The organism is Bacillus sp. FJAT-29814, assembly GCF_001510715.1.
Lineage (GTDB): Bacteria > Bacillota > Bacilli > Bacillales > Cytobacillaceae > Neobacillus.
The window spans coordinates 401,155-458,825 of sequence record NZ_LMTJ01000001.1 but is presented as its reverse complement, the minus strand read 5'-3'; the positions used below and the strand labels follow the sequence as shown (position 1 = coordinate 458,825).

Sequence of the window (57,671 nt, the reverse complement as noted above, 5' to 3'; positions counted from 1 at the left end):
CTTCACTAATTGATAACGCTTTCAAATCCGCTCCGGCACAAAAGGTCCCGCCTGCCCCTGCCAGGACGGCGACCTGTAATGTATCGTCTGCTTCAAATGCCCGAAAGGCATCGGCCAGTTCCTTTGCTGTCCGGCGGTCAACTGCATTTCTTACTTCCGGTCGATTGATTGTGATCGTGCAAACCTTTCCCTTTTTCTCAATAAGGACATTCATTTGCTTTTTCCTCCATTCTCGTTAGCCAAATAATTGGAAATTAATGTTTTTAAACTTTGGTCCATCTCATCAATGTCATATAACTGGTTATTTAATGTCCACATGGTTCCCAGGCCGATGCCAAGAGCAATAATCATCACTGGCAGGTTTTTTAACTGCTGCTTATCATCGGACACGTTCCTAAGGTATTGACCAATATAATCTGTCAAATTATTAAACAACTTATTAATCATGTCACGGATTTTAGGATTATGATTGGCCTCACCCAGATAATTTAAAAAGACCGCCATGTACTCCGGATTATCCTTTGGCACCAGATTAATATTTTCCAAATGCTTCATCAATTTATCTTGGGATGGCTTTAGCGGTCCCACTGTCTCCATAACCTTTTCATGTGATTGGCGAAAGGAAGCTTTTAATACCTGCATAAGCAAGTCTTCTTTGCTTTCAAAATAGTGATAAATAATCCCTGTGCTTACGCTTGCTTGGGTGGCAATATCTTTCATTGATAGATTTGAAAGCCCTTTTGAAACAATTGCATTTATTGCAGCCTCAATCACCTGATCCTTCCTGATTTCCTCCATTCCAATCTTCGGCATAACGACACCTCCTTTTATTTATTATGAACGTTCAATATAAATTTTAAGATTTTAATGAATAATCTGTCAATTTTATTTTAAAAAAGAAACCGTCAATAGGAAAACCACAAGTTTCTGACGGTTCAATGTTCATATTCTTGATTTAATTCTCCTTTATCTTTAAAGTAGCTCAATTACTTATTCTATTTTCTATTCCTTCCCCTCCTGAAAGACATACTTTCTTTCAACATTTAGATTCCTAAAAAACCATTGAAAATAACCAATGTGTTGAATAAATATTAATCCATTTTTAAAAGATATTTGGTTATTTCTGTTAAGATTAATACATGAGATGTGTTGATTTTTACTTAAACGGTCAAGTTTCTTGAGGAAAAAATTTAGCATATAAGGTGAGTAATATGAGGAAAAGAATCGGTTGGACCATTGTTGTTATGGCACTTGTAATAGGAATTGGCATTAGTTACTACCTTATTGCATTATCACTCTATGAACCGTCAGAAGATTTATATGGATTCCCCATTCCTAAAAATGCTGAATCCGTACAAAAAAGTATCAAATCGGAAAGTTATGATTGGTCAAGAGCAACTGAGGAATATGGAATACCGTTTGATTATGAAATTGTTCTCAAAGCAAATGGTTGGAGGAAAGGAGTAAGAGAAGGAGCTTCCGTCTTATACACAAAAAGAAGTCATTCCATAGATTTGATTTCTACTACCAAAAGGTTGGACATTATTAAAGTAAAGTAGAGACTTCTTTACCAATCGGGGGTGGTTGATTTCAACAAACAAAAGAGCGTCAATCCATCTAGGATCAACACCCATTGAAACGAAAATATTTAACATCTAACATATTTACGTTTGAAACCAAGCCTTCCTTTATCCAGTTCTTTTTGAATATTTTCGTATGCGTTTAGGAAGCTGCTTTTTTTATTGTCGCGTTTAATTTCTACTATACCTATTTCCTTAGCTGTCTCGATTGCCTTCTCATGGAGTGGCATATACGAAATCCCCACGGTATAAATAAAATTATTCATCGCGGATTTGGTACGTTCCGGCGAATCGTGAATCGTATTTTTTACCAAATCGAGCATAGTCGAAATTTTATCTTTGGAAAATTCATGGTCCTTGCGATTCCCTAAAAGCCAACAATAGCAGCTCCATCCCGCCGACATTCTCAGCTCGTCACCGCTTGCTATCCATTTATCAGCGACGTCTTGGGCAATATCTGACTCTGATAAAGTGACGGCCACCACATAATCAGACAGCATATAAAAATACGCCGCATCTATCCAACGATCAAAATCCGACTCCTTCATGGCTTTTGGATCTGCAATGATGCCGGCAAAGTACATGGCATCGTAATTGCCTGTAGCGTAAAGCTCTTCAGCCAAAGGTTGATTGATTTTTATTTTCTTTGATATTGGTTTCATAGCACCTGTTGTCACGCCAAAAACCGGCTCATGGGCCCCATTGGATATGTACATTTTTTTCATTCGTTCCTTGCCGAGGGCTTCAAGCTCCCTCATGACTGTTTCCAAATCCATCGTTCCACTTCCTCTTTAAAATTATTGCTAATGGTAATCATACCATACTATTATCCCCAAAATTCCAATCCAGTGGGTTAATTCGAAACGAAAATGTCCTGATCACTGCACTACTCACCCCAATTGGCGTAGTTTACAAGTAATTATAAGTAATTCCTGTCACGAATTTTCAAATATAAAAATTTATCTGCGAGATTTTGCGTTATATCTGCGATAAATTCAATTTATCTGCGGTAATTTGTTTTTATCTGCGTAAAAATAAATATATCTGCGATAATCCGAATATATCTGCGATAAGGGCGGCCGATAGATTGAACAGGTTCTTACAATCTCTTAAAAAAAGGAGTGCCCCTGGTATAGGGACACCCACTTCTAAATTCATTAAATTAGTTCCTTCTAATATTTACTTAACCCTTTAAGATAATCCGCTCTTTTCCTGTGCCTGCTTACGATCATCATAGTTCCGCCAATCGTAACCAGCAAAAGACCAAATAGCATCAGGTTATACATGTTAGTGGCTGATTTGGGCAATGCATTACCTGATTGTTTTCCGATTTTATCGGTAGGTTCGCCCTTTGAAAAATGATTTTCTTTTGCGTTGTTCTCTCTTGAATCTTGAGACGAATCTTTCCCATTACTTGGAGAGCTTCCAGGGTTAGTTGTGCCCTTGCCGCCATCATCGGATGGGTTCGGTGCAGCTGGCTGTTCATTCTTTCCCTTCGTAAAGGTCCAGATATCAGAAACGGCTTTCCCTGTATAGTCATCCTCCGCTGTGGCATACCAAGAATATTGCTTATTTTCGACGAGATTCTGCCAATCGGCCTCAGCTGTGTTTCCGCTTTGAACCCTTTTCTGTTCCCCAATTATGTTATCTGTATAAATGTTTACGGCGAAATAATCTGTCGCCACTTGCTTTTCCTGCACTTGCAAATCGACATCGATGATCATTTCATCCTTCCCTGGGAACATTTCCGGTTCATAGTAATTATAATCATCTAAATAAGGTGAGTACGTATTCACGATAATCCGATTTTGGTCCTGATCAAAATGAAGCAGCTTCATATATCCTTGTCCGCCTTCCGGACCTCCCTGGTAGTCACCAAGCATTTGATAAACGTGGCGGTCGGGAGTGCCGTCTCCATCATCATCTATTGCGTCGATCAATGTTTCTGAGTCATGATAGTGGCCGCTAAGAACCGCAAGGACATTTTGATTCGGCAAGACCACTTTCTGATAGATTTGATCACCTATTGGGCTGCGATTTCCTGACACTAGCAGGTACTCGTGGAAGTTCAAAATCGCCTTTCTGTTCGGATATTGCTGTAAGACATCATTGACCCATTGCAAATCTTCATCCTGTACTCCCCAGCCCATGTAGACCATGATAAAATCATTTCCATTCGTGGAGATTAAATCATAATGGCCGCGGTTATTTTTATAAGACTCTCCATAATAGGATTTCCCCTTAAAGCGGTCCTCGCCAAACCATTTGTAGTATTGCGTATAATCACTTGTTTTGTGATCGACATCGTGGTTTCCTGCCAGCACTCCATACGGTATTTGATTGTCATCCAGAATTCTCATATATTGGTCGGCATTCACCCATTGATATTCCTTGTCTGCTTCGTCGACAAGATCGCCTGTATGGAACACGTATTTAATTTTTAATCTATCCTTATTCTCGGCAATCCAGCTTGTCTGCCGTTCGAAAATGTAAGGATAGCTTTCAGAATAATATTGCGTGTCGGACATCCAAACAAAGGTATAGTCATATTCATCTGGTGATTTCGGTATTTCATCTTGAATGAGCACGTTGATTTTCGAATCCTTCACGTACCCACCGACTGTCACGTCCCCTATTAATTCAAAGTCTTCGGCTCCGGCGATTTTGAATGAAATTAACGCCCATTTACCTTCTAGGTGGTTCCAGGCATACATCGATACCTTTCTTCCTTGCAAAGATTTTCCGTTCCACACCAGCTCTACTTTGTCATTTTCGTCTACTGACGGATCGACTGTCACATCAAATCGGTGGTACGGAAATTGTGTCCCTGAATTTGACGTCAGGTACTTTCCATCCTTTTGAGAAACGAATGATAGCTCCTCAGCTGTAAGCGCCTGCTCTCCTTCTGGAACCATTGTTTGTGGCGGCTCCGTATCTGTTGCATTTTTAAACGCCTTTACGTTTCCTTCATTATTGGCATCATATTGAAAGCCTTGGTAATAGGTCACGTTTAAATCATCATTTGTTGGATCGGTAACCTTTACTTTTAAGGTTGGATTCCCGTCAACCGGGGTAGAACTGTCATCCGCTGGCGAAATAAGCTCCGGTTTATTCGGCATTTCATTTACTACTGGGAAGTCAACGGATTCTTCGGCATGATTCCCCACTTTATCTACAGCCATAATCACAAGCTTGTGCCTGCCCGGTGTCAACTGTGAAGAAGATGTTTCAAACGGAGCTTCAATTGGTTGATCATCCAGCATCACTCGAAGTGATTCTAAACCAGCCAGTTCATCGTTTGCTTCTGCCTCAATCGTGAACTTTCCTTTGTATTCTTTTCCTTCAATTATATTCGTGCGGATGACCGGTGCAGTGTTATCCACTACTACAGTCCTGTTTATTTCTTCATCGCTATCTTGTGCGGTTACGACGTGCTGTCCATCCGACGCAGATGTTGTATCCCAGTTGAAGGTTTTTGAATGAGTAAGGTCTTCTGTAATCGTAAACTTGAAATCCTCAAATGGTCGATACGTACCGTCATCCCCCATATCATAAACCTTAGCAGGATCGCTATGAGCTGGGTCCATTAAGATCGTGCCGTCTATTAAAACCAGACGCGCATTACGGATATTAAAGTCGTCCCTGTTTTCTTCCGATTCTTCCAATTGGAAGGGCGACGCTTTGTTACCAGCACGAACGGTAATCGTATTTTCCCCAACTTGGAGTTTATCCGCAGGAATAGGCACTGTAATGGTATCCCAGTCATTAATAAAGTCATCAAATATTTTTAAAACTTCATCTCCCATGGTGACGCCATTTTGGAAGAACGTATTCACACCACTGACTTCAAACGCAAAGTAGGCACGGTGTTCCAGAGATTTATAGGTGATTTCAGTTACTTCCTTGCCGTCAATGAGCAGCTTGACCTGGTCAGGAGCGTCTGCCTGAGATGTCCCCTTCAGGATTTTCTCCCCCTTAACATACTCGCCATCCTTTACATTCAAACGAAGACTGGAGTTATCCAAATCGCTGGTAATCTTCATTTTATACGTTTCACTCTTTACTTCATTTGTCCCATCTGAGACAACAAAGTAATACTCCACATACTCCTTGCCAATGATTTCTGGTGCGTGGATTGTATGGTGGTACATGCGATCATCGTAATTTTCAGCGAGTAAGGCTTGACTGTAGTCTGACTGGGTGTTGTTGCGATAAAATAAGCGGACCGATTTGACTTCGTTGTCATCTTGTACATCAGCAACGATATGGATATTTTCCTTTTGATCGATTTCTGCTAGTCCTGTCCTATTTTCAATCGTTGGTGCAATCGTATCCTCTTCCATATGAACAGGCCTATTTGGTATCTGGTATGCCTCAACCGATCCTGGAGTGGCATCTAGCAAACCAGGGCTAACCTTCACCATTTTTCTAGATCCATCTACAGGATATTTGTATAAAATTCCTTTATTCGGATTGGTATCATCTACATTTGCCTCATCAAAGTAATAGGCCACCGCAATTTCATTTCTTGTATTCGTTGCCACCACGAGGCCGCGCATGCTGGCATTCGCCATTCCGTCGCTGTAGATTTTTACAATATCCTTGTTTTCTACTAAGCTTGTACCATAGTTGCGGTTGAAATCGGCGACGGTTTTTGCACCATTTTGGGCATTGATAATCCAAAATACAAGTGTTCCTTGCGCAGGGATGACCACTTGATCAGGTACAGATGGCCAAACAACATCTGTTGCCGGGTCCTCGCCATAGCGGTATTGAATCTTATAATCTTTAAAATTAATTGGTTTATCGCTATTGTTATAGACTTCAATAAATTCATAGCCATCCGCAGTACCTACATTCGTGGAATCTGGGACAATTTCTGTCACGAGAAATGGCGGCACCTTATTAAAATCAAGATCAGGTTGCTGAATTTTGATGGTGTATTCTTCTGTCTTTGTAAGATTTACGCCATCCGATGCCACAATATAGTAAACTAGGTCCGATTCAACAGCCGCAGTCGGAATTTCTGCTGTGTAAAGCCCTGCATCCTGCTGACTGGCAATCATCGAAACAGAAGTAAAGTTATCAGCACCCTCTTTTTTATAATAAAGAGTAGCAAATGGGTTGGCGCTATTGTCGGTGACAGTGGCTCGGATGGTTACCGATGTGAAAGCCTCGCCTGTAGAAACAGGTGTGTGTGTAATGACAGGTGCCTCTTTGTCAACGGGCTGCTCATCGATTTTAATAGGATTTGTAGGAACCTGAATCGATTCAATGGTACCTGGTGTTGGCGCTGTTTTTGTTCTATACTTCTCCATTTCAGTTCCTTGAGAAGGAAATTTGTATTCAATCCCAGCTCCAGTATTATCATTATCAGTAGCTAAATAGCTTGCTGAAACCACATCGATTCCCGAAGCATCTTTTAACACAAGTGCCCGAAACCCGCCATTAGCAAAACCGGGGAAATTCGTATCGCTAAACTCGACCACTTTCTCGGCTGTTAAGTCCAAATTATAGTTCTGATTGAAATCTACAAGTGAATTCTGGCCGTTATTAAACCAGAACACTTTCGTTTCTTGCGGTTCCAAACTAACGGTAGGTATTTGAAATACGACATCCTTCCCTGTGTCGGTATAGCGGTAAACAAACGAATAATTGTTTAAAGCGATAGGCTTGTCCGTGTTATTGTACAATTCAAAAAACTCGTAGTAATCAGTGCCTGCGCCGGCAGAATTCGGGGATAGCTCGGTAATCAACACAGGGATGTCACTATATGTCCCCTCTGGCACTTGGACGGCCAGACTATTCAAACCCTCTTCCTCTAACTCCGTTTCTGTTGGGCTATTCACTTCTGTACTCGGTTCCGCGGTCACGGTTTTTGGGTCCGTCACGGCTGCTTCCGTCTCCATGACCTGACTATCTTTATGTATGTTTTCTGGAGCAGCTTCAATTGTTTGTGTGGAAGACTCCATTTCACTTTCTGTTTGCTCTTGGTTCGGTAAAGGATCCGTTATACTTGGATTGCCTTCTGGTTGAATCGTTGGATCAGTGGCATTAGGGACAGCACTGTCTTCTGAGTCTGATTCGATTGCTTGCACGTGATTAGCTGGAATCGTCAAACTAATGTTTGAAAGAATCATTAGTAAAATACTAATTAGCACAAATATTTTACGTCCTCTTTTTCCCCATCTTCCTATTTTCATAGCATCCTCCAAAAAATGATAGAATTTTACATTCTCCATCATTATAAATAGAGATTATTTTTTCTATATTAACAGCATGTAAATGTTCTTAATATTTTGCAATCATTTTGTAAATTCATAAAAATGATTGTAAAGGTTGTAACACAAAAAAACCTGAATCCTTTTAAGATAAGGAATCAGGTTTTGGCATTACTCAGTTTTCAAAATGTAATTATTGATGACCCATTATTGGGTGAGGCACATACGGCTCTTCCAGGAATGCTATTTCTTCTTGTGTTAATTTTACTGATAGTGCACCTAAGGCATCTTCGAGATGGGATGATTTTGTTACACCAATAATTGGAGCTGTGACAGGTTGTTTCTGCAATACCCAAGCAAGGGCGATTTGAGCCCGGGCAACACGACGCTGCTCAGCCAGCGCAGCGACACGTTCCACCACGATTCGGTCTGCTTCTGCGGTTGCTTTATAGAGTGTTTTCCCATATTCGTCCGTCTCGGAACGGTAGGTTGTTTCCTCCCAATCCCGTGTCAATTTCCCTCTGGCTAATGGACTCCAAGGCATGACAGCAATTTTTTCTTCCTTGCAAAGCGGCAACATTTCCCGCTCCTCTTCCCGATACAGTAGATTAAGATGATTCTGCATCGAGATAAACCTGGTCCAGCCATGCTTCTCCGCTATATGTAAGGCTTTTTGGAACTGCCAGGCGTACATGGAGGAGGCGCCAATATACCTTGCCTTCCCGGCTTTTACCACATCATGCAAGGCTTCCATCGTTTCTTCAATTGGCGTATGGTAATCCCAACGATGGATTTGATAGAGATCCACATAATCCGTTCCTAATCGTTTCAAGCTTTTATCGATTTCACTCATGATCGCCTTGCGAGAAAGGCCTGCCCCATTTGGACCTTGATGCATACGATTATACACCTTCGTTGCAATGACAATCTCATCTCGATTGGCAAAATCCTTTAACGCCCGTCCAACAATTTCTTCGCTGGTACCGTCTGAATAAACATTCGCTGTATCAAAGAAATTAATTCCGGCATCGAGAGCCATCTTGATGATCGGGCGGCTTTTCTCTTCATCAAGCACCCAATGATGACTCCCGCGCTCTGGCACTCCAAAACTCATGCAGCCGACACAAAGACGGGATACATCCATGCCTGTATTGCCAAACTTCACATAATCCATTTGAAGATCCCTCATTTCTGTTTTTACCGTTACATTTTTATTTTACCTGTTTGTCCTTGGGAAGGGTAAATGGCAGCTTTTACTTTTTTTCTAGTTTCCCCATTAAAATACTTGCGGTTTGCTCCAGACGGGAGTGGAGAATAAATAAACTCTTCAATAACCCAGTCATCCTTACAATTGATAGGGCTTTTAAGCTTTTGGGTGAGTTGATTTTTTTCTAATAGCAGAGATTGGGAAAGAGATTCGGGGTTCAACAATTGTAAAGCATTAGTTCCCATCGCAATAATAACATCTGGAGAACAGAAAGTGATTTCTTTAAAAATCAACTCCCTGCTGAGTTCCTTGCATTCTGCCAACCATTTTTGCCTCTGTTTTTGGTCAACTTGATGGTTTTGCTGCCTTTTACCTTTTGGATAGACTTTTTTTGCGTCCGTCACATAAATATAGTTCATGTCTAACTCCAGGTCTGTTATAAAAAAGTCACGGGCATCCTTCCAGCTTTTAAAAGGAGTAAGGCCAAATCTATTAATATAGGTATGAATGTCATTTGGATGAATTTCCTGATTCATAAGATTGGCATAAAAGACAATACTGCCTGCATCTAGTGAATTCGAGTCTTGTGAAATGACAAAATACCGAGTTTTTTTATCATTTGAAAAATAGTTCTTTCCCCAATAGGGAAGATCGGCTCCAATTCTCTCAGAATGGCGCTGTTGCGTATGAATCAAATATTGGGCTTCCCGTGAAAAGTGATGGTTGGGATGCGTTTTCTGAAAAACTTTAAAGGCCGTTTGCTCGTTGAAACGATCCTGCGGGTAAATCCCATAGGGTCTAAATAATTCTCCAAGCTCTCTAATTTTGATTAAATCATTCATACATGCCGCCCTTTCGATGATTATTTAGTGAAAGACCTTATTCCCTATTATAATCCAGGAGACATGTCGAAAAATGTCTGATTGTAAAACTAAAATCAGAAAATTTAGGCAAAAAAGCCAAAGGGACAGTTCTAGAGGCTTAATCTGCCACTAGAACCGTCTCTGTTGTCATTATTCAAAAATAAAATTCAACGAGTCTACCCTATTTAATAAAAAGTCCGAAGAGGCCTTTCCGTACAAATACAACCGATGCAACGGCCTCGTCATCGATACGTACAACAATTTAATGTCCAGGTCCATCAATGAGTAAGCTTCTTCCAAACAGACAAGCAAAACGGCATCAAACTCTAACCCTTTCGATAGGTAAGAAGGTAAAATCACGATATGCCCCTTCTTCATTTCTTGTTTTTCTTCCAATAGCTGAATGGGAAGATGACTTTTTTCAAAAAGCTTTTGGATTCTCAAACATTCTTTTTCGGTTCGTCCAATAAGCGCAATGGAGTGCAGCTCCTCCTCTTTTAGTGAAGCAATTTCTTGTTCCAACTGCAGCCTAACCTGTTCCAGATTCAGCGGATATATTTTTTTAAAGCAAGGTTTTTGTCCATGACGAATGACGGGTTCCACTTTAGGCAAGTCTTGGTCCATCAACATCAGGATATCGTTCGCTACATTCATGATTTCCACCGTGGTTCGGTAGCTTTTTTGCAGGGCCTGATAATTCGCATTCGGAAAAATATCCTGAAGTACCGGTGTCCAGCTATTCAAGCCACGGTAGGAATGAATCCCTTGTGCCAAATCCCCCACAATCGTAAACAGGTCGGTTTCAAAACCTTCCTTTAAGGCGGCGAATTGAAAATAGCTGTAATCCTGTGCTTCATCTATGAAGATACTGCGCATTTTATATTGTTCTTCAATGCCTTCGAGCTTTGCCTTCATATAAAACAGCGGAGCAAAATCCTCCAGTTCGAAGGCACCTCGCTCAAAGATTCGCTGACAATATTTACTGAGAACCTTGCATTCTTGATCGGTAAGAGTAGTGGAAAACTGTCGGATTCTTTCAGGTGAGGTCATTAGCTCCATATACAAGGCAAAAATATCTTTCATTACAAACGCTGACATATATTTTTTTACAGCGACCTTTGACTCCTGCTCGATCCTCTTCTTTCGTTGGTCTACCCGATCCATTAAACTGGTTACTTTTTGTTGCCGCTTCTCCGGGTCCAGCCTCCTGTTATAAAGGACAACATCAAGCGTCTCTTCATATTTCTTATTAAGATTATTCAACATTACCGATTTCTTCTTTTTTAGATCCTCTTCCAATAGGCTTTTTATTTTTGCAAGCCTTTTGTAGATTGGTAAATACGTATATTCTTTTAAAAATAAGGCCTTCAGTCTTTTCCCCTTCATAAGGACAGAATTTTCCACGACAAAATCTTCGCTTGGGGCAAGATTACTTTCTAAATCCTTTACATACCTCTGTATTAATTCCATAAATTCCAGTGACCCTTTATAACTGGAAACCCATTTCATCGATTTATTCGTTCCGTTCCCTTCAATGAGCTTCATTAGCTTGGCATTGGGCGAAAATAGTTTTATTTTCTGCCCTAGGCAGCTTCGCATAAAATCGATGTAAGTCGTTTGATTGATCTTGTTGACCCCTAATTCCGGCAAAACGGCGGATATATAATCAATAAACAGGCGGTTTGGTGCGAGAATCATTAATTTTTCTGGAGGAAATTGAAACCCAAAGGAATAGAGGAAATAGGATATTCGATGAAGTGCAATGGTTGTTTTCCCGCTTCCGGCGGCTCCTTGAACGATGATTGGGCGAGTCAGTGATGCCCGGATGACTTCATTTTGCTCATTTTGAATGGTCGCCACGATTTCCGTTAAGCGATTATCGGCTTTACCTGCTAAAGATTTTTGCAACAGCTCATCATGGGTCGTCAGGTCGATGTCATTGATTTCTTTTAATAAACCGTCGACGATGTCATACTGTCGCTTTAATGAAAGGTACCCGGTTTGTGTTTCTCCATAGGCATCATAAGATACCTCTCCCAACCGCCCGTCATAGTAAACATTGGCGATTGGGGACCGCCAATCCACGATAATCGGCTGCTGGGTCACTCGGTCAAACAAGGATACCTTGCCTATGTACAAGATTTCTTCCTTTTTCGTGCTATCGCTGGTATAATCAATCCTTGAAAAATAGGGCTTACCGATCACACTTTCCAGCCGTTTTAATTCAGTTTCCGCCAATTCAAGAAAACTTGCATTCGCGAGTAGATCTGTGTAGCTAGCACTGCTGTCCTTTGAATTCAGTTCGGAAAAAGATTGTTTCATATTTTCAACGAAAAATTCTTTATTCCCCTTCGAAATTTCTAAAACGGTTCGGATATATTCCTTGGTAAACTCTAGGCGCTCCGCTTCTGCTTGATAGTCCTTATGGTCACGGACAGAAACTCGATTGTTGGTACTCATCCAGTCACCTCACTAGGTAATTTTGGAAGTATTGGATAATTAGATTAAACCAAGGCATTATCGGTAGTCAAGTTTTAAATATTTAATAAATTAAGAAGCTGCCCGATATGGAATCTAGGGCAGCCATTTTAACATGTACTAGGCAGAAAAAATTATGGGACAATAATTGGCGGCCTGACGGATTCTTCTTCAAGAACATTTATACCCCCAACGACTTCATAAGCCGAACCAATTGAAACAAGCAAATCTCCTGTGATGGCAAGTTTTTGCTCTTGAAGAAGCTTAATGAGATCTGTTTCATTAATTTGACGTGATACGGAGAGCGCCTCCAGCAATTGCCCTATAGTTCTAATCCATACACCCGTTAAAATTTGTTGTTCTCCAACTCGATTAGCATCTTCCTCTAATTGAAAAATCCCAGTTAATCCTTTAAGCTCGATCAGCTGACCAATCACTTGAATCCAAAGGCCAAGGGCAACCTCTTTTTCCAATTTTTTGATCTCCATATTTGTTTGGTCGCTCTTATTTTTGCTGTTTATGTTCCTTTTCTTTGGATCATTCATGATTACCGACCCCCTAAACCTCAAATTACAATAATTTATGTAAAATGAGAATAAGAGTGTCTATCGGATTCACATGGACTACAAAGGATATTCTTGATATTCCGAAAACCCAAAAACACCCAGAAATGATTGGTATTTCAACATTTGTAGGTGTTTTATCGTTTTTTCTAAAGAGAACCATTCGGAGGAATGAGTCTCTTTACCTTTAGTTTAGTGTTTCCTTTATCCATTCCAAAACCTGGTCGATTTCATTTTTGGTGGTATGTCTGCCCAAGCTAAATCGGATGGCCCCCATCCCCACCTCTTCAGGAACGTTCATTTCCTTTAATACCGGTGAAAGTTCGATGCTGCCGGCATGACAAGCGGAACCGGTTGAGGCCGCTAACTGAGGGATTGCATTTAGCAAGTCTTGACCTATTTTTCTGACAAAACTGACATTCAAGGTATTGGGCAGCCGTTCCTCTGGATGACCATTTAACTGAACACCACCTCCAAATGCTTCATTTAATTGGTTCCAGAAATAGTCCGTCAGTTCTTTTAATGCTGGGTTTCTCAGGTGGGTATTAGCAATTTCACACGCTTTCCCCAGGCCGACGGCCAACAAGGTGTTTTCTGTTCCTGCCCGCAACCCGAATTCATGACCAGCTCCATGGATCAGCGGTTCGAGTCCAATTCCCTGCCTTACGTACAGCACTCCAATTCCTTTAGGAGCATACAGTTTATGGCCGGCAATAGTCAGCATATCGACGTTTAGCTCGTTCACATTGATCGGCACTTTTCCCGCTGATTGGGACGCATCTGTATGGAAGGCGATGCCGTACCTTTCTGCTAGTTGTCCGATCTCTTGAATCGGCTGCAGGGTCCCGGTTTCATTATTAGAGTGCATGATTGATATTAAAATAGTATCTTTTGTGATAGCTTTTTCAATTTCTTGTGGTGACACGCGACCGTATTGGTCCACACCTACATAAGTGATTTTTGCTCCTATTTGTTCAAGAAATTGACATGGATTTTTTATCGCTGGATGTTCGACTTTCGATGTGATGATGTGGCTGCCTTTATGCTTATTTTTAAAATAAAAGCCCTTTAACGCTAGGTTATTCGCTTCGCTTCCCCCACTGGTAAAGATGATTTCACCAGGAGAACAGCCAATTAGGCCGGCGACCTGTTCCCTTGCATTCCGCATTAATTCCTTCACAGGTACCCCGGCCCAATGCAGCGCCGACGGATTTCCATAGTAGTCGTGCAGCAGCGGCATCATGGCGTCGATTACCTCGGGGGCAATTGGCGTGCTGGCATTGTAATCTAAATAAATTTGTTGCATTTAGTGATTCATTCCTTCCCGGAGTGGATTTATTTGTTATTCAGAGCCGGTCTATTCGACCGTGACCTTGATTTTTTCCCCTTCTCGGTCGTTTAGAGACTTCCTTTTTGATAAATCCCCTATTGAATCCGTGTTATTAATTGTAAAGAAGAACAAAGTTTTAATAACTCTTGCGTATATTCTGGGAAATATAGACCTGTTTCGTATTTGGTCAAAGCAAGAATCTCTTCTGCCGTTCTTCTGCCGTCCATCCAGTAGAAGAGGAAGTCCCCATAGGCCATTGGCACAACTGCTTCCACTTTTTTCAGCCAATGATACCGATCCTCTAACGGCAAATCCTTGATTTCATCACCCACACGGATCGGTGCTTGATACGTTCTACGATAAACCGCATTCATCCAGTCTTCACCAAGCTGATCACCGGTTACTGTAATAGCACCCTCTGTTTCTACGAATTCAAAAATCAAATCTGCATGCTTAGAAATAAGTTCTTTCTTTTCACCAATATACGCTACCAAACTCTTAAATCCTCGAAGGGTCGCATAAGATTCCAGCTGGGCCAGGGCTTCTTTTTCATAATCAATATAAATAGATAATGCCTCCATCGGCAGCTTACTCCTTAAAACAAACTCTTTTGCCTTAAGAAGGTGCGTGCCGATTTGTCCGATATGGGTTGAGGCGTAGGCAAGCCAGTCCCCCTCTTCCCCATTCGCCAACCCATAGCTGTACAACGCCGCCGCTCCTCCAACTAGCTTCATCATGTTTTCATCCAAATAGTTCGTTGAGTCGGAGGATGTATGATAATACTTATCCGGCCACTGAATCAGCATCGTGCATGGGATCCCAATTGTTGGGTCGGAAATAATATAATGGTCGCTACCGCCTGAGAAACGGGTAGCTACATAGTTCACAGTACTATAATTAGTCGTGCCCGAGAAAGTCCCTGTGTTATTGGCCAGCTCCTCTACGAGTTTATAGGCAAACCGGTCAACAAATGTAGGAATGGCCATTGGAGGCTGCTCCACACACAACGGACCTCCGCCTATCTTTTGGTCGGCGCCTACCATATCCAGGTTCAATGCCGCAATCGTGTTCGGAATCCTATCGGGATGCTGATGGAAATAAGCAGCGGTTCCCGTCATTTCCGGCATCATCAAAAATCGGATGCCCAGTTCAGGCTGAGGGAGCTTCCCTTCCTTGATGAGACGCGTTAACGTCCGCATCACATCCATTAACGTCCCCGGGCCAGAAGCATTGTCCTGACCTCCCGGGTAAGGGTGACAAAGGTGGCTGACCATTAAAACCTCTTTGTCAATTTTTCCAGGAATGAAATATTCTACATTCTCAAAGTGACCGTCTTCCAAATTAGCTCTAACGAAGGTTTTCAACTGGACCTTTTGTTGTTTCACGAGCTGGCGCAGTTCTTCACCTATCCTAGGAGAGACAACAAAGCCAAACGACTTTACTTCCTCTTCCGTGTGCCACCAGTAGGAGGTGTATTGTCTGGTATCTGGCATGTCCATCCGGGTGCGGACAGGAGGAAATTCACTCAGGTTATCAAATATAAGTCCGGCACACTTGTATTTTTCTACAGCTAGCATATGTATAATGAACTGGTTGCCTCTGACAAGAGCGATTTTCCCCTCAAGGTCGAGTTCTTCGTAGCTGCTTTCTTCCTCTGCATTTTCAATGACAATTAATTCAGCCTCTACCCCTCCATCAGGTGTAGAAATACTCCTCTGTACAATAGATATCTCTTCCTCTGTGAATCTGGCAATCCTTTTTCTTACCGGCGACTCAATCCATAGTTCTGCCTGTTCGCAGGTCCATTCTTGAAAATTACGATGGGATAGAAATCTTTCACCAAATTGCGCAGGATACGAGACTAGTTCTGCCTCGACCCCATCTCGCTTTAATAACGAAACCACTTCATGCGCTGCCTTCCGGTAACCGGGAGATGCCTGAATTCGGTGATACTGGGCGATGCGTTCCGCATACCGAAAGGCTTGTCTGCCGGACATTTCTTCCTCCAAAACCTTTTTCCAACTGGTGAACATAGGGGAAACCTCCAACCTGTTTTTCTATTATTTTATCAAAAAAACAGGGGGACGGGTCTTTTCTGCAAACATACAACCGTCCCTTTTTGAAAAAGCCGACTCATAAAAGCAAGTCTAACCTCTATACACACTGTCACATGTATTAGCTTTTGGTTCATAATAACAATGCTGTTTAAATTGGCCAGAATGAGGCTGTCCGTACCATGTTGGAGGACATGGAGCATACGGATTAAAATACCAAAGGGCAAATTTGGATGGATGTTCTCTCCAATGTTCCAAAGTTTTTCTGGCTAACCGTCTTTCAGATTCTCGCGCTCTTTGATAAAATACATTTCCTTTTTGAACAGCTTCAAACGAATAATTTCCTCCTTGGACTTGAAAAATGACCTGGGGAATGGTTCTTACTTGTTTAAAGTCTAAACAATCTGCAATGACACGATTCACAATGACATTGCCAACCATCAACATCCCCAATTTCCCTTCACCTTCTGCTTCTGCCCGCATCATCCTAGCCATTAAATCAACGTCCGAACTTCGGTAATTTGTTCTTGGCATAATTACACCCCCAACATACAGTATGAAAAAAAGCCTATAATGTTGTAGACTTTTTTCAGTTTCCTGATATGGAGAACTGCAAGAAATAAGGGTTTAGCATTTTTAGATAAATTTATCCATTTGGACAACAAAAAAATCATACCGTCCGGTCATCTCCCTGCCATTATACAGGTTTGTCCGTAAGGTATGATTTTTTTGTTACATTGCAGGTAGTGGTGGATCGACAGCTAAAACCGTTTTGCCATTAATGACAATCCAAATGTAGGAATGGTCAATTTCTTTACCAGTAACCTTTGTAATTTTCTCATGGATTTTTTCTTGACGTTCAAACATAGCCTGAGCCGTACTTTCATCTAATGGGAAATGTTCCATATTCCCATTGGTCTCAATCTGGATATATGTATCATATTCAGGTAGATATGCAGCACTGCCTACCCCAGCCCATAAAGTCATAGAAACTAATAAAATAGCAAAAATCGACAACATTTTTCTCATATTTTCACCTCCTTTCTACCTATTTTCGATGATTTCAAGGAAAATTTCAACAACTTTTGGATTATACATAGTTCCCGAATTCCGCTTAATTTCTTCTATTGCTATTTCATCTGTTAGTCTCTTACGATAAACCCGATCCGTTGTCATGGCATCATATGAGTCTACTACAGATATAATAGCTGCTCTTATGTCTATCTCCTCTCCCTTTAGCCCCTTAGGATACCCTTTTCCATCCCATCTCTCGTGATGCTGCTCAACTATTTTTCCAGTTTCAATCAGATAAGGATTTTCTGTCTCTTGTAAGATTTCTCTTCCAAATGTCGTATGCTGTTTTAAAATGTCCCATTCAGAATCGGTTAATTTTCCAGGTTTATTTAGAACCTCAATCGGAACCCTTATTTTCCCTATATCATGAAAGTAGGAAGCTGTATTTAATATATACATATCAGCACTAGATAGGTTCATTTCCAATCCTACTTTCGTTGCCAATCCCAGTATTCTTTCACAATGGTCAGCTGTGTAGCCGTCTTTCTTTTCTACATCAATTGCCATATGCAATAATCTTTTTATAACATCACTATAACGATAAAAAACCGGCTGAGACGTAACATAAATAAATTCTGTATCTTCATCTGCAATAAAAAATAATATCTCTTTAACAGGCGAGTAACTTAAATAATCTCCTGTTTGTAAGATGATGTCACCCTCATCCTTCCTGCAAGTCATTTTTCCTTTCGTTATATAAACAAATTCCAAGGCATCCCAGCCGTCTTCCGGACCTAACCCCCAGCTCTGCCCTTTAATTAATTGATGTTTTAATATTTCAGTTCCATCCTTTTGGCCCAATAAGGTAACTGTTAACCCTCGTAATTTCACAGTTTCAAATGGACTAATTTCTCGGTGTATGTTCATGTCTATTACCTCTTTAAAATTTGGCTAATTGAAAACTATTTTAAAATCTCTAAACTCTCAAGTTAAATTGTCTGCTTTCGCCATAAATTTGGAAGTTATTTTTCCCCTGCTCTTTTACATGATACATCGCCTGGTCCGCATGTTTGAGTAACAATTTTGCATCCATACCATGCTCTGAATAAAAAGAGATGCCTATACTTGGCGTAATATAGAATGGCTGCTCTCCCAGGATAATAGGTGCGTTAAATTCATCAAGAATCCGCTGAGCCGAAGCGATGGCCTCACTCCTGGTTATGTCGGGGAACAAAATAGTAAATTCATCCCCGGCGTGTCTAGCAACCGTATCCTCTTTTCGAACACAGCCGGTTAGCCGTTCTGCCACCTCTTTTAATAGCGTATCACCCTTTTGATGGCCATACGTATCGTTGATCTGCTTAAACCCGTCCAAATCGAGGAACATAACAGTGATAATGCCTTTCATTAAATGCGCTTTTTTGATTGCGTGTTCCAGACGTTTTTCAAATAGTCTTCTATTTGGCAGCTGGGTTAAATAATCGAAGTATGCCATTTGCGCCAACAGCTTCTCTGCCTTTTTCCGTTCGGTCATATCACGAGCAATGGATAAAATCATCTTTTCCTGTTCAATACACAGTACCGACGCACTATATTCAAAGGCAATTTCTCGTCCACCTTTTGAAATATACGAGCCTTCAAAGGTTATGTGCCCGGAATCCAGTAGTTTATCCATTAGCTCAGGTATTTTCTCCCAACGTGCTTCCGGAGTGATCCTAAGAGGAGACAGCTTTAAAAATTCGTCCTTCGTGTACCCTAATAGTTTGCAAGCATTTTGGTTCACATCAATAAAATGGCCCGGAAGCCTCTGTTCTGTTAGGGAAAAAAGAAAGATCGCATCGTTTGCATGTTCAAATAACGTACGTGATTTTACTTCGCTTTCCTGCAAAGCCTGCTCCATTCTTTTTTGTTCAGTCACATCACGATAGGTAACATGAATGGCTTTCTTACCCATAAAGGAAATGGGTACGGCCGTTAGGACAGATTCTAAAATTTGACCTAGTCTATTTCGGATTTTTAAATCAAAATCATAAACGGGGTGATCTTCGTTTAGTACTTCATTCGTGATGGTATTGGCATAATCTAAATCTGTAGGATCAATAAATTCCTGTATATAACTCCCAACTATCTCATCTACCGGTCCTCCAAGAAGGGTAGCAGCTGATTCGTTAGCAAATAAGATGGTTTCACCATTATGTACCATAATGGGATTCGGCGAAAAGGTGACAAGACTCCGGAACTTTTCTTCGCTTTCTTGCACCTTCTGTTCCAGTTGTTTGACTCTGGTCAAATCTTGAATTTGAGCCATAAAATATAAAGATTTATTTCCTTCCCGCACGATGAATATGGAAAATAACACCCAAATCAGCGATCCGTTTTTGTGAATCAATCTTTTTTCTAGCTGATAAAACTCTTTTTTTCCTTCTACCAAGTCTTGTATGTGATTGAACTCTTTTACTAAATCTCCTCGGTATGTAATTCCTTGAATGCTTGTAGAGAGGAGCTCTGCTTCCGTATACCCTGATATCTTTGTAAATGCTTCGTTTACCTCCATCCACATACCATCTAGGGAAACGAAAGCCATTCCATTAGGAGCATACGAAAAAGCCTGGTGAAATAAAGCTGTATAATTTAACATAAATAAATCTCCAAATCGCTCACCATGGTTTCACACCCCGGATTTCCTATAAAAATATTATTTTAAATAGGGAGAAACAACCAAACCAACTCCCTTTAAACTGAATAAAGTACTAAATAATTTTACTATATTTTTATAATAATTCATAAATTTTTTAATGAATTGGATAAAAAACACGAAAACCCACGGGGAGTTTCTGATGGCTTATTTTGGAATTGGGTCCCAACCTCCAATGAAACCGATAAAAAGCATTCCTCAATGGAGAAATGCTTTTTATCGATAGCGAATTAAGTTGCTTATTTTAAAAACGTAGTTTTCTTGATTAGGTTTCTCTTAATGAAATAAATTGAAAAGGGTGCTCTCATAAGTACCTTACTCTTTTTTGTCTTTAAGATCGGATACCACATCCGCACTTTCAATCAACTCTTCCCCATTTTGGACAGGAAATTCAGGGAATTGGTTTGTTTTCGTCTCCCAAATACTGTACTTAATATCCTTTGGGGAATTTGCATGTTTATTTTTCATTCATTCCACCTCCACTACCTATCATTTCATTAAAATCAGGGGATATTCATTGACGAACAGCCTCTTCTTTTATAGGGTGTTAGTTTTTTCTTGTACAATTCGTTGATCAATATTTTCAGGCTTAAACTTTTGCCGGTGCCCGGAGGACCACTTAGTAGGATGGTATTTTGGACGCTGCCTTTGTCTCTTTCCAAAAATGCCCTTTTAAAACAAACAAGCAGGTCATCTATATAGGTTTGCTGTCCCAAAACATGTTGATGCAAAGTGTCCTTGATTTCATTAAACAGGTGATCAAGTTCCTCATTGGAGCGGTTCAGAGTAAGATTCTTAATCCCCAATGTTGCGTCCCGGGCTGCTTCCCGCACTGCGCCGCCCGATTGGGGAATGTTTGCATGATTTGAAACGGGAATACTCGTGCCTCTCGGTATACTGCCTGCCCCAACCATATGCTGCTGACCTAAAGCAGTTCTCCGTTTCTTCCCCCTAAACCCTTCCTTTTGTACAAAATCAATCAATTGAATTTCCGGAAGCACAATTCGCAACCATTTCTGAAAACTCATATGTATCTTCACCCCAACTTATGTATAGATTCCATCAGCTTTGTTTTATTTTCCCCATTAAGATAAAGAATACCAGGATGTAATGATCTTTATTGTATTCAAGTATTCTGTTCGTTCTTGGAACAAAAAAAGGCTGCATTTGCAACCTTTTTTAAACTCTAGCCCCTTTCGTTTCTCTTAAGGAAATAACTTCAATGTCTGTACAATAAAAATGTAAAGTATCTTCCTCGTAGTCGATCACTTCATATTTCTTATTTTCCCAACCTCTATCGCTAATATCAAAAATCTCGATTGACATTTGATGATATAGTCCAGAACTTTCAAATTTGATACTGTTAGGATTGTGGAAGCGAAAACAAGCAATATATTGTTTTTCTTTATCCTTAATCGTAAAATCAATGTCGAGGACACAATGGTCTTCAAGAGATTTAGCTTGAAAGTTCAAAACGAATCCAACTATGGACTCTATATTTTGTAAGGAAAAATCTTTTAGTTTTTCCGTGATAAGACCTACATTTTTTATCAATTTGAATCACTCCGCCTATTAACTTCTTTAGTATAAGGTTAATTATTTACTCTTCTTAATTCAGCCTTTTGAATCGAATCACCAGTCAGTTCAAAGAATAGTTCCTGGTTATTGGCTAATTGAAGGGGCATTTTTTTGTTGATTCGTATTCTTTTGCTGTTATCATCTTTGTGTATGACTGTAATAATACGAACTTCCATGTCAGCTTCACCATCTAATTCAAAATCATCTTTTAGGAATTCAAACCTTAGTTCTTCTCCTTTTGCGATTTTCGAGCCATCGGCGTTTATCATACCTGGTGAATGATTCAATATTGCTGTTTCTAGCCCATAAAAATCAAAGTTAGCATTGTTTTTTATAGTGATAATCATATTGTTTTCATTCGGTTCAACAGGAGTACCAGGATGATTTGTACAGGCAGATAAAATAATGAGAAAAATAGTCATTGGAAGTAAAAATAATTTATTCAAACCAACATCCCCTTTTATTCGTCACTTCGGTATTCTAATATATCACCTGGCTGACAATCTAAAGCCTTACAAATCGCCTCTAAAGTAGAAAATCGAATCGCCTTTGCCTTTCCATTTTTCAAGATAGAAAGGTTCGCCATCGTGATTCCGACCCGCTCGGAAAGTTCTGTGACGCTCATTTTCCTTTTCGCCAGCATCACATCTATATTGATTATTATCGCCATCGTTCTCACCTCAGACCGTTAAATCATTTTCTGATTTAATATCAATCGCCTCTTTTAAAAGCCTTTGAAGAACAGCAGCAAAGACGGCAATCACTATGGAAGCAAACGGAACAACGCATCCGACAAAGATGACACCCGGGGCGTCGTCTGCCTCTGCAAAAAGATAAAAGAGTGGCAAGACTAGGACATGCAACGCACTAATTGAGATGGCACAGTGTTTAATCTTCCTTAACGCTACTACAGAAATTTCCGAGAAAGCTTCATTTTTGTCAATATAGCGCAAAAGTTTGAAAGCCTGATACAAAGCGAAGTAATAAGGGATCGCCGATGCCCAAAATATGATGGAAACAAGATAGTTGATAAAAGAGAACTTCGGAAGCAATTTTGCTGCAAGCTCCGCTAACTCAGGCACGAAAAAGATGCACAAAGCAAGAACCGGGATTCCCATAAGAATAACCGTTAACTTTAAAAAGAGTGTTGAACCTCTTTCCATGAAAAGCACCCCACTTATATATTGTCAAATTGATTTTAAAACATTATTTATCGTTTATCAATAAAAAATTATTGAATTTTATATTTTATTTATTGTTTTTAAATATCCTGTATGAAATGAAATCCATCCAAATCCATTAGTCATTAGTGAAATTTTAGATTGAAATTATTTTGGCTCTTTTCCTTTAAATCGGTTATAATATAAATAGATAATTCATAAATTAAAAAAAGACCGAACATGCAGTAACATGTTCGGTCCAGCAATAGACGGTCCCTCTAAGGGGGTCGGCTAAATAAGGGGAATAATCCACCTGAGCCGCTAACTCAAGGGTGGATTATTTTTTTCGGTTAAATGACAGAATGGTTACGATTAAACCAGCAAATCCAATCGCAAACATTAATGATTCAAAAACTGTCATGCGGCATCACCCCCTTTCGGTTTGGGAGTGGCGCCTACCACCCTTGAGAATTCCTATTCTATTGCAATTAAAGTATAACATATCCAACAATGAGAACAAACGTTTCTGGGGAAATTATATTCATCGTAGTTTACCGGCGTTTATCCCCATTTTACCGGCACTTTTTTCAATTTACCGGCACTCCCTTGAATTGTTACTGTACAAAATGTTTCCCGCCATTGAAAACCGGATCGCTGGTATTAGGCAGGTACCATAGTGTCTTGAGTTCTATGCCCTTCTCAGCAAACATGGCCGTCAATTCTTCCATGAAGATGCCGCGTGTAGGGTCACAGGAGGGACTGCTTTGGATACCGAGTATTCCTGCAAGATCATAACCGTTTTTCAAGTAGTCCTCCGCTTGCCACAGAACAGTCTTCAGAATCTCACGGCAATGCTTTCGGTATTCCGGCGTGTTATATTGCTCATACGTCATCGGCGGCCGGTCCAGTCCCAGAAACGTAAATTCTGGACATGGGAGCTGGAGAAATCCGTAGCCCTGTTTCATTGCCCATTCAACCGCTGAAAAAATCGCTCCCTCCGCTCGTGCCTCCTCTGGAATGACCGTATTCTGGTTTAAGATACAATGAGAGACAATGAGAATCTTCTTGCTACGCTGCATGTCGGTTTTCCTTCTTTACGAGTTTTGAAAAAATCGGCAGCCGGGTGATGATGAACATCACGAGCAGGCAGGTGACGATTTTATCAATAAAGTTCCCAGTAATTCGGGAAATAAACGTGGAGGCAAACACGCTTTCACCGGCAGCCCGGGCCCAAAGCACCACCAAATCCATCCCACTACCATTCAATCCACCAAATACAGCAACGGCAATCGGCGTCCCGATTAAAGGGGCAACGACCGATAAAATAAGTCCCGTAATCAAGGCAATATACCATTTGGTAAAGTCGAACTTCTTTGCCATATATCCCACGACCAATGCGATTACCACATTCACGAGGCCAAAGAAAATGGCGGTGGGTCCGGTGGTAACGCCGAGCACGACATTGGTTAACGCCCCCGCCAACGCTCCCCACCATGGACCGAATAAAACCGCCACTAACACTGTTCCAATCGTATCGAGGAATAATAGCGGAATTTTTAAAGCCGAAACAACAGTCCCTAAGATGACGTTAAGGGCAATTCCCATCGCGGAATAGGTTAAAATCATGGTTTTACTTGTTTTCATGTGTTCACTCTCCCTTTGGGTCATTATTTATAAAAAGTAAATTCATAAACTCTTTAATGATTGGACGATGTTCGTCTTCTTTCAGGATGGTAAAATAAATGCTGCGCGGTATGGGGTCGATGTTCTCCACCATTTGCACGCGATTTGCCTTTACTGCAGGCAGTGCAGCTAATTTAGAGACAAAGCTGATTCCAAGACCCGCTTCGACTGCGGCAATCACCCCCTCTGTACTTCCAATCGACAGCCCCATTTTTAAATCGGTTATTTCTTGACCATACCCTGCGATAAATTCTTCCATTCTCCTTCTTGTGCCCGAACCGCTTTCTCGTACAACAAATTCATACTGATGCAGTTGGCTGAAATCTGGCTCTTCCTTTTCGAGGAGCGGATGATGATTTGGTGTGATCAATACAAGCGAATCATATGTAAGTAGAAGGGAGCTTAATTTGGCAGATGCAGGCTTCACCCCCACAATGGCAGCATCCACTTGTTGGTCAAGAAGCCGCTTTACTGTGTCTTCGGAATCATGGATCTCGATTGAAACCTCTACCTTAGGAAAATGGTCGCGAAATTCCCGCACTAAGCTGGGAACCAAGTAAGTACCCGGAATCGTGCTGGCTCCTATTTTCAAGCTACCGGTTAAGGTGTCTTGAAACCCATGCAGATCATCTGCTAATCTCCGCCACCTTTGTGTCATCTCCTTCGCTGCCTGGTAGACCAGAGTGCCTGCCGGAGTCGGTTGAATGCCAGACGTCCCCCGGTCGAGCAGTGTCAGTCCAAGGTCCTCTTCTAAACTCTTAATCTTTAGACTAACGGCTGGCTGGGAACTGTTAAGAGCTGCTGCGGCTTCGGAAAAGCTGCCCTTTTCAACAACTAATCTAAATGCATCGAGCTTATTTAAATTCATATGCCTGCTCCTTTCGTATTAGTAATTTTTATTTTAGGTATAAAGAAATTTTATGATGAGGTCAAAAAAATATTAAATTAAGCTGATGGCAATGATGGTGTATCCTAATTTTACCTTACCGGGACTGGAATTTCTAGCCCACACGGTTCCTATTTTTGCATAACAAATCCCAACAATCAAAATATAGAGAATTGATAGAAAATTTTATTGAAATACCATACTATAATAATTTATACTCTTATTATCATCCTGATAAACACCAACTGTGAAAATGAAAACCTACATAAACAAGGGGGAAAATTATGTTTGAAGAGTTAGTTTCTAAGATTAACGGTTGGTTATGGAGCCCGCCACTCATCATCTTTATTGTTGCAGTTGGGCTCTACTTTAGTTTGCGGACCAGATTTTTGCAGATCCGTCATGTAAAAGAAATGGTTCGTCTATTGTTTTCCGGTAAGAGCTCCAATGAAGGGGTATCTTCCTTTCAAGCATTGGCCATGTCATTATCAGGAAGAATTGGAGTCGGAAATATTGCAGGGACGGCAACGGGAATTGCCTATGGCGGACCGGGAGCAGTCTTTTGGATGTGGGTCATCACTTTTATCGGTGCTGCATCCGCTTTTGTGGAGTCCACCCTTGCCCAAATCTATAAAGAAAAACAAGATGGCGAGTATCGAGGCGGTCCTGCTTTCTATATAGAAAAAGGATTAGGTTGGAAATGGTTTGCCGTTATTTTCGCCCTAGCTACACTACTTGCAATGGCTGTACTCATGCCGGGCATCCAGGCGAATTCCATTGCGGAAGGCATAAACAATGCTTTTGGTGTTAAAAGTTCGATTACCGGCGCTATCCTTATTTTACTTATGGGGCTTATCATTTTTGGCGGTGTTAAGCGTATTGCAAGAGTGGCAGAATTTGTCGTGCCTTTTATGGCCGCTGGATATTTACTTGTCGCACTGGCTATCATCGCGGTTAATTTTGACAGAATTCCAGAAGTATTTATACTGATTTTTAAAAGTGCATTCGGCGCTGAAGAAATGTTCGGTGGTATTCTCGGTTCCACCATTATGTGGGGTGTAAAGCGTGGCCTTTATGCAAATGAAGCTGGTCAAGGTACAGGTGCTCACCCAGCAGGAGCCGCAGAAGTTTCACACCCGGCAAAACAAGGTCTAGTCCAAGCATTTTCGATTTACCTTGATGTCTTCTTAATCGTTACAGCGACTGCTTTCATGATTTTGTTTACGAACTCATACAATACAATAAATGAAAAAACGAATGAAGTCTTAGTTGAGAATCTAAAAGGAGTAGAGACAGGACCTGCTTACACACAACATGCTGTTGATACTCTCCTGCCAGGCTTTGGATCAGGATTTGTTGCTATTGCGTTATTCTTCTTTGCCTTCACAACGATTTTTGCATATTACTATATTGCAGAGACTAATCTTGCCTATCTAGTAAAAGGCAAACAAAGAAAATTAGCGATGACGATATTAAAAATAGTTCTCTTAGGCTCCACTTTCTATGGTGCTGTAAAGACCGCAGAAACAGCGTGGGCCATGGGCGATATCGGGCTTGGAGTCATGGTATGGTTGAACTTGCTTGCGATTCTAATCTTATTCAAACCTGCGAATATTGCTTTAAAGGATTATGAAGAACAATTGAAGCAAGGCAAAGACCCAGAATTTAATTCAACAAAATTAGGAATCAAGAATGCTGAATTTTGGGCTAACGGTTATCAATCAAAGGACGAAGCTGAAAAGAAACGTATTGCAAACTAGAATAAATCAGTGGTTGCAGTAAAATAGTTGAAATTTAGGGCACACTTGCGCTTTCGCCGGTGTGCCCTTTTCTTCCGGTTATTTCTTTTTTCTCTCTTGTGCTTGTAATGCTACTCTTTCAAGTCCACTATTCGCAAATTCCACATCTGTTTTTGGCATCGCAGGATTTTTCTTCAACTCGTCATTCTTCCTCTTTGACATGTCTTCACCACCCCAGCAAGCTTGTTACATTCGCAAAATTAGTTTAGCTTGTTTTTTTCAGACTATACATTTGCGATGTTACACATTCAAGAAAAAGCTTCCTTGATTTCCTTATATAATGGCTGTCTTATGCTATAATTTGGAGGGTAAAATAAAGATAGAGGTGACCAGCTTTGGCAATACATGTTGTACTATATCAACCAGAAATTCCCGCTAATACGGCAAATATTGCACGCACCTGTGCCGCAACCGATACAGCCCTTCATTTAATTCGGCCGCTTGGCTTTTCAACGGATGAAAAAATGATCCAACAAGCAGGTTTAGATTTCTGGCATTCTGTAAACCTGACGTATTATGATTCATTGGATGACTTTTTTTTGAAAAATCAAGGTGAGTTCTACTATATCGAAACATTTGGTGAAAAACCACATTCATCCTTTGATTTCAGTGATCCATTAAAGGAACATTATTTTATGTTCGGAAAAGAATCAACGGGCCTACCAAAAGATTTGCTCAATAATTATAAAGATCACTTTATGAGAATCCCAATGAATGATCATGTTCGTTCGCTGAACCTCTCCAACACAGCTGCAATATTGGTGTACGAGGCTATGCGCCAGCAAGGATTTCCCAATTTAAAATAGCATATTCTGAACACTCTTCTGAGCAAAAATTTAGGGCACTCCTCAACGGGGGTGCCCTTTTTGCCGATTCCTATCTCGCATTAACTTAATCTTTTACATAAATATATAATTATTATTGTCCCAGCGACTTTTTCTTATATTATTATGGGTAAATATCTGGTAAAATGTTATTTTAATATATCATTTACAATAGAGGTGAAAGGCTTGGGTCGGTTAACGAATAAGGAAATCCTGTTCATTGGCTTTATGTTGTTTTCCATGTTATTCGGTGCCGGAAATTTGATCTTCCCGGCTTATTTGGGGCATGTTGCCGGCGAAAATGTTTGGCTTGCTGTGGCAGGTTTTATCTTTTCCGATGCTGGCCTTGCATTATTAGGCTTTATCGCGATTGCCAAAGCAGGAACGTTTGAGGCTTTGGTGAATAGAGTTCATCCGGCTTTTGCTTTTCTGTTTCCAATGGTGATTTATATCGCAATTGGACCGGGACTTGCCATCCCGCGGGCAGGAAGTCTGTCCTATGAAATGGGTGCAAAACCCTTTTTGCCAGAATCAATAGCCTCTTCACCGATTGGTCTGTTAGTATATACGGTTGTATTTTTCTGTTTGGTCTTTTGGTTTGTCAAATCACCATCTAAACTAATCGACCGGTTTGGCAGGATTCTGACACCGTCTTTATTACTTTTAATTATCATTATGCTGATCAAGGGCTTATTCACTGATTTACCCGATTTTAAGGAAGCGTCTTTTTCCTATAAAGACCATCCCATCTCGCAGGGATTTTTAGATGGATATCAAACCATGGATGCCCTTTGTCCATTACTCTACGGGATTATGTTTGCTAATATTTTTAAAAGCAAAAACATAACAAAGCAGTCATTACAAGTAAACTATTTGGTCAGATTTGGACTTGTGAGTGGCCTGCTGTTAGCGTTCTGTTATGTGATTATTGCCTACCTTGGTGCATCTGCCTCGTTGCCGGAAAAAGTGGATAATGGAGCGATTGTATTAAGTACGGTATTAGTGCAGTTGTTTGGAGAGGGCGGAACGATTGTTTTAGGAATCATTTTTACCTTGGCTTGTCTGAGTGTTTCCATCGGATTAATCACATCCTGTGCCCAATATTTTTCAAGTGTATTTCCAAAATTATCGTATATCAGATGGGCGATCATCCTTTGTTTGGCGAGCGGTTTTGCTGCCAACATGGGGCTGTCGCAAATTTTAAAAGTGTCTGTCCCGGTGCTTGGTTTCTTGTATCCAATCGCCATTACCTTAATCATCCTTGGACTTGTCCATAATGTGCTTCCTTATCGCGGGCGGCCTGTCTATGTAATGACCATTGCCATGGTTGGATTATTCAGCATATTAGATATCTTCAACTCGACATTTTTCCATGGTTCGTATTCAAAATTATTGGCACTCGTTCCCCTGCAAACTCAGGGCTTCGGCTGGGTGATTCCCGGATTAATTGGATCAGCCATCGGAAGCATTCTCCAAACGGTCCAACGCAAGGAAGTAATGGCTGAAAAGAATGCTGCATAACCTTAAAGCTCGACCGCATTGCCTGTTATATATTATAGAAGAAAATTTTAAAAATAGAGTAGCCATGAGATAGGCTGCTCTATTTTTCATACAGATAGTCACCAAAATCCCCGGTTTTCTAAGCTTAGCTAATAAACTCTTTTCGCCCCGACGTAATATTTAGCCCAATACCCAACATCCAATGGTTGAATGTCAATCCCCTTTGAGTTAGTTGCTGAAACAAATTGGTTGTTTCCTATGTAAAATCCTACATGTGAAACGGTTCCAGGTGTGTTGACGGCAAAAAACACTAAGTCTCCGGGCTGCAGGCGAGCACGGTCGATGCTTGTCCCAGTTTGATACAGGCCTGCTGATGTGTTGCGTGGCATTTTTACACCATGCTGATTAAACATGTAATAGACAAAACCAGAACAATCAAACCCCTTTGGTGTCACTCCTCCCCATAAATACGGAACGCCGAGATAGTTAGTTGTGTCTTGAATCAACTTCTTTTTAACGACTGCATGGTTTATCGCTGTATTCGTAGCTTCATTAAGTTTGCCTGTTATCGGAATACCATATGCCGCTTGAAAGTTCTTTATGGATTCCGTTGTTGGGTCGTCATATCTTCCTGTCATCGCGGGTACGGAATTATACCCGAGTATTTGCAAGTTCTTTTGAACAGCTGCCAACTCCTGATCAGGTGCTGAGGCTGGCGCCGGGTCAGGTGTGGCCGTTGTCACAGGTGTTGGTGCGGAGACCACCGAGGCTGTTGGGATTTTTAATACCTGTCCAACTTTAATGAAATCGCTTGTCAATTGATTTGCTTGTTTCAATAGTTCTACAGAAATGTTCGATCGCTTGGCAATGACTGATAAAGAATCCCCCGGTACAACGGTATACTCCGTTCCCGTTGTTTTGGCAGGTTCGGATGGTACGGTAGGAGTCGCTTCGCCTGTTTGGGTCGTTGGAATAATTAGGGTTTGATCGATATGTAGCATATCGCTTTGTAATTGATTTGCCTTCCTCAAGGTATCGACATCTATTTTATATCTTGCAGATATTCCCCACAAAGTATCTCCCGCAACAACCGTATACTCCATACCTGTTGTTTTGGCGGGCTCGGATGGTATAGCAGTAGTCGCTTCGCCTGTTTGGGTCGTTGGAATGATTAAGGTTTGGCCAATATGAAGCATATCGCTTTGTAGTTGATTTGCCTTCCTCAGGGTATCGACATCTATTTTATATCTTGCAGATATTCCCCACAAAGTATCTCCCGCAACAACCGTATGAGTTGAAGCAGTCAGGTCTTGGGGAGGTGTTTGCACTGCGGACTGGGCCTGTCCATTGTTCGTCCCTCCCCCGATTAGCATTGGAATAATCAATGTTTGCCCAATAATTGTTGCATCACTGTTAAGGTTATTAACCTGCTTAATTCCCGCCACAGTCGTTCCGTATTTTTTGGCAAGCACCGTTAAATAATCCCCTGTACCTACCGTATGAAACGCCTTTGGGATGATCAAAAGCTGATTTACTTTCAAAATATCTGTTGTTAGCAGGTTTGCCCTTTTGATATCATCAACCGTTATCCCGAATTTCTTGGATATTCCCCATAATGTGTCTCCAGATAAAACATGGTAATAGATCGAGTCTGCCTGCGCCGTCTGCGCAGGAGAGCTACCATTTGAACCCTCCGCATGGGCAGTGGATGAATGGGTGGTTAATGGAATTGTTGTAATGGCTACCCCTCCGAGGATCACTTTGATAGCGGTTACCTTTAAATACGGGTACTTATCCTTTATTATCTGCTTTGCCAAAGCGGTAATATCCTTTTTTTCGCTCGGAACGGTCCCTAATTCAGTCGCAAACTCCGAAAATTGGCCATCAAGGTGGAGAATGAATTCAAACTCATCCCGATTGGGAGCGATTTTTTTTATCTCATAGCGTTGAATATTTTCCATGTATAGCCTTCTCCTTCGCCTCTTAAAAAGTTTTTGTATATTCTTCTCGAAAAAAATCCGATTACAACCTTAAAGAGTTTTTTACCGCATATTACCAATCGAATTCATAGGTCTAAAGGCTCAATAGTGCCATTATATTTCGTCTTCTGAATGAATAAATTTTTTCAAGAAATAATAGCAAAGGAATTTACAAATTTGAGGTGGTTTTGTGGACATAAGACAATATGAATTAATCCCAGATCGTAGCGGATTTACATTGGTGGTTCACCTTGATCCACATTTGGAGGAGTTTGCTAGTGAGCTGAGACCCTCCTCTTTCAGCAAAGCAACTATTCAGGTACAAATCCATGAATTAATTAGGAACAAATTCCCATATATACATATTACAGCTGCCAAGGTGATGGTTGGATCAGTTTTAATGACAACTATTTATTTCGGTCCAAGCGTTATAAAAGCTGGCGCGAAAATGACAACTGCCGGCCAATTACAGCAATCAGGACAATACGATATTTATAAAGTGCAGGCCGGTGATAGTTTATTCGGTATTGCAAAAAAGTTTAATGTGACAGTGTCGGATATAAAAACCGTAAACAAGTTGACGTCGGACACTATTTATGTAGGACAGTCATTAAATCTGCCCTATTCTACGTATACAGTCGTGGCTGGTGACACGCTGTACCAGATTGCCAGGAAGTTTTCCACGACTGTGGATAGCATTCGCTCCTACAATCAGCTATCGAGCGATGTCCTTTCCATTGGGCAAAAAATAAAAATTCCTTGGACCGGAGAGACAGCAACAGTTGTGATTCAACCTGTGGTTACACCGACGCCGGCTCCAGCTCCGACTGTGGAAACTGCCACTACTACTTATAAAGTAGCTCCGGGTGATACCTTATATGGAATAGCCCCAAAATTTGCCACTACGGTGGATGCCATAAAAAATCTTAACAACTTAACTTCTAATAATCTTTTTGTCGGACAAATCTTACTTGTGCCGCAAACTCAACCTATTCAGATTCCGGAGCCAGTACAGCCGGCCCCTTCTCCGGAAACCGTCACAAGCTACACCGTTGTATCAGGCGATTCCTTGTACTTAATCGCAAAACGGTTTAACACAACCGTAGATCAAATAAAGGCTGTCAATCATTTAATGGGCGATGCGATTTATGTTGGACAAAAACTGTCAATCCCGACCGGCAGCTCTGTGGCAGCTGATACTATCGCTCCGGCGGCTCCATTATTAAACCCAATTAGCACCATTACGGCTACCAATCAAGCAAGTGTATCCATTTCCGGTTCAACAGAAGCAAACGCAACCGTCACTATAACGGTATCTGACGGAATGAATGCACCAAAAATAATTCAAACAATAGCAGATGCCAGCGGAAGATTCCAAACAAATGTGGATATTTCCAAATCACCGGACGGAACTATTACATTCACAGCAGTGGCAGCGGACCTTACAGGAAACAAAAGTCCTGAAAGCCGATTAATCGTAACGAAAGATACGGTTGTCAATGAACCTGTTCTCGATCATAGCGTGAAGGTGACCATCGAGAATGTGAAAAATTATACCCTTTTCGGATTGGCTGATCCTGGATCTGTTGTGGAAATCTCTGTTTCAGACGGTGTCCATCCAGCCTTATCCACGAAAGCAACTGCTAATGAAATTGGAGAATTCCGTACGAATGCCGATTTAATCTCTTTAAATGATGGGCTATTGACCATCATTTCGCGTGCCACAGATCCAGCGGGAAACATTAGCACCATCAGGCAAACTACGATTACCAAAGAAACCAGCCTGAATCCGCCGCTGATTGAAAATACAAAGATGATAAACAGTCAATCGGCTAAAAACTATGTCATATTCGGGACGGCCCGTCCGGGATCGAGAGTGGATATAGCGATCAATGATGGAACATCGGGCAAAAGTATCACAGCATCGGCCGTGGCCAATTCCAATGGAGAATTCTTTGCGACTATGGATGTAAGTGCCCTAATCGATGTTCCACTAACAGTCTCGGCCATTCAAACAAGCCCATCAGGCATCAAGAGTCCCGCCGCAAGCATCAAGATTATCAAAGATACAGGCGCTCCCCTAGTACCCGTTTTAAATAATAACAATTTTATCAATCAGGAAAATCAGAGTTCATTTTTATTAAACGGGTCTGGCGAGCCCGATGCACAGATCATCATCAAAGCATCTGATGCTGTAGGCAAAGCGATAGAAACAACCGGACAAGTGGATAAAACTGGTAGATACAGTATTCCCACAGATCTAACCAGCTTAAATGATGGGGATGTCCTTTTTGAAATCAAACAAATCGACCAAGCCGGAAATGTTAGTCCCGTTACTGTGAAAACCTTGAATAAAGATACAGCAGGTCCATCAGATGTTCAGTTTGATCCGTTGCCGACGATTTTTAGCGGAAACGCAATCGCTTATAAACTAAGCGGCACGGCTGAACCGCTAATTGCACTGGAGATAACAATAACTGATGACACCACCCGGTTAGTCAAAACCATCAGCACTAATTCAAGAGGAAGCTTTAACATTCCGGTCGATATGAGCAGCCTGAAGGATGGGAATATAACCGTATCCGTTCTTGCTGTCGATGCTGCGGGAAACAAGAGACAGCTTGAGCCGCTAACCATTTCAAAAGACACAACGGCACCTGAAGTACCAAACACCACCATGGCTCCCTATGTAAATAGCTTAAATCAAAAACAATACAGTGTTAGCGGAACCTCGGTGGAAGAAGGTGGACAAGTCAGGATTACTGTCAGTGATGGGACAACAAATATTACCAAATCGGCACTGATTGCGAACGGGGGTTTTAATGTAAACCTTGATTTGGCAGGATTAAAAGACGGACGATTGACAGTTGAAATCATGCAAACCGACAAAGCAGGAAATACCAGCATAGTTCGGGCACATACTATTGAAAAAGACACATTGGTTGAAGACCCGGTTGTGTCCAAAAACGGCTTTGGATATGAAAACCAGCGACCGATCTTTACCATACTTGGAACTGCCGAACCCTATTCTGTCGTTCAGGCAGACATACTAAATGGTGATGGAAAAGATTTGGACAGCACGACGACCACAGCGGATGCAAAGGGTTTTTATACGATCAAATTATATCTTGATAGAGCCGATATGACCGGTGCAAAAACAGCCTCCGTTATTCAAACGGACTCAGCCGGTAATATCAGTAATAAAGCTACTATTAATCTTTACACTCATACGACGGCTGCAGGTGAAACCCTGTACACTATTGCCAAACGGTACAATACGACTGTAGAAGCATTAATGGCGCTGAATCAGCTTGCCAATAATACCATTGTGCCCAATCAGCTTTTGCGCTTGCCTGTAACAGCATCTGAAGTGGTCAACCTGGGTTATATATATTTTGGCAATACGCAAGATTACGTGTCAATGGTGAATCAAACTGCCAGCTCCGTCAACACCGTGTCGCCAAGTTACTTTGACATCAATCCCAACGGTACATTGAAGCTGACGTATAACTTGGATCCGGCCTTTATTGCAGCGATGCATGTACAAGGGATACGTGTGGTCCCATTTTTAAGCAACCATTGGGATCGTGGTCTCGGACGTGCATTGCTTGCCAATAAAGAATTAGCCGCACAGCAAATTGCGGATGCGGTGGCCCGCTATAATTTGGACGGCGTCAATGTGGATATTGAAAATGTAACGGAAGTGGATCGGGCCAACTATACCGATTTTGTTCGGTTATTGCGGGAAAAGATTCCCGCGTGGAAGGAAGTGTCTGTTGCGGTTGCGGCCAATCCTAATGGTTGGACTACAGGCTGGCACGGCTCGTATGATTATAATAGCTTAGCAAAGTATGCCGATTATTTAATGATCATGAGCTATGACGAGAGTTTTCCTGGAGGAGAAGCAGGCTCTGTTGCAAGTCAACCTTGGGTCGAAAGGTCCGTCCAATATGCTCTTAGCCAAAAGGTGGCAGCTGATAAAATTGTTCTAGGGATTGCCCATTATGGACGCTATTGGATTCAGGGCCAAACTTATGGAGGGTTTGGAATATCAAACTCGCAGGTGGAGCAATTAATTAAGCAATATAATGGAAGTGTTATTTTTGATGAAGTAAGCAAAACGCCAAAAGCGGTCATAACCATTAAAGAAGGAGACCCAAAACCTGTTATAAGCGGAACAACTCTGGGAGCCGGAACCTATACGATCTGGTACGAAAATGAGGAATCCCTTCGGCAGAAGCTTTTGTTGGTGGGTAAATATAATCTGCGCGGAGTCGGGAACTGGAGTATCGGCCAAGAAAACAAAGAGGTTTGGAACAGCTATGCCACTACCCTGCCAACTACAGTGGCTGTCGCACAGGTTCCTCAAACAGAAGAAGCAGAACGGGCAACAACTGCTCCTAGCTACCCTACGTATACGGTTGTTTCTGGTGATACTTTATACACACTTGCTTCCCGCTACGATACGACCGTTAGTAAAATAAAAGAAATCAACAATTTGACTTCAGATAATCTTTATATTGGTCAGACTTTAAAAATGCCTGTTGCAACCGCAACTAGTACGGCACCGGCCGTCTCCACTACCACCATCACCTATACCGTGACTACGGGAGATTCGTTATCGTTGATTGCCAATAGGTATAGCACAACCGTAGCTGCCATAAAAGAAGAAAACCATTTAAGCAGTGATACCATCTATGTAGGTCAGACCTTAAGAATCACGACAGCCACCAATACCCCGACAAGTTTAACTTTCATCACGTATAAAGTGGTATCTGGTGATTCTTTATCCGCCATTGCAAAGCGGTATAACACGACTCTTACGGCCATAAAAGAACTCAACGGATTGACAACAGATATGATTTATGTGGGACAAGCTTTAAAAATCTCTGCTCCCACTGCATAAATGCCGCAAAAGACCTGGCTCAGGAATTGAGCCAGGTTTATTATTGGTGTAATTTAACAGAGAGATTAATAAATTTTCAAATCATTTGAGTGATATAATTTTCTATAGAATCTGGTTTCCCTTTGTTAAACTTGCCATATAAAATAAGTTAGAAATCGGAAGGGTTAAATTTGCAAACCGATTATCATCCGTGTCACCATTTTTCCACCGAAAATACAGTTGCTGCAATATAACAGCAAGTTTATAAAAACCAAATGTGACATAAAAGTTAATATTTGAGATGTCACGACCGCTTACTTGAGCATAGTGTTCTGCCATTTCACGTCTTGTAAAAAAACCAGGTTGGTTTGTCACTACCGATATGCCGATGTCGGGATCACCTTCTTCCCCCCAATACGCGAGAACTGCACCGATATCTGTCATTGGATCGCCTATGGTTGCCATTTCCCAGTCGAGGACACCTTTTACCACTCCAGGCTCATATGGATCTAGGACAAGATTATTTAACTTAAAATCGTTATGAACAATCGTAGTCTCTAACGTTACTGGGATGTTTTGTATTAACCATGCTTCCAACTTTTCTATCCCACTAACATCATTCGTTTTTGCCAATGTGTAACGTTTGATCCAGCTATGAACCTGCCTCTCCAAATACCCTTCAGGTCTTCCAATATCCATTAATTTCGCATTTTTGTACTCTACCTGTTGAAGTTCCACTAAGCTTTTAATTATAGATTTTGAAATGGCCGGACCTACCTGCTCGGTAGGTCCATATGCTTCAGGTATAACATTGTTTATCACAACCCCTTGTTTTTTTTCCATTAAATAAAAATCTCTCCCCATAATCATTGGTTCGTTACTATATAAATATGGTTTCGGCGCAAGGGAATAGACTTCATGCAGTTTTAATAGAATTGAATATTCGCGTTTTATATCATGAGCTTTTGCGGGGATTTCACCAAATGGAGGTCTCCTTAACACTGTTTCCCATGTTCCAAAAGATAGTAGATACGTATGATTGGAATACCCTTCTGAAAATTTCGTAATCCTCACCTCATCATCCGGGACATTCGGAATGGTTTCACGAATTAATACTTCTAAACGTTCCCAATTTATATGCTCATGATCAATGAATGGGTTAACAATTTCCATGGATGAATCTCCTCTCATACTTGCCTTTATGGATCATATTATTAAAGATTAGTAATTAAGATATATGTTGTTTTTACTGGCCCATGAACACCGACGACAAGATTTAGCTCAATATCTGCTGAATTGCTTGGTCCGGTGATAAAATTTATACATGGAGAAACATGTCCTTCTTGGTGGTAAATTGTCCTCATTTTTTGGGCTGCTTGGGTCATCCTTGGTACAAGTGTGCTCTTTGGTACAATAGCAATTAATGCCTGAGGCAGGAAGCTAACGGTCCTCCCCTTATTTTTATCACTGAATAAAACGACTGTACCTGATTCAGCCAATGTGATTTCACTAATCACAATCCCTACATTTGCTTTTTCTGTGATCGCGATGTTTTCTATCCCTTTGGCATAATCCCATTCAAAAAATTCTATACCTTGGTTAGGCCATTCTTGATGAAAAGTAGAAGCAAGCCCCCATTTTAAAAAACGGTCATCCTTCCATGTAACAATTGGTCCCCCGTCGTAACCTGCAACAACCTCCTTAAGTGTTGCAGGAAAGTTTTGACTATCCGTTTCAAGTAAGCTCGTATGGGTTTTCTGGCATTGTTCCTTGAAAACTTCTACTAGCTCATCCTGTGAAGCATGTTTTAACACTTCATTCTGAGGTCGAAATCTCCATTCTGGCCGTTTTAAAGGGGCAGAAATCCGTTCCCGCTCCAACCGGCGGGCAATATGATTTAAGAACTTATCACGGTTTTGAATAGTCCCTGTCATATTATTTCTCCCCCTTCTCACGGTTTTTAAACCAATCTCTGAATCTCTCTTTATTTGGCGCTGGGAACTCGCGATTTTCTGTCCATTCCTTTAATGGCCCAGGCCCTTTAGAGATTTTGTCCGCAACAGTGAATGGTCTCATTACGGTTGGGGCGATTTTAGTACCAATATTATATAAAGTTGGTGAAGCAGCAGCTAAGCCAAACGCTTTCATCACCAGTTTTTCTGAAAGTGGTACTTTCCCTTCTTTTTCAACGATGTTTTCACGATGTTTATGAATAAGGTTATGCAATGGAATTTTCACCGGGCATACCTCTGTGCAGGCACCGCAAAGGGTTGAAGCATATGGCAGTTCTTTAAATTCATCATACCCACCAAGCAATGGGGATAGTACAGCCCCAATTGGCCCCGAATAGATCGAACCATATGAATGGCCCCCGATGTGACGGTAGACCGGGCAGACATTTACACAAGCCGCACAGCGAATACATTGCAGGATGGACTGGAACTCACCACCGAGAATATTTGACCTTTCATTATCTAAGATGACAAGATGGAACTCTTCTGGACCGTCTACGTCCAATTCTTCCCTTGGTCCTGTAAGTACGGTAATATAACTTGTTAATCTCTGTCCTACAGCGCTTCTTGTTAATAGTGATACCAATACTTCCATTTCTTCAAACGTCGGAACAATTCTTTCCATTCCCATCACTGTTATTTGAGTTTTGGGCAATGCCGTAACTAAATCGGCATTCCCTTCATTTGTCACTAGAGTAATCGAACCAGTTTCAGCAACTGCAAAATTACAGCCAGTTATTCCTATATCTGCTGTTAAGTATTCCTTGCGTAGCATTTCACGGGCATGTCCCGCCAACTCCTCCGGCTTGGACGTTTTTGTATATCCAAGCTTTTTGTTAAAAACATCCCGGATTTCCTCTTTATTTTTATGCAAAGCAGGGGCAACGATATGTGAGGGGGGATCATGGTCATCAACCTGTAGAATGTATTCCCCTAGATCGGTTTCAATTACTTCACAGCCTTCATGTTCTAAGGCAGCATTTAGGCTAATTTCCTCTGTGACCATTGATTTGGACTTCACTATTTTTTTGGCATTTTTCTGTTTTACAATGTCACAGATATACCTGGTTGCTTCATCCTTTGTTTGGGCAAAAAAAACATGCCCACCCCTCTTGGCAATATTCTCACTTAGTTGCTCCAAATAATAATCCAAGTGTTCAAGAACATGCTGACGAATTTCCTCTCCATGCGAGCGCCAATCCTCCCAATTTTCAAGCTCTTCGGTAGCAGTACGCCTTTTTATATCCATGCCATCCTGAGCACCGGCTACCGCACCACGCATAAAGTTATTGTGAATTCCTTTATCAACACGTTCGATAAATGGGTCAATTCCAATTTTTATTGCCATATTTTTTCTCCATTTCCCATTTATTTCAAGCATCCATTATTGACTATTTAAAACCTCAGCAATGTGCAGGACCTTGATGGGATTACCTTTTCTATCAATCCTGCCGCCTATGTTCATTAGGCACCCACTATCAGCTCCTATAAGATAATCCGCCCCTGTTTCCTCTATATGACATACTTTCTCCTCTACCATTTGTTCTGAAATTTTTGACATTTTGACAGAGAAAGTCCCCCCAAAACCGCAGCATTGTTCCTTTCCGGATAACTCTGTAAATGTAAGTCCCTTAACGTTTTTTAATAAAGTCATCCAAGCCGTTCTTACCCCCAATAATCTTGTCATGTGGCAGGAGGTATGAAAGGTAACATTTCCTTCAAATCTGGCACCGACATCCTCCACTTTCAGAACATCAACAATAAATTGAGTAAGTTCATAGGTCTTGTCAGCCAGTTTTTTCGCTTTCGTTTCCCATACCGGGTCGCCTTTAAAAATATGGGGATATTCCTTAAACATAAACGCACATGATCCTGATGGAGATACAACGTATTCTGCATCTTGAAATGTCTCGATCATCCTTTTCATTGCCTCTTTTGATTCATTTACATAACCGCTATTATAGGCTGGTTGGCCGCAGCATATTTGCCCTTCAGGAAATGCCACATCGCAGCCAAGTCGCTCTAGCAGTTCAACCGTAGCTTTTCCGACATTGCTCTGGAACATATCGACAAGGCAGGTTGCAAACAAGCTTACTTTCATTTCTTACAACCCCTTCTCTCGAATATCAAAGTGATTTTTTATTATATAATACGATATTGTCATGTTTCCTACGTGAGAAGAGTATACCCACCATCCATACAAATGGTTTGACCGGTTACCATTCGCATCTCTTGCCTTGAAAGTTGTACCAACATTTCACCAACGTCCATAGGATTTACTGTTTCTTTCCTAGGAGTTCTTTTCTTAATAACATCAAATCGTTCTTTCGCATTTTGAAAAACTGCTTGAAATGCATCGCTGTAGATCGCCCCAGGTGATACGACATTTGCGCTTATTCCGTATTTGCCCCATTCTGTTGCAAAATAGCGGATTAATGCTTCCATCGCTGCTTTTCCGACTCCCACTCCTAAATAGGAGGGAATCCCCCTCTTAGCACCACTACTGGATATGGCGAAAATGCGTCCATACCCTCGTTCTTTCATACCTGGAAATGTTTTTTGCGCAATATATAATAGTCCCGAAGCACTAACAGATAATCCCCTCTCCCAATCAGTTTGGCTGATACTTTCTGCATTTGCAGAAATAGGATATACGGCATTATGAACAATAATATCAATAGGAGGCAATTGCGCCATCATACTATCAATATCTTCTTTCTTCCCTACGTCTGCTTGGATAATTTCTGCTTTCCCACCGTTACTAGTAATGGAATGTTCCACTTCAACTGCAGAATCACGGTCCCTTAAATAATTTATAAACACATGAAAATCATGACTGGCAAAAGTCTTTGAAATCGCAGCTCCTAGCCCTTTACCTCCACCAGTAACAAGAACATTATACATTTCCCTTCCTCCCGGCCACATTTTAACAATAGAGATGATTGGATTTAAACCCATGTATTTCTGTTACATTAACGCAGTCCAACCACCGTCAACAACTAAAATATGACCTGTAACATAATCCGACGCATTGGAGGATAGATAAACGATTGCACCTTTTAAATCAGCTTCACTTCCAAACCTTTTCAATGGCAAGCGTTGCATTAATAATTCTTTTCGATTTTCAATTACAAACTTACTAATCTTTGTTGGAAACCAACCAGGAGCAATCGCATTCACATTTATGTTATATTGAGCCCATTTTACAGCTAAATCCTTCGTGAAAATATTAATGGCTCCTTTACTGGTATTGTAAGAAAGGGCATCCTGTGCTTCAGGAAACGCGCCACCAAAACTTCCGATTGATGATATATTTACAATTTTCCCGCCACCTTGTTTGATCATCACTTTTCCAACTTCTTGTGTACAATAAAAAGTGCCGTTCACATTTACGTCTATAACCTTCTTCCAGTCCTCATAGGACACTTCCTCTGCTGGTCCTCCCCATGCGATTCCTGAATTATTTACAAGGATATCAATTCTTCCAAATCTTTCGATTGTATCATTAACCATTTGCTTAATACTTGCTTCATCCCTAATGTCCAATTCAATTGCTAGTGTATCTACATCCATGCTTCGGCTAATTTCATTAGTTGCTTCCATACATTTCTCTTTTTTCCTGGAAGCAATTACGATATTAGCACCCATTTCTGCCAATGCTTCAGCCATCTGCCTGCCCAAGCCTACTGCTCCACCAGTTACAATGGCAACCTTTCCATCTAATCGAAAAAGATCTAATGTATTCATTTTTTCGTCCCTTCTTCTTTGCTGGTTTATTAATAAATTGGCAGTTTCATATATCAACATTGCTTTTGGTCCAAGGCTAATGCCAATCGAATTAAATAAAATTATTAATCTAAAATACCATCAAACAATTGTTTTACAAGCTTATAACCTTGCGAAAGCAATGCTCTGTCACATGGTCCGGTAATAATACGGCACCCCTTTGAGTACCAGTCTTGAACTTCCTTTGATAAATCTTGCTGATCCCGGGAGAATGGAACAACAATTAAATCAATCCCTTTGTTACTTGCGGATTCAACTATTTCCTCAAGCTTTTTAATGACCAATGGGTTATTCGGTTGACCAGGGAGCCCTAACGATTGTGCAAGATCAAAAGGGCCCATACAAATAGCATCTATCCCTTCCACTTCAATTATGTTTGAAAGGTTGTTGATTCCATCTATTCCTTCAATTAACAGCCATACCACCGTTTCTGAGTTAGACCATTGGACAAAAGAAGCCCAATCTTCGCAGTCATAACCACTTGCCCTTGTGAACGGACATGCGCTTCTATCACCATAGGGAGGAAATTTTGCCGCCTTTACCGCTTTCCTTGCTTCCTCTGCATTTGAGATTCCAGGCACTAATATTCCCATTGCTCCCGCATCAAGGACATGAAGTATTTCTGTCTCCTCATTATTAGAAACCCTTACTACTGGAGTAACATTTTTTCCGAGAGAAGAACCGATCATTTGTGCCGTCATTTCTAGAGAAAGCGCTCCATGCTGCCGATCCAAGATGACAAAATCATATTGAGCAATCGAAGCAATTTCAACCGATTCATAAGTGGGTAGTTGAATCCATGTTCCAATTGCCCTCCCTTTTTCCTCGAGTTTCCGTTTTATGGGATTTCTATTATTCATTTTATTCCCTCCAAACTATATTTTCGCTTCTTTCCCTTCCCAATACTTTTCACGAATAATTCGTTTCAGTATTTTTCCTGTAGGACTTTTAGGTAAACTCTGAACAAATTCTACAGAACGCGGTCGTTTAAAACCTGCCATTTTATCCCGACAGAAATCAATTATTTCTTCTTCTGTAATACAATCACGGCAGACGATTAAGGCGTGCACCTGTTCTCCCCAAATGTTATTTGGTATACCAATTACTGCCACCTCTTGAACGGAAGGATGTTTAGATAACACTTCTTCTATTTCAACTGGATAAATATTTTCTCCACCGCTGATGATCATATCTTTTTTCCTGTCAACTATATAAAAATATCCCTCATCATCCACCCTTGCTAGATCTCCTGCTGAAAACCAACCATTCCTAAAACTTTCTTCCGTTTTATCTGGCATTTTATAATAACCATCTGTTACTGGTCCGAAAGAATATAATTCACCAACTTCACCTTGAGGTACTTCATTGCCCGCATCATCCAACAACTTAACTTTAATCCCAAACATCGGTTTTCCAACACTTCTAATCTTCCGGTATTGGTCTTGCGGTTTCAGAACTGTAGCAATCCCAGCCTCTGCAGAACCATAAAACTCAAAAAGTTTAGAGCTGTGAAAATAACCTAAGATCCCTTCTTTTGTAACAGTAAGCAAAGGAGAAGAAGAGGAGATTAAAACGCGCATAGAACTAACATCATAAATCGATTTAATCTCATTCGGCAGATTTAAAATCATGTTGTACATCGTCGGAACCATCGAAGAATAGGTTAGTCCTTCTCTTTCAATAGACACGAGAACTTTTTCTGCATCAAACTGCTTCATTATGAATACCGTGTTTCCCAGTACTAACCCTAATACCCCATAAGTGAGTCCATTTGAATGAAATTGGGGCATGACTAACATTTGTACATCTTCATCACTTAAACCGTACTCTATAATTTTATAAAGAATATGAAGGACCCTGGTCCTATGGCTGATAATAGCCCCTTTTGGAAATCCCGTTGTACCGGATGTATACCCGATATACCACGTGTCTGTTTCATGGATATCTATATTTGGTTCTGCAAGGGGTTGAGTATGGAGGAACTCTTCATAATTTTTATACAAATCCTTTTCCGAACTTCCATATCCCACCCTGATATATTCTTTTAACTGAACATTATGATAAAGACTCTCCATAATTGGAAGAAACTCATCTTCAAAAATGATCCCTCGGGAGTCAGATTGTTCAATAATATATTGGACCTCGCTTTCCTTAAACCGTGTCGAAATCGGAACTGCAATAATTCCGGTTTTTGCACATGCTAATACTACCTCCGTGATCTCAATGCCATTGTGAAGCAAAACTGATAGCTTATCTCCTTTTTGATATCCGAGTGCCAACAAACCATTTGCTAATTGGTTTACCCGTTGATTTAGTTCGGAATAAGTCAACCTACGAGATTCAAAAATTAAAGCTGTTTTACTAGGATAATTGTTTACACTACGAACAAAAGCATCTCCAATCGTTAATTCCGCCATTGTCATATAAACTCCTTTCAACTTGAAATTATTTAAAAAGGGAAGGTAGCCACATGGATAACCATGGAATATAAGTTACGATAAAAAGTACCGGAATCCCTGCGAGAAAAAGAAATGGCAATAAGGGAGCAAGCATTTTTGTTACAGGAACTCCACTTATTCGGTTTGCAACAAATAAATTTGCGGCAAAGGGCGGGGTTATCGAACCAATCCCCAAATTTAGTACAAGTATCGCGCCAAAGTGAACGGGGTCTATACCAAGCTGCTTTAAAGCTGGTATTAACAGTGGTGTAAAAAGTAGAATGGCTGTATTCGTTTCCATGAACATGCCAATTAATAAAAATAATAGATTGATTACAAGTAAGAACATATACTTGTTATCAAATGCATCTGTAAGGAAACCAGAAATGGTTAGCGGTACATTTTCTAATGTTAAATATCTTCCAAGTACTGATACCAGGGCCATTAATATTAAAAGAACGGAAGATGTTAGTGCAGAGTCAAGCAATACCCTCTTTATATTTTTTTTGCTTAAACCTCTATAGATGAAAAATCCGACAACGAAAGAATAGATTACCGCCACAGCAGCTGCCTCAGTAGGAGTAAAGGCGCCACCATAAATTCCTCCTAATATAATAATTGGGAGAATAATAGCTGGCAGTGCAGATATTGTGGATTTCCCCATATTTGAACTCATGATATCCATTTCATTATTGGCAGGATCAGTGTGATATTTCTTAAAAAATACGAAATTGACGATGATATAGAAGATCGCTAATAATAACCCAGGGAATACAGTAGAGAGAAATAGATCACCAATTGAGACATTAGCCGTAATCCCATAAATAATTAATGGAATACTTGGTGGAATTAATATACCAAGAAAACCGGATGCAGCGGCTAGTGCACTGGAGTACCTTCGTTCATAACCGTATTTTTCCATGATCGGAATCATGATAGAACCAATTGCCGCAACAGTCGCAACTGATGAACCAGAAATAGCCCCAAAAAAAGTACAGGCAACTACCATTACAACGCCTAAGCCACCACGAATTTTTCCAACAAAACTATTAATCCAGTGGATAAGGCGCTCTGATAGGCCACCCTCTTTCATCAAGTCTCCCGCTAAGATAAAAAATGGAATCGCCATTAACGGAAAAGAATCAAGTGATTGGAACGCAATTGAAGCAATCGTTGAACTATTAATCCCAGAAAGAAAAACACCAATCGTGCCAGCGATGCCAAAGCTAAAGCCAACAGCAGTTCCTAAGACCAACAATACTAATAGAACTGACAATACAATTGTTAATACCATAATGGACCCCTACTTTTCCGTTTTCTTTATTGAATTCACCAAATGACCAACTGAATGGATGAAGGATAGCGCAAAGCCAATCATCACCGTTGCTTTAAACCACGCCAAAGGAAGATTTGCTCCAATGGAATGTTGATTTGCTTTTAAAGAATAGACAAACAACTGATATCCTAAAAAAGTCATGATTAAACTAAAAATAGCAACAATAATATGATTGATATTATTAATCCATTTATTTGCCCTTGGATGACCCGCCAGTAGTGTTTCCAGAAAATCCAATCTTATATGTTCCTTTTTTTCTACCGCTAAGCCAACTCCAATAAATGTTGATGCAACCATTAGATAACGGGCAATTTCCTCAAAACCTGATTGGGGCAACTCAAAAACGTAACGGTAAAGGACTTGCAAAGCTGCTGCAATCGTCATAATCACAATCGAGACAATCAAAAAATATTCCTGTAACCAGACTGCAAATCTAAGAGACTTTTTTAACATTTTTAACCATTCTCCCTTACTATTAAAATGAATAGCAAGTCTATGGTTAACACATCCATTAGTTAGGATGTGTTAACCAGCATTCATTCATTATTCCTGTGCTTTTTCTACAGCCTGTAAAACTTTATCCAAAACATCTTTTCCGAAAACTGGCTCGAAATCTTTCCAAAGTTTTTGCCCTTCTTTCCTGAAACGGTCTAATTCCTCTGGTTTCAATTCTGTCACTTTTACTCCTGCTTTTTCCATTTCTTTAATTTCTTTATTAATACTATCTCGGTTTAAATCACGTTGATACAGGCTTGCTTCTTCTGCTGCCTCCTGCATGGCCTGTTGAATGTCCGAAGGCAACGTATCCCAAACTTGTTGACTGACAACTAGTCCAGCTGTTGTATAAAGGTGATTTAATAAGGTTAAATGTTTTTGAACTTCGTAATATTTATTTCCGTAAGTCAGTAACACCCCATTGTCTTGCCCGTTTACAGTGCCCTGTTGCAAACCAGTATACAGTTCAGAAATATCAACTACTGTAGGCAATGATCCAAGATTTTTAAAAAACGCTGTTAACATTTTGGTTGGAGGTACTCTTAGCTTTAATCCTTTCATATCCTCAATTTTCGTAATAGCGCGCTCACTATTTGTCAACGCACGAAAATCATTTTCAAAAAACTCAAGTGGGTGAATCCCATTATCCACCAGATATTTTCTTACTTCACTTGCAATTGCTCCATCCCCATAGAAAATTTGATCTGCTTCTTTATAGGTACCTACTAAATAGGGTAAATTTCCTAACTCAAATCGTGGATCGGAGCCCGACATCGACCCTTGGTTTAATACAGCCATATCGAGTGAACCATTTTGCAAACTTTCTCCAAGAGCGGGGTCGCCCCCTAATTGCGAAGCCGGATAAATATCTATTTTTACTCTGTTATCGGTTTTTTCTGCCAGCAGTTCTGCAAATTTCTTTGCTCCTTTATTTACCGCATGGTCTTCACTAAAAATGTGCCCCAATCTAAAATGATAGGTTTTTTGGTCAGATCCTCCATTTCCAGATCCCTTTCCCCCTGAAGTAGTTTCCTTTGAATTTGAACAACCAGCCAATATCAATACGAACAAAACGGAAATTATCACTAATTTTGATGTCCACTTTCTTTTTTTCAAAATACTCACCCCATAAAATTTGTCTTAAATATTCCATTTGTCTCCATTACCAATACTTCCATACCGTTTTGATTCTTAATAGAAACATGAAAGGTTAGTAACCCCCGTTTACCATCAGATAGTAATTCCTTTCCACTAATGGAAAGCTCCCCTATCAATTGATCATCAGGGACCACTGGTCTCTTCCACCTTAAACGTTCAATTCCTAGCCCACCAAGGACATCACTTCCAAATAGACTCAATCCGACGATTTTTGGCCAAATAGCTAAAAGGGTATGATAACCTGAGGCAATAATCTTTCCATAAGGGCCGGCTTCAGCAGCATTTTTATCAAGATGTAAATATTGGGGGTCATATTTGTTTGCAAATTCCATAATTTCCTCTTCTGATATATATACTGGCTCAGTTTTATAGGACTCACCTACTGTGAATTCCTCAAATCTCACTAGCAAAAAACCTCCTTACCGTAACTTGTAAGCGCTTTAAACATTTCCTTATTTTGAGAACACTTTAGGCAAAAACAAGGATACATCTGGCCAAAAAGTGATGATCAGCAAAACAGGTATGGTAACTAATAGAAATGGAAGCAGTGGTTTTAAAACTCGATCAAAGGTAATATTTCCAATTCGGCATCCTACAAATAAACATGCAGCGAACGGGGGAGTAATCATCCCAATTCCCAAATTTAGAACCATAATGGCACCAATGTGAACCAAATCCAATCCAAAAGCTTTGGCAGCGGGTGCGATTAAAGGGGCTAGGATCAAGATAACTGTGTTCGTTTCCATTACCATACCTAAAAATAACAGTAAAACAGTCAGAATTAACAAAAAGACAATGGGAGAATCTGAAACAGACGTCATAAAAGTAGCAAATTCGATTGCGACACCACTCAACGTAATCAGTTTTCCTGCAATGGCAGCAAAAACGATTAATATTGAAATGGATGCACTATTTACGGCAGAATCGCTAGTTACCTTCCAGAAACTTCCTGATGTTTTTTCCTTAAAAACATATTTAAAAATGACCCAACCTGCAATAATCCCATACACTACGACTATTGCACCAGCCTCGGTCGGAGTAAATATACCACCGTATATACCAGCAAAAATAATGATTGGCATTAATATTGCCACAAGAAATCGTGGAGTTGCAGCACTTAATCGCTTTAAAGAAAACGTAAACTCTTTATTTACTTCGGGTAAATGTTTTCTATTAAAGGCTATGACCAATATATAAGCCAAAGCGATTAACAACCCTGGTATAACTGTTGCCAACCAAACATCTGATATAGATGTTCCAGTACTGATTGCGTACATTATTCCTGGGACACTTGGCGGAATCAATATACCAATGAATCCGGAAGCACTGACAAGTGCCGTTGCATATTCACGTTTGTAACCGTACCTTACCATTTCCGGAATCGTTATGCTTCCGATTGCAGAAACGGTAGCCATTGCAGAACCTGTTACTGCTCCGAAAACTGCAGACGCAAGTACGGTTACCATAGCCAGACTGCCCCTGACCTTTCCCATCAATTCTTGAATAAAATTAATTAAAGCTTTGGATATTCCTCCATTTGCCATTAAATCCCCCGCATATACAAAAGCCGGGATTGCTAAGTATGGAAAAGAGTCTAAGGCACTTAAGGTGGCTGGTGCGATTAGCCCTAGCTTATTTCCAGAATATAAAATGGCCAAGGTAGCCGCAATCCCCATGCTGAAGGCAATTGGCACTCTGATAAGACCAGCAAGCAGGAAAACCCCAATGAAAAGAAAAAGAATATCCATAAATTACCTCCTCCCCCAGGAATATAGAATCTCTAATATATTCAGTAGATAATAAATGGCCATAATAATGAAGGAGAGTAATATTCCACCAGAAATCATGCTCATTGGAATTTTTAATATGGGTGATTCTTGCCCGCTTACTTGAGTTCTAATCACTAAGTCAGACAAAAGCCAGCATAAAAAAAGAACGAAAAGGAAACAAAGAGAGTTTGATACAAGATTAATAATGTTTTCCAAATTCTTTTTCTTGTTTTCATTTTTCATCTTTGATAGAAGTGTTTGTACAATATCAATTTCTACATGTACTCCTTTTTGTACTGCTATTGCAGCGCCAAAATATGTGGTTATAATAAATGCATAACGAATAAGCTCCTCAGACCATGGTATAGGCTCGTGAATGACATAGCGTGATAAAACTTGGGCGAACATTAAAAGGAGCATTCCTAAAAATACAATTGAATTAAGAAAATTAATCACACCAGAAGTTTTTTCTGATAGGATCGAACCCCAAAAGGCTTTTTTAGGCAGACGATCGTCGGAATTGTTTTCCAAAAGAATGCCTCCTTATACTAATCTTGCAGGAGGAAAAGGGGATTCCTTTTCCTCCTTGGTTCTATTACTCTAGGATTTTTTTCATAACCTCTTCACCGTAACGATCATAGTTCTTCTGATTATCCCATACTTTTCTACCCGCTTTTTGCATTGCCTTTTTTAGTTGCTCACTTGGTTCCGTGATTTCCACTCCAGAATCTTTCATTTTTTGAGTAAAGTTTTTAACATTTTCCCTAATTCCCTTATTTCCTTCCTTAACCCATTTTTTAACGGACTCTCCTATCATGTTTTGATCTTCTGAACTTAATGAATCCCACCATTCCTTGTTTACTACAACTGCTCCACCACTAAAAACATGATTGGTATTTGTCATATATGGTTGGAATTCATAAAATCCCATCGTATAATTCAAAATGGCTCCGTTATCCTGGCCATCCACCGTTCCTTGTTGCAGGGCTGTAATAACCTCTGTTATGGCCATATTGGTCGGTAATGCTCCTAACTCCTTGAAAAATTGCACTAATTCAGGAATTTCCGGAACCCGAATAGTCATATTTTTTAAATCCTCAGGATTTTTTATCGGCTTATCGGAATTGGAGAGCCATCTGGCATCATTATCCATAAATCCTAAAACCTGCAGATTTTTAGCCGCTAGTCGTTTGGTAACTTCTTCTCCAATCCAACCGTTGTAATATTTAGTTTCCAATTCGTCATAATTTGTAACTAAATAGGGCAAAAAGGCAAAACCAATTTCAGGAACAACCGTGGATAAACCTATATCGCTGATCCAACCCATTTCAATATTGCCAAGTTGCACCGCTTCTGCCGTTTCCCTTTCCCCGCCAAGTACACCACCAAAATGTGCCTCACCTTTAATTTTTCCATTACTATTCTTGCCGACTTCTTCTACAAATGACATGGCAGCTTTATACATCGGATTCTCAGGTGCCTGGGCTCCCGCCATTCGTATTGTAATAGATTTGGAATTTCCTGATTTTCCACTATCTGTATCACCAGATTTGCTTGATCCCCCCGTTTCCTTACCCCCGCTGCACGCTGCTAACGTGGAAATAAGAAACAAAAAGACTATTAATCCTGTAAGCTTAATTCTTTTTAATTTAAACTCCATCCATTTTGCCTCCCTGTTCCTAACTATTTTTTTACATTTTCCCAATAAGGGTCTCGGATTTTTCGACGAATGATTTTCCCGGTTGCATTTTTTGCCAATGCGCCGATAAAGTCGACAGATCTAGGTCTTTTGTATCCAGCTAATTTTCCACGGCAAAAATCAATGATCTCCGCTTCACTACACGAGCAGCCCGTTTTTAATTCAATAACGGCATGTACCCGTTCGCCCCAATGTTCATCAGGAACTCCAATTACTGCCACTTCGGCTACTGAAGGATGAATAGCAATCACATTTTCCACTTCTGTAGGATAAACGTTTTCACCTCCGCTAATAATAATATCCTTCTTACGATCTTCTAAATAAAGATATCCTTCTTTATCCATTCGTGCCGTATCACCAACGCTTAACCATTCTCCTCGGAATGCTTCTTTTGTTGCTTCCGGTTGCTCCCAATATTCCTTTAATAAGGTGCCAATGCCTTTAACATAGATCTCACCGATTTCCCCAACATCAACGTCATTCCCGTTGTTATCGAGCAAACGTACTTGTTTGCCAATTATTGGTCTTCCAACAGACCTTAATTTTTTATGCATTTCATTTGGAGGTAAGAGACTGACGGTGCCGGTTTCAGTCGCTCCGTATCCCTCATATAAATTTGCCTCACTAAATAGTTCCAATGTCCGTTCCCTAGTATTCGTCATTAGTGGTGCAGAACTGCATAAAAGAACTCTTAACGATGATAAGCTATATTTTTCCCTAATACGATCTGGGAGGTTCAGCATCATTGTAAGCATAGTCGGAACCACAGAAGTGATCGTTACCTGTTCATTATGAATGATGCTTAAAATTTCCTCTGGCTCGAATCCGGTAGATTGGTAGATGATAGCTGTTCCTCCAATCATTGCCATCATTTGAAGGAACCAAGTCGAATTCGAATGGAATAATGGCATAATAAGGAGCATTTTATCATTTTGGTTTAAACCACCTAATTCTTTGGAAACTGCCAAATGATGAACTATTAAATTTCGATGCTCCACAACGGCTCCCTTTGGAAAGCCAGTTGTTCCTGAGGTATAACCGAAAAAGAATGGATCAGTTTCATTTACATCTTCTGAGTATTCCAGATTCGGATTAGATTCTTCTAATAATTGAATGTAATCTAGATCTCCATGATTAGATCCAAGACAAATGTAATCTTTCACTGTGACTAATTTTCCTTTTATAGCTGAAATCGTTTCCTCAAAAACCTCTTCGTAAATCATGGCTTTAGGTCTGGAATGATTAATCACATACTCTATTTCAGCAGCAACAAACCTAAAGTTAACAGGGACAGCTATTATTCCTACTTTGGCCATCCCAATGTATACTTCGAGCCATTCTGCTCGATTGTAAAATAATATTGCGCAGCGGTCTCCTTTTTTAAGGCCCATCTTCAGTAATCCGTTAGCAATTCTATTGGAACGCTCTTCAACCTCTCTATAAGTAAACCTTGTATTCTTGTAAATAACGGCAATCTTCTCAGGATATTTTGCTGCACTTGCAGAAAACAAATTTCCTATCGTTAACTCCACAGGTTTGCCTCCCTTCAATAGCAAGAAAACTACAATAGGTTACACTAACTATAATTTTTCTCAATTTTTTATTTGTGTGATCTACATAGGAGTGGGGAGTAATTTTTACATATATAATAGAAGGAATTTTTGTTGATAATTTAAGAGTTTGTTTGCTGAGGCAGTGAAGTAAATAATTTATACTTTATTTATTTCATCAATTGGTTTTGATATTTAAGGGTTTTAACTTAATGAAACTGTTTATAGTATCCTTCATGATGTCTTTTGCGTACAGGTTCCTCTACTTCGTCAGCAGGTAGATGCCAAAACATCTCTTTGGCATGGATTGTATGGTAGAGAGGATGGAAAACGTGCTTGGTCCCAATTACATTAATGACTGCTGTTTTTCCACTTTCGAAAGCTCGTTTCAATGCTGGTTTAATTTGTTCAGGTTCTGTTACATGTTCCACATGACAGCCTAGTGGGGCAAACATCTGGTCATACCGAATGTCTTGAGTAAAATTAAAACCACCTTTAGCATTGGGTCCTAATACCCGAAAATCTTTTCCATAGCAATAATCTTCAATTCCAGCACATAGAGTACTGTCATTATAGATCATATACACAACGGGCAGCCCATAACGAACGGCAGTTTCTATATCTCCTCCTCCAATACCAATGCCACCATCCCCCATCATGACAAATACAGGAGAATCAGGTCTTGCAACATTAACTCCTATCCCCATCCCGATTCCATGGCCAATTCCACCCGAAAGTCCTGAATCAAGAATTTGGCCTGAACGAGTTGCAACTATTTGATCTGTTAAAAAGGCAGATGCAGTAAAGGAATCAAGTACAATTGTGGTATCCTCCGGAAGAAATTCGGAAACCTCTTTTCCTAGAACCCCTGGATGAATGGGCCTGGTTTCATATAACTCTGCTAGATTATTTTTCTTTTTAGCTAACAAATCTTCTTTCAAATTTGCGATGTGATTGTAAGAAGCTTCTACTTTATCTCTTGGAATCTTTTCTTTCTCTAAACCATTTAACATTTGTTCAAGTATTGTTTTTATATTGCCAACAATCTCGATATCTGTTGGCAGGGTAGGCAAAATATCCCCATAATGTTCATTAATTTGAATAAATTTGGCTTTTGTATCCCAGTTTCCGAAGTTTTCAAAATATCCTACTTGTAACCCCATCAATACAATAAGATCCGCATCCTTTATTAATTTTTTTCTTGCGCTTCCATCTATGGCTAATGAATGATCCTCACGAATAGCTCCTCTTGCAAGTCTTCTTAAATTAAAGGGAACACCCGTTTTTTCCACAAATGATTCTAAACTTTCCCCTGCGTCGGACCAATGAACACCTTCACCGGCAATGATTAAAGGACGTTCAGCCTCTAGAATTTGCACCATTGCTTTTTGAACTAATTCAGGATCACCAGCGGTTCTAGGAGAGCGTTCCTCCCTCCATTTTCCCGGCAAATAAGCAATTTGTTCTTCATCATTTATAGGCTCCCAATTGAAAGTATCAAGCGGAAGCTCAATTCCGACCGGACCGGGTGGGTACGCCATCGCATCGCGAAATGCTTTCCGTATATAAAAGCCAATTTGGTTAGGATTTGTCACGCGTACAGTCCACTTCGTAATGCTTCGGCAGACTTCTTCGGCTGACGCCTCTTGTAATGTTCCCCGATGTTGTTCCATAATTTTGTGTCCACCAAAAAAACAGACAAGAGGAGTTCGGGCCATATAGGCCATATGAATAGCGCTTACCATATTAAGCATTCCAGGTCCAGCAGTACCAAAGCAGACGCCAGGTTTTTTCGTGATTCTTGCATATGCATCTGCTGCATATACCCCTGCTTGTTCATGGTGAACTTGGAATACGTCAATGCCTTCCCGATAAGCAAAATCTTGGAATGATTGGATATGCCCTCCTACCATCCCAAACATCACTTCGACTCCTTCTTCTTTTAAAATTCGTGCAGCAATTTCTCCTGCCCACCGCTTAACCATTTAATTTCTTCTCCTCTCCTAACTGCTGTTTTATTCAGTATTTCTCGATGCATTAGTCCTCTTCTTCTATTAAAATAGCTCCGACGGGACAATTTTCTTCCGCTTCGCGTATTAAACTACTTATTTCGGGATTTTGATTGTAGGCAATGGATTTACCATCACTTCCAATTTTAAAAGCCTCTGGTGCAATTCCTACACACATGCCATTCCCGATACAGAGATTTTTATTAATAATAACTTTCATCATATTGCCCTCCAGAAGAATGAATCTTTTAATTAATTACCAATTTCAATATTCAAAGATTTTAAGAGACGAGCAACCGCTGTTGGGTGGTAATTCAATTCACGGTCAGCAAGTTTAACCTCTTCAATACGTTGAACAAAAGAATTGATGGCAATTCTAGCTTCCAATCTGGCTAACTGATTTCCTAGACAATAGTGACTTCCATGGCCAAATCCTAGGTGCGGGTTTGGATTCCGTGTAATATCAAAAATATCAGGATTTTCAAATATATCCTCATCACGATTTGCCGATGCATTGGAAATAATCATGCGGTCCCCTTTTTTAATCACTTTATCCCTTATTTCGATATCTTCCAAAGCAAGTCGTACGTTCCCCTTTGCTGGTCCATCAAACCGGATAAATTCTTCCACCGCATTATTTATTAATGAAGGATTTTCTTTTAACTTTTGCATTTGATCTGGATTCTTAAGTAAATGTAGAATAGCACTGGAAATCAAAGCTGTTGTCGTTTCATGTCCACCCTGAAAGAGAAGAATGCATTGCGCAATCAGCTCTTCGTCAGTAAGGATCCCATCTTCATTTGCATCAATTAACGCCGTCAATAAATCATTCCCGGGATTAGCTCTTCTTTCCTTAAATTTATCTTCAAAGTAATTGGACATTTCTTTAACAGCCAAATATGCCTTTTTATGCCGATCCCCTTCAGACAAATCAATAAACACTAATGTATTTAAATCGTGTGTCCACTGTTTTACTTTATCAAAATCTTCTTTTGGCAGACCAAGCATGACTGAGAGGACATTTGAAGGAACAGAAAATGCAAATTCAGAAACGATATCCACTTTGTCTTTATCAACAATTTCTTCAATAGCCTGGTTTACAATATTCTGTGTGGCCTCCCTCATAGCCTCAACTGCTCTTGGGGAGAAGGCCTTTTGAAGTACCCTGCGAATTCTGGTATGATCCGGTGGATCATTTAAAACCATCCAATTTTTCATTACTTCCGCAACATATCTTCCTTCATCATTCATTTTATTTAGGACTCGTTCGTTAAGCCGATTGGCTGAAATCCTTGGATCCTGCATAAGCGTCTGACAATCGGAATATTTAGTGATAATCCAGCCTTTCCATCTTTCATTCCAGTGAACTGGGTCTTCGTTACGAAGTTGTCTAAAATAGGAATGTGGATCTTTGATAACTTCTGGATCCAATAAATCATTTTTGATTTTTGTCATTACTTTTACCTCCAATATCAATTTTTAAATTTTATCTAGCCAAAATGACAATCGAACAAATATTACCACTTAGGTTTGTAATTCCCCCACCTCCCATTGTTTCTGCAACTCCAGCTTTTGGCAGAGCACCATTTTTGGTAATTTGTCTTTTCCCTGCTCTTCCCAAAAGTTGAAGATAAATTTCATAAAGCTGAGCCACTCCTGTTGCCCCTAATGGGTGGCCTTTTGCAAGTAAACCACCACTGGAATTAACTGGTTTTTCTCCATTTATTTCTGTTACTCCATCACTGATTAACCTTCCGGATTCCCCGGGACCACAGAATTGTAATTCTTCATATGCCAAGAGCTCGGCAATTGGATAAGCATCATGGACTTCAGCAAAGTCAATATCTTCAGGGCCCATGCCTGCATCTTCATACGCCATTTTCACTGCTTTTCTAATTAATTTTTGACTCCAAATATAATCTTCTGGTTCATATAGCGTATCCCCACTAATCAGCACTGATGTCTTCACTGTAACTGGATTGGTTATTCCAAGTTTCGCAGCATACTCCTTTGAGGCAATAATGGCAGCTGCTGCACCATCTCCAATTGGACAACATTCTAACAATTTTATTGGTTCTGAAATTACCGGAGACGACATGATCTCTTCCAATGAGAATTCTTTTTGATACTGTGATTTTGGATTAAATACACCATTAAAATGGTTTTTCACCGATACTTGAGCAAGTTGTTCCTCTGTGATTCCGTAGACATCCATGTACCTGCGGCTCATTAGGGCATATTGACCCGGGAGAATCAACCCTTGGCTCACTTCATAGTCATTCAGGTCTAAAGGTAACGGCCCCTTTCCTAAGTTGGATAATTGTTCAATCCCAATGACTAAAGCAACGTCGATTGCTCCCAAAGATACTTGCATATAGGCTTCCCTTAATGCATTGGAACCGCTTGCGCAAGCGTTTTCAATATTTGTAACAGGAATCCCGGTTATCCCAATATCCATTAGTATTTTTTGACCTATGCCTGTTCCACCGTATACACTTCCAACAAACGCAGCTTGGATATCCCGTTTGTTTACTCCACTATCGTTAAGTGCTTCAATCACCGCTGTATAACCGATTTTGCTTATGCTAGTTTCGGGGAACTTCCCAAATTTGGTCATCCCCATTCCAACAACTGCAACTTCTCTCATTATTGGTCCTCCTTTGTCATTTCAAATGCGAATGCATGAATGGTTTCACCGCTTTTAGTAGGAAAAGATGCTCGGACACTTTTCACCCTTTTTCCAACGCCCACTTTTTCCTTACTTTCATCGACTCTGGCTAATAATCTGACACCATCATCTAAATCTATAAATGCTAAAGTATAGGGCGCTTTATATAAGGGAGAATCGACCCCTACTCTTGTATAGCTGAAAATGTTTCCATACGGTCCTACCTGAACCGTTTCACATGTCTCTAGGCAATCAACGCATAACTCTTTTAGCGGGAAATATTTACGCCCGCATTTTGGGCACCCTGAACAATATAATTTAACAGCATCGGAAGGAGACTCTGAAACTACCAATTTCTCCAAGTTATACATTGCAAACCACCTCATATGATATTTTTTTCCATTACGGAATTCTAACTTCACCAGGATAGGTAGATACTAGGATGACTAAGC

General features: G+C 40.4%; 52 protein-coding genes (1 of these 52 running past the window's edge). 5 read left to right on the top strand and 47 right to left on the bottom strand.

The features are described 5' to 3' along the window. On the bottom strand, positions 1-214 hold the 5' portion of the coding sequence (locus tag AR334_RS02160) for a crotonase/enoyl-CoA hydratase family protein (RefSeq protein ID WP_066304390.1). The gene continues 554 nt to the left of window position 1, outside the view; only the first 214 of its 768 coding nucleotides appear in the window; the start codon lies at positions 212-214; its stop codon lies beyond the left edge, outside the window. Beyond that, entirely contained in the window at positions 211-813 is a 603-nt protein-coding gene (locus AR334_RS02155) for a TetR/AcrR family transcriptional regulator (protein WP_253701159.1), read from the bottom strand. Before AR334_RS02155 ends, AR334_RS02160 begins: the two co-directional genes overlap by 4 nt. 398 nt (positions 814-1,211) lie before the next feature. On the opposite strand from AR334_RS02155, the gene AR334_RS02150 reads away from it, so the two are divergent. Continuing rightward, entirely contained in the window at positions 1,212-1,559 is a 348-nt protein-coding gene (locus AR334_RS02150; protein WP_066304387.1) for a hypothetical protein, read from the top strand. Between the two features lie 89 nt (positions 1,560-1,648). Here the strand turns inward: AR334_RS02150 and AR334_RS02145 are convergent, their stop codons facing one another. The 22 genes from AR334_RS02145 to AR334_RS02050 all read right to left on the bottom strand — a co-directional run bounded on the left by AR334_RS02145 (position 1,649) and on the right by AR334_RS02050 (position 25,294). Next, entirely contained in the window at positions 1,649-2,356 is a 708-nt protein-coding gene (locus tag AR334_RS02145; protein ID WP_066304386.1) for a DNA alkylation repair protein, read from the bottom strand. Between the two features lie 396 nt (positions 2,357-2,752). Beyond that, positions 2,753-7,783, bottom strand: coding sequence for a lamin tail domain-containing protein (locus AR334_RS02140; RefSeq protein WP_066304384.1), 5,031 nt, complete (start codon positions 7,781-7,783; stop codon positions 2,753-2,755). Positions 7,784-7,994: 211 nt separating this feature from the next. After that, positions 7,995-8,975 carry an aldo/keto reductase gene (locus tag AR334_RS02135; RefSeq protein WP_066304381.1) on the bottom strand — a complete coding sequence of 327 codons (981 nt, stop codon included), beginning with the start codon at positions 8,973-8,975 and terminating at the stop codon, positions 7,995-7,997. Positions 8,976-9,004: 29 nt separating this feature from the next. After that, positions 9,005-9,850, bottom strand: coding sequence for a hypothetical protein (locus tag AR334_RS02130; protein ID WP_066304378.1), 846 nt, complete (start codon positions 9,848-9,850; stop codon positions 9,005-9,007). Positions 9,851-10,021: 171 nt separating this feature from the next. Next, positions 10,022-12,331: an RNA polymerase recycling motor HelD gene (gene helD / locus AR334_RS02125; RefSeq protein ID WP_066304376.1), complete on the bottom strand. Its 2,310-nt coding sequence runs from the start codon at positions 12,329-12,331 to the stop codon at positions 10,022-10,024. A 152-nt stretch (positions 12,332-12,483) separates the two neighbouring features. Further along, positions 12,484-12,894, bottom strand: coding sequence for a hypothetical protein (locus AR334_RS02120; RefSeq protein ID WP_066304374.1), 411 nt, complete (start codon positions 12,892-12,894; stop codon positions 12,484-12,486). A 205-nt stretch (positions 12,895-13,099) separates the two neighbouring features. Continuing rightward, positions 13,100-14,218 carry a cysteine desulfurase family protein gene (locus tag AR334_RS02115; RefSeq protein ID WP_066304371.1) on the bottom strand — a complete coding sequence of 373 codons (1,119 nt, stop codon included), beginning with the start codon at positions 14,216-14,218 and terminating at the stop codon, positions 13,100-13,102. 119 nt (positions 14,219-14,337) lie between these two features. After that, a complete protein-coding gene (locus AR334_RS02110) occupies positions 14,338-16,275 on the bottom strand; it encodes a DUF4910 domain-containing protein (protein WP_066304369.1) in 1,938 nt (645 codons plus the stop codon). 114 nt (positions 16,276-16,389) lie between these two features. Further along, a complete protein-coding gene (locus AR334_RS02105; RefSeq protein WP_066304364.1) occupies positions 16,390-16,830 on the bottom strand; it encodes a cell wall hydrolase in 441 nt (146 codons plus the stop codon). 198 nt (positions 16,831-17,028) lie between these two features. Further along, the gene (locus AR334_RS02100; RefSeq protein WP_066304362.1) at positions 17,029-17,325 is read right to left on the bottom strand and encodes a hypothetical protein; all 297 of its coding nucleotides are present in this window, start codon (positions 17,323-17,325) and stop codon (positions 17,029-17,031) included. A 15-nt stretch (positions 17,326-17,340) separates the two neighbouring features. Next, complete coding sequence (locus tag AR334_RS02095) at positions 17,341-18,237, bottom strand: HD-GYP domain-containing protein (protein ID WP_066304361.1); 897 nt, start codon at positions 18,235-18,237, stop codon at positions 17,341-17,343. A gap of 49 nt (positions 18,238-18,286) precedes the next feature. Further along, positions 18,287-19,948: a bifunctional diguanylate cyclase/phosphodiesterase gene (locus AR334_RS02090; protein ID WP_066304360.1), complete on the bottom strand. Its 1,662-nt coding sequence runs from the start codon at positions 19,946-19,948 to the stop codon at positions 18,287-18,289. A 372-nt stretch (positions 19,949-20,320) separates the two neighbouring features. Then, complete coding sequence (locus AR334_RS29310; protein WP_156431151.1) at positions 20,321-20,473, bottom strand: hypothetical protein; 153 nt, start codon at positions 20,471-20,473, stop codon at positions 20,321-20,323. Between the two features lie 35 nt (positions 20,474-20,508). After that, entirely contained in the window at positions 20,509-21,033 is a 525-nt protein-coding gene (locus AR334_RS02085; RefSeq protein ID WP_066304358.1) for a hypothetical protein, read from the bottom strand. 151 nt (positions 21,034-21,184) lie between these two features. Beyond that, entirely contained in the window at positions 21,185-21,559 is a 375-nt protein-coding gene (locus AR334_RS02080) for a hypothetical protein (protein WP_066304356.1), read from the bottom strand. A 38-nt stretch (positions 21,560-21,597) separates the two neighbouring features. Further along, a complete protein-coding gene (locus AR334_RS02075; RefSeq protein WP_066304355.1) occupies positions 21,598-22,029 on the bottom strand; it encodes a hypothetical protein in 432 nt (143 codons plus the stop codon). 14 nt (positions 22,030-22,043) lie between these two features. Continuing rightward, complete coding sequence (locus AR334_RS02070) at positions 22,044-22,253, bottom strand: helix-turn-helix transcriptional regulator (RefSeq protein WP_066304352.1); 210 nt, start codon at positions 22,251-22,253, stop codon at positions 22,044-22,046. A gap of 10 nt (positions 22,254-22,263) precedes the next feature. Further along, positions 22,264-22,746, bottom strand: a complete 483-nt coding sequence (locus tag AR334_RS02065; protein WP_066304350.1) for a DUF2975 domain-containing protein — start codon at positions 22,744-22,746, stop codon at positions 22,264-22,266. 334 nt (positions 22,747-23,080) lie between these two features. After that, on the bottom strand, positions 23,081-23,164 hold the full coding sequence (locus AR334_RS30730; protein ID WP_367576352.1) for a putative holin-like toxin: 84 nt from the start codon (positions 23,162-23,164) through the stop codon (positions 23,081-23,083). 193 nt (positions 23,165-23,357) lie between these two features. Beyond that, on the bottom strand, positions 23,358-23,822 hold the full coding sequence (locus AR334_RS02060) for a CD3072 family TudS-related putative desulfidase (protein ID WP_066304349.1): 465 nt from the start codon (positions 23,820-23,822) through the stop codon (positions 23,358-23,360). After that, positions 23,812-24,387 carry a CD3073 family putative ECF transporter S component gene (locus AR334_RS02055; protein ID WP_066304345.1) on the bottom strand — a complete coding sequence of 192 codons (576 nt, stop codon included), beginning with the start codon at positions 24,385-24,387 and terminating at the stop codon, positions 23,812-23,814. Before AR334_RS02055 ends, AR334_RS02060 begins: the two co-directional genes overlap by 11 nt. Positions 24,388-24,391: 4 nt before the next feature. Then, positions 24,392-25,294, bottom strand: coding sequence for a selenium metabolism-associated LysR family transcriptional regulator (locus AR334_RS02050; protein ID WP_066304342.1), 903 nt, complete (start codon positions 25,292-25,294; stop codon positions 24,392-24,394). Positions 25,295-25,596: 302 nt separating this feature from the next. On the opposite strand from AR334_RS02050, the gene AR334_RS02045 reads away from it, so the two are divergent. Continuing rightward, positions 25,597-27,072 carry a sodium:alanine symporter family protein gene (locus AR334_RS02045; RefSeq protein ID WP_066304341.1) on the top strand — a complete coding sequence of 492 codons (1,476 nt, stop codon included), beginning with the start codon at positions 25,597-25,599 and terminating at the stop codon, positions 27,070-27,072. A gap of 78 nt (positions 27,073-27,150) precedes the next feature. Here AR334_RS02045 and AR334_RS30550 read toward each other — a convergent pair whose 3' ends face one another. Next, on the bottom strand, positions 27,151-27,273 hold the full coding sequence (locus AR334_RS30550; protein ID WP_285858458.1) for a hypothetical protein: 123 nt from the start codon (positions 27,271-27,273) through the stop codon (positions 27,151-27,153). A gap of 173 nt (positions 27,274-27,446) precedes the next feature. Here AR334_RS30550 and trmL point away from each other — a divergent pair, with 173 nt between their 5' ends. Together trmL and brnQ are read left to right on the top strand one after the other, a co-directional pair. After that, positions 27,447-27,917, top strand: coding sequence for a tRNA (uridine(34)/cytosine(34)/5-carboxymethylaminomethyluridine(34)-2'-O)-methyltransferase TrmL (gene trmL / locus AR334_RS02040; protein ID WP_066304340.1), 471 nt, complete (start codon positions 27,447-27,449; stop codon positions 27,915-27,917). Between the two features lie 204 nt (positions 27,918-28,121). Further along, a complete protein-coding gene (brnQ, locus tag AR334_RS02035; protein WP_156431172.1) occupies positions 28,122-29,456 on the top strand; it encodes a branched-chain amino acid transport system II carrier protein in 1,335 nt (444 codons plus the stop codon). Positions 29,457-29,584: 128 nt separating this feature from the next. Here the strand turns inward: brnQ and AR334_RS02030 are convergent, their stop codons facing one another. Next, on the bottom strand, positions 29,585-31,396 hold the full coding sequence (locus AR334_RS02030) for a LysM peptidoglycan-binding domain-containing protein (RefSeq protein WP_066304339.1): 1,812 nt from the start codon (positions 31,394-31,396) through the stop codon (positions 29,585-29,587). Between the two features lie 208 nt (positions 31,397-31,604). Here AR334_RS02030 and AR334_RS28645 point away from each other — a divergent pair, with 208 nt between their 5' ends. Continuing rightward, positions 31,605-36,320, top strand: coding sequence for a LysM peptidoglycan-binding domain-containing protein (locus tag AR334_RS28645; protein WP_082692744.1), 4,716 nt, complete (start codon positions 31,605-31,607; stop codon positions 36,318-36,320). Positions 36,321-36,422: 102 nt separating this feature from the next. Here the strand turns inward: AR334_RS28645 and AR334_RS02020 are convergent, their stop codons facing one another. The 21 genes from AR334_RS02020 to AR334_RS01920 all read right to left on the bottom strand — a co-directional run bounded on the left by AR334_RS02020 (position 36,423) and on the right by AR334_RS01920 (position 57,590). Continuing rightward, positions 36,423-37,472 carry a phosphotransferase family protein gene (locus tag AR334_RS02020; RefSeq protein ID WP_066304338.1) on the bottom strand — a complete coding sequence of 350 codons (1,050 nt, stop codon included), beginning with the start codon at positions 37,470-37,472 and terminating at the stop codon, positions 36,423-36,425. A gap of 41 nt (positions 37,473-37,513) precedes the next feature. Continuing rightward, complete coding sequence (locus AR334_RS02015; protein ID WP_066304333.1) at positions 37,514-38,233, bottom strand: lactate utilization protein C; 720 nt, start codon at positions 38,231-38,233, stop codon at positions 37,514-37,516. Between the two features lies 1 nt (position 38,234). Further along, entirely contained in the window at positions 38,235-39,659 is a 1,425-nt protein-coding gene (locus tag AR334_RS02010; RefSeq protein ID WP_066304324.1) for a LutB/LldF family L-lactate oxidation iron-sulfur protein, read from the bottom strand. A 36-nt stretch (positions 39,660-39,695) separates the two neighbouring features. Then, positions 39,696-40,412: a (Fe-S)-binding protein gene (locus AR334_RS02005; protein ID WP_066304318.1), complete on the bottom strand. Its 717-nt coding sequence runs from the start codon at positions 40,410-40,412 to the stop codon at positions 39,696-39,698. Positions 40,413-40,480: 68 nt separating this feature from the next. Then, entirely contained in the window at positions 40,481-41,215 is a 735-nt protein-coding gene (locus tag AR334_RS02000) for an SDR family oxidoreductase (RefSeq protein WP_066304317.1), read from the bottom strand. A gap of 63 nt (positions 41,216-41,278) precedes the next feature. Next, the gene (locus AR334_RS01995; protein ID WP_066304314.1) at positions 41,279-42,058 is read right to left on the bottom strand and encodes a glucose 1-dehydrogenase; all 780 of its coding nucleotides are present in this window, start codon (positions 42,056-42,058) and stop codon (positions 41,279-41,281) included. Positions 42,059-42,162: 104 nt separating this feature from the next. After that, positions 42,163-42,957, bottom strand: coding sequence for an HpcH/HpaI aldolase/citrate lyase family protein (locus AR334_RS01990; protein WP_066304310.1), 795 nt, complete (start codon positions 42,955-42,957; stop codon positions 42,163-42,165). 15 nt (positions 42,958-42,972) lie between these two features. Next, complete coding sequence (locus AR334_RS01985) at positions 42,973-44,514, bottom strand: class I adenylate-forming enzyme family protein (RefSeq protein ID WP_066304309.1); 1,542 nt, start codon at positions 44,512-44,514, stop codon at positions 42,973-42,975. A gap of 28 nt (positions 44,515-44,542) precedes the next feature. After that, positions 44,543-45,829 (bottom strand): TRAP transporter large permease, encoded by a 1,287-nt coding sequence (locus AR334_RS01980; protein WP_066304308.1) that lies wholly within the window; start codon positions 45,827-45,829, stop codon positions 44,543-44,545. A gap of 9 nt (positions 45,830-45,838) precedes the next feature. After that, entirely contained in the window at positions 45,839-46,324 is a 486-nt protein-coding gene (locus AR334_RS01975) for a TRAP transporter small permease (RefSeq protein WP_066304305.1), read from the bottom strand. A 90-nt stretch (positions 46,325-46,414) separates the two neighbouring features. Then, positions 46,415-47,482 (bottom strand): TRAP transporter substrate-binding protein, encoded by a 1,068-nt coding sequence (locus AR334_RS01970; RefSeq protein WP_066304303.1) that lies wholly within the window; start codon positions 47,480-47,482, stop codon positions 46,415-46,417. Positions 47,483-47,487: 5 nt separating this feature from the next. Continuing rightward, positions 47,488-47,928 carry a MaoC/PaaZ C-terminal domain-containing protein gene (locus tag AR334_RS01965; RefSeq protein WP_066304302.1) on the bottom strand — a complete coding sequence of 147 codons (441 nt, stop codon included), beginning with the start codon at positions 47,926-47,928 and terminating at the stop codon, positions 47,488-47,490. Positions 47,929-47,976: 48 nt separating this feature from the next. After that, on the bottom strand, positions 47,977-49,272 hold the full coding sequence (locus AR334_RS01960; RefSeq protein ID WP_066304299.1) for a TRAP transporter large permease: 1,296 nt from the start codon (positions 49,270-49,272) through the stop codon (positions 47,977-47,979). A 3-nt stretch (positions 49,273-49,275) separates the two neighbouring features. Further along, complete coding sequence (locus tag AR334_RS01955; RefSeq protein WP_066304298.1) at positions 49,276-49,824, bottom strand: TRAP transporter small permease; 549 nt, start codon at positions 49,822-49,824, stop codon at positions 49,276-49,278. A 64-nt stretch (positions 49,825-49,888) separates the two neighbouring features. Beyond that, positions 49,889-50,953, bottom strand: a complete 1,065-nt coding sequence (locus AR334_RS01950; RefSeq protein ID WP_066304297.1) for a TRAP transporter substrate-binding protein — start codon at positions 50,951-50,953, stop codon at positions 49,889-49,891. Between the two features lie 23 nt (positions 50,954-50,976). Beyond that, entirely contained in the window at positions 50,977-52,524 is a 1,548-nt protein-coding gene (locus tag AR334_RS01945; protein WP_066304295.1) for a long-chain-fatty-acid--CoA ligase, read from the bottom strand. A gap of 227 nt (positions 52,525-52,751) precedes the next feature. Continuing rightward, positions 52,752-54,527 (bottom strand): thiamine pyrophosphate-binding protein, encoded by a 1,776-nt coding sequence (locus tag AR334_RS01940; protein WP_066304293.1) that lies wholly within the window; start codon positions 54,525-54,527, stop codon positions 52,752-52,754. 52 nt (positions 54,528-54,579) lie between these two features. Then, positions 54,580-54,774, bottom strand: coding sequence for a ferredoxin (locus tag AR334_RS01935; protein ID WP_082692738.1), 195 nt, complete (start codon positions 54,772-54,774; stop codon positions 54,580-54,582). A gap of 29 nt (positions 54,775-54,803) precedes the next feature. Beyond that, entirely contained in the window at positions 54,804-56,006 is a 1,203-nt protein-coding gene (locus AR334_RS01930; RefSeq protein ID WP_066304288.1) for a cytochrome P450, read from the bottom strand. Between the two features lie 31 nt (positions 56,007-56,037). Beyond that, on the bottom strand, positions 56,038-57,198 hold the full coding sequence (locus AR334_RS01925) for a thiolase family protein (RefSeq protein WP_066304284.1): 1,161 nt from the start codon (positions 57,196-57,198) through the stop codon (positions 56,038-56,040). After that, positions 57,198-57,590 carry a Zn-ribbon domain-containing OB-fold protein gene (locus AR334_RS01920; protein ID WP_066304282.1) on the bottom strand — a complete coding sequence of 131 codons (393 nt, stop codon included), beginning with the start codon at positions 57,588-57,590 and terminating at the stop codon, positions 57,198-57,200. Before AR334_RS01920 ends, AR334_RS01925 begins: the two co-directional genes overlap by 1 nt. Between the last annotated feature and the right edge of the window lie 81 nt (positions 57,591-57,671).

Bases quoted from the DNA above. Each gene is read 5' to 3' on its own strand.
- AR334_RS02155 (WP_253701159.1), bottom strand. From the start codon at position 813: ATGCCGAAGATTGGAATGGAGGAAATCAGGAAGGATCAGGTGATTGAG.
- AR334_RS02150 (WP_066304387.1), top strand. From the start codon at position 1,212: ATGAGGAAAAGAATCGGTTGGACCATTGTTGTTATGGCACTTGTAATA.
- AR334_RS02145 (WP_066304386.1), bottom strand. From the start codon at position 2,356: ATGGATTTGGAAACAGTCATGAGGGAGCTTGAAGCCCTCGGCAAGGAA.
- AR334_RS02140 (WP_066304384.1), bottom strand. From the start codon at position 7,783: ATGAAAATAGGAAGATGGGGAAAAAGAGGACGTAAAATATTTGTGCTA.
- AR334_RS02135 (WP_066304381.1), bottom strand. From the start codon at position 8,975: ATGGATTATGTGAAGTTTGGCAATACAGGCATGGATGTATCCCGTCTT.
- AR334_RS02130 (WP_066304378.1), bottom strand. From the start codon at position 9,850: ATGAATGATTTAATCAAAATTAGAGAGCTTGGAGAATTATTTAGACCC.
- helD (WP_066304376.1), bottom strand. From the start codon at position 12,331: ATGAGTACCAACAATCGAGTTTCTGTCCGTGACCATAAGGACTATCAA.
- AR334_RS02120 (WP_066304374.1), bottom strand. From the start codon at position 12,894: ATGAATGATCCAAAGAAAAGGAACATAAACAGCAAAAATAAGAGCGAC.
- AR334_RS02115 (WP_066304371.1), bottom strand. From the start codon at position 14,218: ATGCAACAAATTTATTTAGATTACAATGCCAGCACGCCAATTGCCCCC.
- AR334_RS02110 (WP_066304369.1), bottom strand. From the start codon at position 16,275: ATGTTCACCAGTTGGAAAAAGGTTTTGGAGGAAGAAATGTCCGGCAGA.
- AR334_RS02105 (WP_066304364.1), bottom strand. From the start codon at position 16,830: ATGCCAAGAACAAATTACCGAAGTTCGGACGTTGATTTAATGGCTAGG.
- AR334_RS02100 (WP_066304362.1), bottom strand. From the start codon at position 17,325: ATGAGAAAAATGTTGTCGATTTTTGCTATTTTATTAGTTTCTATGACT.
- AR334_RS02095 (WP_066304361.1), bottom strand. From the start codon at position 18,237: ATGAACATACACCGAGAAATTAGTCCATTTGAAACTGTGAAATTACGA.
- AR334_RS02090 (WP_066304360.1), bottom strand. From the start codon at position 19,948: ATGTTAAATTATACAGCTTTATTTCACCAGGCTTTTTCGTATGCTCCT.
- AR334_RS29310 (WP_156431151.1), bottom strand. From the start codon at position 20,473: ATGAAAAATAAACATGCAAATTCCCCAAAGGATATTAAGTACAGTATT.
- AR334_RS02085 (WP_066304358.1), bottom strand. From the start codon at position 21,033: ATGAGTTTTCAGAAATGGTTGCGAATTGTGCTTCCGGAAATTCAATTG.
- AR334_RS02070 (WP_066304352.1), bottom strand. From the start codon at position 22,253: ATGGCGATAATAATCAATATAGATGTGATGCTGGCGAAAAGGAAAATG.
- AR334_RS02065 (WP_066304350.1), bottom strand. From the start codon at position 22,746: ATGGAAAGAGGTTCAACACTCTTTTTAAAGTTAACGGTTATTCTTATG.
- AR334_RS30730 (WP_367576352.1), bottom strand. From the start codon at position 23,164: ATGACAGTTTTTGAATCATTAATGTTTGCGATTGGATTTGCTGGTTTA.
- AR334_RS02060 (WP_066304349.1), bottom strand. From the start codon at position 23,822: ATGCAGCGTAGCAAGAAGATTCTCATTGTCTCTCATTGTATCTTAAAC.
- AR334_RS02055 (WP_066304345.1), bottom strand. From the start codon at position 24,387: ATGAAAACAAGTAAAACCATGATTTTAACCTATTCCGCGATGGGAATT.
- AR334_RS02050 (WP_066304342.1), bottom strand. From the start codon at position 25,294: ATGAATTTAAATAAGCTCGATGCATTTAGATTAGTTGTTGAAAAGGGC.
- AR334_RS02045 (WP_066304341.1), top strand. From the start codon at position 25,597: ATGTTTGAAGAGTTAGTTTCTAAGATTAACGGTTGGTTATGGAGCCCG.
- AR334_RS30550 (WP_285858458.1), bottom strand. From the start codon at position 27,273: ATGTCAAAGAGGAAGAATGACGAGTTGAAGAAAAATCCTGCGATGCCA.
- AR334_RS02030 (WP_066304339.1), bottom strand. From the start codon at position 31,396: ATGGAAAATATTCAACGCTATGAGATAAAAAAAATCGCTCCCAATCGG.
- AR334_RS02020 (WP_066304338.1), bottom strand. From the start codon at position 37,472: ATGGAAATTGTTAACCCATTCATTGATCATGAGCATATAAATTGGGAA.
- AR334_RS02015 (WP_066304333.1), bottom strand. From the start codon at position 38,233: ATGACAGGGACTATTCAAAACCGTGATAAGTTCTTAAATCATATTGCC.
- AR334_RS02010 (WP_066304324.1), bottom strand. From the start codon at position 39,659: ATGGCAATAAAAATTGGAATTGACCCATTTATCGAACGTGTTGATAAA.
- AR334_RS02005 (WP_066304318.1), bottom strand. From the start codon at position 40,412: ATGAAAGTAAGCTTGTTTGCAACCTGCCTTGTCGATATGTTCCAGAGC.
- AR334_RS02000 (WP_066304317.1), bottom strand. From the start codon at position 41,215: ATGTATAATGTTCTTGTTACTGGTGGAGGTAAAGGGCTAGGAGCTGCG.
- AR334_RS01995 (WP_066304314.1), bottom strand. From the start codon at position 42,058: ATGAATACATTAGATCTTTTTCGATTAGATGGAAAGGTTGCCATTGTA.
- AR334_RS01990 (WP_066304310.1), bottom strand. From the start codon at position 42,957: ATGAATAATAGAAATCCCATAAAACGGAAACTCGAGGAAAAAGGGAGG.
- AR334_RS01985 (WP_066304309.1), bottom strand. From the start codon at position 44,514: ATGGCGGAATTAACGATTGGAGATGCTTTTGTTCGTAGTGTAAACAAT.
- AR334_RS01980 (WP_066304308.1), bottom strand. From the start codon at position 45,829: ATGGTATTAACAATTGTATTGTCAGTTCTATTAGTATTGTTGGTCTTA.
- AR334_RS01975 (WP_066304305.1), bottom strand. From the start codon at position 46,324: ATGTTAAAAAAGTCTCTTAGATTTGCAGTCTGGTTACAGGAATATTTT.
- AR334_RS01960 (WP_066304299.1), bottom strand. From the start codon at position 49,272: ATGGATATTCTTTTTCTTTTCATTGGGGTTTTCCTGCTTGCTGGTCTT.
- AR334_RS01950 (WP_066304297.1), bottom strand. From the start codon at position 50,953: ATGGAGTTTAAATTAAAAAGAATTAAGCTTACAGGATTAATAGTCTTT.
- AR334_RS01940 (WP_066304293.1), bottom strand. From the start codon at position 54,527: ATGGTTAAGCGGTGGGCAGGAGAAATTGCTGCACGAATTTTAAAAGAA.
- AR334_RS01935 (WP_082692738.1), bottom strand. From the start codon at position 54,774: ATGATGAAAGTTATTATTAATAAAAATCTCTGTATCGGGAATGGCATG.
- AR334_RS01930 (WP_066304288.1), bottom strand. From the start codon at position 56,006: ATGACAAAAATCAAAAATGATTTATTGGATCCAGAAGTTATCAAAGAT.
- AR334_RS01925 (WP_066304284.1), bottom strand. From the start codon at position 57,198: ATGAGAGAAGTTGCAGTTGTTGGAATGGGGATGACCAAATTTGGGAAG.
- AR334_RS01920 (WP_066304282.1), bottom strand. From the start codon at position 57,590: ATGTATAACTTGGAGAAATTGGTAGTTTCAGAGTCTCCTTCCGATGCT.